Origin of the sequence: Sorangium sp. So ce1036, assembly GCF_051369805.1 — a bacterium.
Classification (GTDB): Bacteria; Myxococcota_A; Polyangia; order Polyangiales; family Polyangiaceae; genus Sorangium; species Sorangium cellulosum_F.
Genome location: NZ_JBBMOX010000002.1, coordinates 1,216,374 through 1,274,044, shown reverse-complemented (window position 1 = coordinate 1,274,044; position 57,671 = coordinate 1,216,374). Strand labels below are relative to the sequence as shown.

Here is a 57,671-nt window from a genome sequence, read left to right as displayed (position 1 = left end):
CCGCGGCGATGAGCGGGTCGAAGTAGTACCGGAGCGTGCCCGCGAGCGTCTCCGCGCCCGCGCGCCCGTGCTGCATCAGCTTCTCCGTGAGCTCGGTGAAGCCGGGGATGTCGATCATCAGCACCGCCCCCGTGAAGCTGCCCTCGGTGTTGCCGAGAGCGTCTTGCTGGATGATGAAGTCGGGGACGAGCGGGTTCATTTCCTTGCTCCTCAGCAACGGATCCCGCTTGGAATCGGCCTGGGAAGCTGGTCTGCGGGACGCAGAGCCTGGAGTCTACTGCCGGCGGGAACAGATGAATACGGGGATCTTCGATCGGCGCCCTCGAGCGCCGCGTTTCGCGCCTGGCGCGCCGCCCACGCCGCGCGCGGGCGCACGTGCGCACGTTCCGCAGGACCTGGGACACCGGCGCCGCGCGGGCGCTCGCGCTCGACGGCGAGCCCGGCGCGCGGATCCGCCCCGGAGGCGAGCGACCCCGCCCGGAGCGGACGCGCGGCGTGGACAGAGGGGGAGCCGATGACGAGGGGTGCGGGGCGCTCTGGGGTCATCGTTCGGTCTGGATATCCAGCGGCCGGGGTGCAGGAGCGGGCGGCGGCGGCTCGGGGGCCGGCGTGGGCCTGGGCTGCGGCCGCGGCGTGTAGGTTCGCGGGGCCGGGCGCACGGGCGCCGGCGCCGCGGCCTGCGGCGCCGCGGACGGCGTGCTCGACGGCTCGGGCGCGCTCTTCGTGAGCGTGGCGACCAGGCGCACCGACTGTTCGGAGGGGCCCTGGACGATCGAGTACGGCTCGTAGCCGTCGTGCCGGACGGTCAGCCGGCGGGGGTTGCCGCGCACCGAGCTGTTCGAGATCGAGATCTGGAGCGGCGTGTGCCCGAGCGCCTTGCCGTCCTCCAGGACCTCCGCGCCGGAGGGCATGGACTCGACCACGAGCACGAACGTGCCGCGGTCGACGGGCGGGGGCGCGGCAGGCGCCTTCTTCTCCGGCTCGCTCTCCGCCTGCGGCTGCGCCACCGGGGGCGCCGTCTCGCCCGAGCGCATCTGCGACATCGCGATCCCGATGCCCGCGACCGCGAGGACCCCCACCGCGACGAGCACGACGCCCTTGCGCCCCTGGGGCGCCGCGTCGGCCGGGCGCGAGGCGGCGCCGAGCGACGCGTCGTCCGTCGACGTGGCGCCCCCCGACGAGGACGAGGGGCCCGCGGGGATCGCCGTCATCACGCGCACCGGCGGCATGGGCGTCGGCAGCCTGCCGGTGCCGCCGGAGTCGAGGGTCACGAGGCCCGTCGAGGCGAACGCCGGCGACAGGCCCATCGCCTGCGCGCACTCGGCGAGGCCGCGGATGAAGGCCTCCATGTTGGCCGGGCGGCCGTCCGGATCCTTCGACAGGCAGCGCAGCACGAACGCCTCGAGCGGCTCGGGCACGTCGGCCTCGGGGTTGCGCTCGCGCATCCGCGGGACGGGCTGCTGCAGGTGGGCGATCAGGATCTGGACCGAGTTCTGCGCCTCGAACGGCACCTTGCCGCAGAGCATCTGGTAGACGATGACGCCCAGCGAGTACACGTCGGTCCGGAGATCGACCTTGCCGTGGGAGATCTGCTCCGGCGACATGAAGCGCGGGGAGCCGAGGAACGAGCCCTGCTGCGTGAGCTCCTCGGAGTCGTCCGCGAGCACCTTCACGAGGCCGAAATCGAGGATCTTGACGAGCTCGTCCACGTCCTCGCCGGGCACGAGCATCACGTTCGACGGCTTCAGGTCGCGGTGCACCACCCCGTGCTTGTGCGCCTCGCGGAGCCCGCGCGCGATCTGCCGGGCGATGCCCATGGCGTCGGGCGCCGCGAGGCGACCGGCCTTGCGCAGCCGCCGGAAGAGCGTCTCGCCCTCGAGGAACTCCATGGCCATGAAGTACCGCTCGGGCTCCATGTTCTCGACTCGGCCGTAGTCGAAGACCGTGACGATGTTCGGGTGCTGGAGCCGCGCGAGGATGCTCGCCTCGAGGAAGAACCGCTTATGAAAGTTGGGGTCGATCTGATTGGATGAGTTGGTGGGCGTCAGCACCTTGATCGCGACCTGCCGCTCCAGCGCGATCTGCTCTCCGCGATAGATGACGCCCATGCCGCCGGTCGCGAGGAGCGAGTGGATCTTGAACTTCTGATTCAAGACCTTTCCCAGCAGCGGATCGGACTCACCGCTGGCCGACGAGGCACCGTCCGAAAGCTTCTCCGCCGTGCTCATGGCCTCTGTCTCTTTCCCCTTCCCATCCCGCTGGCCCCCACTGCTGGCAGTCGGGGAAAGCCTACCCCGAGCTCCTCACGCGCGACCGTACGCCCGTTGTTACGTTCTGGTGCAAATTCCGGGACCTGCATCGCTGCGGCACCGCCCGCGCGCATCGGGCTTGGCCCCCGGACGGCTGCGGCGCGATGGATCCAAGCCTACCGTAAGCGGCGGGCCGATCCAACCCAGCTGCGGAAGATGACATTCGTTGGCCACCCGACCGCACGCTGTGGGCGGGCGCCCCCGGCTGGGACGCTTGAGCCCTGAACGAGCTTGCTGCATGGGCGGATGTACCCGTACTCTGACCGGGTCCCCGATGCCGCCGCAGCACTTCATCCGATGCCCCGCGTGCGGGTTGCCGCACCCGTCGGACACCGAAAGGTGCCCGGTGCACGGCACGGCGCTCGTGCTCACGGCGAGCGTCGCCCCGCCCTCCTCGACGCGCGTCCCGCCGAGCAGGAGCGAGTCGGTGCGGCCGGTGGACGGCCCCCTCCCGCCCGATATCGACCCAGATCAGCCCCGGCCGACGAAGGAGGCGCCGCTCGTCGGCCGGCTGCTGCACGACCGCTACCGCATCCTCGGCGTCATCGCGAAGGGCGGGATGGGGATGGTCTACGACGGCATCCACATCGGCCTGCGGCGCCGGGTCGCGATCAAGACGCTCCGCGGCCAGTACGCGCACAGCAAGACGGCCATCGCCCGCTTCCACAACGAGGCCGCCGTGGCGGGCCGCTTCGGCCACCCGAACATCGTCGAGGTGTACGACCTCGGCGTGCTCGACGACGGCACGCCCTACCTCGTGATGGAGCGGCTGGAGGGCGAGACCATCACCGAGCGGCTCGCGCGCGAGCGCCCGATGCCCCTCCCCGTCGCGCTGGACGTGGCCGTCCAGGTGCTCAGCGCGCTGATCGTCACGCACGCCGAGGGCATCCTCCACCGCGATCTCAAGCCGGACAACATCTGCCTGGTCGGCGGCGACCGCGGCCCGCTCACCGTGAAGGTGCTCGACTTCGGCGTCGCCGAGGCGTTCAACACCGGGAACATGCCGTCCGTGCTCGTCTCGACGGGCGCGGCGGGGAGCCACTCGGTGGCCGGGACGCCCGCCTTCATGGCGCCCGAGCAGGCGCAGGGCGTCCGCGATCTCGACGCGCGCGCGGACCTCTACTCGGTCGGCATGCTGCTCTACGTGATGCTCACCGGGCAGCTGCCGTTCAAGGCGCCGACGCCGCAGGCGCTGCTCGCCGAGATCCAGCGCGTCAAGCTGATCCGCCCGCGCATGCTCCGCCCGGACGTGCCTCCATCGCTGGACGTCGCGACGATGCGGGCGCTCGCGCTCGACCGCGAGGAGCGCTTCCCCAGCGCGGCCTCGATGCTCGACGCGCTCGAGCAGGTGCAGATCGAGGCCGCGATCGGCGGGAACGCGCCGCCCGAGCCGCCGGGCGAGCCGACCGATCCGGACTCGGAGAAGGTCGAGTACTTCGTCCGGGGGAGCGTGCTCCCGCCGCCCATGGAAAAGTGACGGGGCGACGGAGCGACGATCGATGACGACGATGCGGGGGGTCGTGATCCGCGAGCCCGGCGGGCCGGAGGTCCTCGAGGTGCGGGTGGTGGAGGCGCCCGACGTGCCCGAGGGGCACGTGCGCGTCGCGGTCCGCTTCGCCGGGGTGAACCGCGCGGACCTCCTGCAGCGGGCGGGCCTGTACCCGGCCCCGCCGGGCGTGCCCGCGGACATCCCCGGGCTCGAGTACGCGGGCGTGATCGAGGCCGTGGGGAAGGGCGCGCGCCGCTTCGCGCCGGGGGATCGCGTCTTCGGCTTGGTCGCGGGCGGCGCGTACGCCGAGCGCGTCGTCGCCCACGAGCGCGAGGTCGCGAGGGTGCCGGACGGGCTCTCCGACGAGGAGGCGGCGGCGGTCCCCGAGGCGTTCGTGACCGCCTACGACGCGCTCGTGACGCGCGCCCGGCTCGCCCCGGGCGAGCGCGTGCTCGTGCACGCGGCCGGCAGCGGCGTCGGGACGGCCGGCGTCCAGATCGCGCGCGCGCTCGGGTGCTTCGTCGCCGGCACGTCGCGCACGCAGGACAAGCTGGACCGCTGCCGGGAGCTCGGGCTGCGCGCCGCGATCGCGCCGGAAGGCGGGAGGTTCGCGGCCGCGGTGCTCGAGGCGACGCGCGGCCAGGGGGTCGACGTCGTGCTCGATCTCGTGGGGGGAGCGTACGTCGCCGAGGACCTCAGGGCGTGCGCGATGCGCGCCCGCATCGCGCTGGTCGGGCTGACCGCCGGCGCGAGCGCGGAGCTCGACCTGCGCGAGCTGCTGCGCAAGCGCATCGAGCTCGTCGGCACGGTGCTCCGCTCGCGCCCGCTCGAGGAGAAGATCGCGGCGGCGCAGGTGCTCGAGCGCAACCTCTCGCCGTGGCTCGCGGACCGCGTCGTGCGGCCGATCGTGGACCGGATCTTCGGGCTGGACCAGGCCGCCGCGGCGCACCGCCACGTGGCCAGCAACGCCTCGTTCGGGAAGGTGCTGCTCCGGATCGGCGCCTGACCGGAGCCGGCGCCGCGCGCTCCGGCCTCGCCGCGCGCTCCGGCCTCGCCGCGCTATCCGGCCTCGCCGTGGTCTTCGATCTCGTCGGCGGGCGTCCACGACATGTCGACCTCCAGCCGGTACGAGCCCTCGAACGCGTGCGGCGGCGAGCCGCCCCACTCCTCGGGCGAGAGCATCGACAGGTAGCGGCCGCCGTCGGCGCGCCGGTACAGGTGATAGACGTGGCCGGGCCGCTTCTTGAAATTGCACGCCGCCCGGTGGAGCTCGCCGTCGCGCCGGGCCGCGTCCAGGACCTGCCGCGCCTGCTCCTGCAGCGACCGGATCTGCCGGGCGATCAGCGCGAGCTTGCCGCCGGTGACCGCGCCCAGCAGGGCGTCGGCCTGCTGGATCTCCCGGGCCACGTCGACCAGCTCGTGCGGCGCGGAGAGCCGGCTCAGGGGGTACGGTGAGGTGCGGGCAGGCCCCTCGTGGCGGCCGCCGCCGTGCTTGATGAAGCCGTCGTCGCTCATGCGGAGAGCCGGAGCTTAGTGCAGCGCGCCCTCATCCTGTAGCGGCGGCGGCGCCGGGGGGTCGGGATCCGGGCACCCGTCCTCGTCCTGGACCCCATCCTCGTCTTCCTGCTGCGCGGGGCAGCGGTCCTCGTCGTCGAAGACGCCGTCCTCGTCGTTGTCCCCTTCGGGGCAGCCGTCGTCGTCCTGGAAGCCGTCGCGGTCCTCCGCGAGCTCGCCGCACTGATCGACCTCGTCGGGCACGCCGTCGCCGTCGGCGTCGCGGACGCGCGGCGACCACGCGACCGAGAGGACGGCGCGCAGCGGCGCGGTGCCGACGCCGGCGACCAGCGCGGTCTGCACGCCGGCCAGCAAGGAGACGTCGCCGAGCGCGTAGCGCGCCGAGAGGCCGAGCTCCAGGGCGGCCGCCTCCTGGTGCGCGAACGGCGCGATCGGCCAGAGCGGGAGGTGCCCGTGCGCCTCGAGGAAGATCGTGGCGCGCCCCTCCGGGTCGACGCCGAGGATCTGCGGCCGGAACGAGAGCCCGAGGCCGAACGGGAGCTCGTGGCCGAACACCGTGGGGCACGGATCCGCGCCCGAGGCCGGGATCGGGGTCGCCTCGCACGCGAAGCGGGCCGCGCCGGCGCGGAGCTTCACCCCGGTCGCGAGGTGCGCGCCGAGCGCGACCAGGCGGTACTCGGCGAGGAGCCTGAGCTCGTTCGTGACGCCCCCCTCGCCCGCGAACGAGGCCTCGTCGCCCGTGGGCAGCGTGAAGCGATCGTGCAGCGCGAGCGCGAACCCGCCGAGCTCGCCGTTCGTCGGCGGCACGAGCGTGAGCTTGCCGACGAGGCCGAGATCGCCGATCGCCTGCGCCGGGACCCACGTATCGCCGAGCACCCGCTCGGCGTCGGGCGTGGGCGCGTCGCCGTTCTGGTAAAGGAGCACGGGGAGCGTGAGCCCCACGAGCAGCCGCCGCGCGACGCCCACGCCGGCCGCGAAGTCGGCGCTGAGCTGGTGGCGGATGACGTCGAAGCGGACCTCGTCCGAGGCCGGATCGCGGAGCACGAGGGGGCGGTACGCGTACGAGGCCCAGAGGCTCGCGCTCCACTCGCCCGTGTCCGGGGACGCGGCGGGCTCGACGTGGAGGCCGGCCCCGGGATCGATCGAGGCGCGGAACCCGCGGAGGTCGGCCGAGGGCTGGGCGGCCGCGAGCGAGGCCACGGAGACGGCGAGCAACGAGGTCAGGGCGATGGCGCTCGGTCGCATGGCCGGGGCAGACTAGCCCGAAACATCGCGTTCGGCTGCGGGTTGTGCGATAGCGGGGGCATGGACTCCATACGGATCCGGGGCGGGAAGCCGCTCTCCGGCAAGATCCGCATCAGCGGCGCGAAGAACGCGGCGCTGCCGATCCTCTGCGCGACGCTGCTCTCCGACGGGGAGAGCCTGCTGCGCAACGTCCCCGCGCTGCGCGACATCGACACGACCGCGGCGCTGCTCCGGTTCCTCGGCCGCGACGTCCAGGCCGCGGCGCCCCTCGTGCGGGTCGGCGCCGGCAGCGACGTGCGGCCGGAGGCCCCGTACGAGCTCGTCAAGCAGATGCGCGCGAGCGTCATGGTGCTCGGCCCGCTGCTCGCGCGCTTCGGCCGCGCCAAGGTGTCGCTCCCCGGCGGCTGCCAGATCGGGACGCGCCCGGTCGACCAGCACCTCAAGGGGCTGGAGGCGCTCGGCGCGACGATCCGGCTGTCGCGCGGCTACATCGTGGCCGAGTGCAAGCGGCTCCGCGGGGCCGAGGTCGTCTTCGACCTGCCCACGGTGACCGGCACCGAGAACCTGATGATGGCCGCCGCGCTCGCGAAGGGGCGCACCACGCTGGTGAACTGCGCGCGCGAGCCCGAGGTCGAGGAGCTCGGCCGGGTGCTCAACAAGATGGGCGCGCGCGTGAGCGGGGCCGGCACCGACGTCATCCACATCGAGGGAGCGGACGAGCTCGAGCCGTTCGACCACGCGATCATCTCCGACCGCATCGAGGCCGGCACGTACATGGTCGCGGCGGCCGCGGCCGGCGGCGACGTGCTGCTCGAGAACGCGCCGCTCGAGGACCTCGAGGCGGTCGCCGCCAAGCTCCGCCAGGCCGGCGTCGAGGTGGGCCGCGAGGGCGACTGCGTCCGCGTCCGCCGCGACGCCGCGCGGCCGCTGCGCCCCGTCGACGTCACGACCGCGCCGCACCCCGGCTTCCCGACCGACATGCAGGCGCAGTTCATGGTGCTGATGTGCCTCGCGCAGGGGACGTCGCGCATCGTCGAGACCATCTTCGAGAACCGGTTCATGCACGTCCCCGAGCTGTCGCGCATGGGGGCGCACATCGACGTGGACGGCCACACGGCGCTCGTCCACGGCGGCGCGCCGCTCTCGGGCGCGACCGTGATGGCGACGGACCTGCGCGCGAGCGCCTCGCTCGTCATCGCCGGGCTCGTGGCGAGCGAGGGCGAGACCGAGGTGCTGCGCGTCTACCACCTGGACCGGGGCTACGAGTTCATGGAGCGCAAGCTCGCGCAGCTCGGCGCCGACACGGTCCGCGTCGAGGGACGGAACGGATGATGAAACCGCTGACCATCGCAGTGCCCAAGGGGCGGATCCTGAAGGACCTGATCCCGCTCATCAAGCGGGCGGGCCTCGACAGCACGCCGCTCGAGGAGAGCGACCGCCGCCTCGTCCGGCCGACGGCGGACGGCGCGCTCCGGTACGTGTTCCTGAAGCCGGACGACGTGCCGACCTACGTCGAGTACGGCGCCGCCGATCTCGGGGTCTCGGGCAGGGACACGCTCCTCGAGCGCCGCCACGATCTCTACACGCCGCTGGATCTCGGGATCGGCCGCTGCCGCCTCGTGGTGGCCGGGCCGGAGGAGACGCCGATACCCGATCTACCGCGCGTCGCCACCAAGTACCCGCGGATCGCTGGAGACCATTTCGCGAGCAAGGGCGTGGTGGCGGAGATCATCCCGGTGCACGGCTCGGTGGAGCTCGCGCCGCTCGTCGGGCTCTCTCACCTCATCGTCGATATCGTCGAGACGGGCGCCACGCTGCGCGAGAATCGCCTGGAGGTGCTCGAGACGGTCACCGAGGTGAGCACGCTCCTCATCGCGAACCGCGCGTCCTACAAGCTGCGGAGCGACGCCATCCGCCCGCTGGTCGAGCGCCTGCGCGCCGCGATCACCGGCGCCGCGCGACCGCCGGCCTGACCCCCTCCGACTGGCAGCGTCGGGCCGGTCGTCGCGACGCGCAATATGGGTGAAACCGGACTGAAACACTGGATCGGATCGGCCGTGAGGCGGTGAGGTCATCGCCAACCTCCTTCCGCGGATGCCAGTCGATCCGCGCTCCCGGCTCCAGGGTCTCCACGAGTCCCAGGATGGCCTCTCCGCGCTCCCGGCGGCGCCGAGCTGAGCATCTCCGCGGGCGCCGGGCTCGCGCGCCAGCGCTCGGCGGCCTCTCGTCACGCCGCGTGATATCGCGCTGACCCCTGCTTTCGCGTCTCGCCTGGACCTGCCCTTGTGATAGGGTTGCGGCCCCTCTCATGAAAATCCACGAGTATCAAGGCAAGCAGCTCTTTGCCCGCTACGGGGTGCCGGTACCGAAAGGGGAGCCTGCTTTCCAGGCGAGCGAGGTGGCGCCGATCGCCGATCGGCTGATCGAGCAGACCAAGAACCCGGTCGTCGTCGTCAAGGCGCAGATCCACGCGGGGGGTCGCGGCAAGGGCGGCGGCGTCAAGGTCGCGAAGGGCGGCAGCTCCGAGGCGCGCGCCATCGCCGAGAAGATGCTCGGCATGCAGCTCGTCACGAAGCAGACGGGCCCCGAGGGGCAGAAGGTCAGGCGGCTCTACATCGAGCAGGGCCTCGACATCGCCCGCGAGCTCTACTTCGCGATGCTCGTCGATCGCGAGCGCCGCCGCGTCGCGGTGATCGCGTCGACCGAGGGCGGCATGGACATCGAGGAGGTCGCGCACGAGACGCCGGAGAAGATCGTCAAGCTCTTCATCGACCCGGTGCTCGGCCTCGCCCCGTACCAGGCGCGGCAGCTCGCGCTCGCGCTCGGGCTGACGGCGAAGGAGACGCAGCGCCAGTTCCTCAAGGCGGCGGCGGCGCTCTACGCGTGCTTCACCGCGGAGGACTGCTCGCTCCTCGAGATCAACCCGCTCGTGGTGACCCGCTCCGGGGACATCGTGGCGCTCGACGCGAAGGTGAGCTTCGACGACAACGCGGAGTTCCGCCACCCCGAGTGGAACACGATGCGCGACGTCGACGAGGAGGACCCGATCGAGCTCCAGGCGAAGCGCGCCGGGCTCTCGTACGTGTCGCTCGACGGCGATATCGGCTGCCTGGTCAACGGCGCCGGGCTCGCGATGGCGACGATGGATATCATCCTCCATTACGGCGGCAAGCCGGCGAACTTCCTCGATGTCGGCGGCGGCGCCTCGCAGGAGCAGGTCAAGACGGCCTTCCAGATCATCCTGCGGAGCGAGCGGGTGCGCGGCATCTTCGTGAACATCTTCGGGGGGATCATGCGCTGCGACGTCGTGGCGGCCGGCGTCGTCGCCGCGGCGAAGGAGCTCGGCCTCAAGGTGCCCCTCGTGGTGCGCCTCGAGGGGACCAACGTCGAGGCGGGCCGCAAGCTGCTCGACGAGAGCGGCCTGACCATCCAGTCGGCGAGCTCCATGGCCGACGGCGCCCAGAAGATCGTCGCCGCCACGCGCGGCGGCAAGGCCGGCGCCTGAGCGCGCCCGCGAGTGTCGAGCCTCGAACCCAGTCGGTGAGCGGGAGGCCGGTGGTGGCCGGGCCCCTGCCCACGTTGAAGGTAGAGTAATCAAGCGATGAGCATCCTCGTCAACAAGGACACGCGGGTCGTCTTCCAGGGCATCACGGGCGCCTACGGGTCCCAGCACGCCCGCGCCTGCATCGAGTACGGGACGAAGGTCGTCGCCGGCGTGACGCCCGGCCGCGGCGGCCAGAAGTTCGAAGAGAAGGTGCCGATCTTCGACACGGTCGAGCAGGCCGTGCGCAACGAGGGCGCCGAGGTCTCGTGCATCTTCGTTCCCCCGGTCGGCGCGGCGGACGCGATCACCGAAGCCGTCGACGCGGGCTGCCGGCTCGTCATCTGCATTACCGACGGCGTGCCGGTGCTCGACATGATCCGGGTCCGTCGCTTCCTCGAGGGGAAGGCGGCGCGCCTCATCGGTCCGAACTGCCCGGGCGTCATCACGCCGGGCGAGTGCAAGATCGGGATCATGCCCGGCCACATCCATAAGAGGGGCCACATCGGCGTGCTGTCCCGCTCGGGCACGCTGACGTACGAGGCGGTCGGCCAGCTCAGCGCGCTCGGGATCGGGCAGTCGAGCTGCGTGGGCATCGGCGGCGATCCGGTCGGCGGCATGGACTTCATCGACGTGCTGGAGCTCTTCAACCAGGATCCCGACACCCACGGGGTGGTGCTGATCGGCGAGATCGGCGGGACGGCCGAGCAGCGCGCGGCGGCGTGGATCAAGGAGAACATGAAGAAGCCGGTGGCCGCGTTCATCGCGGGCCGCGCGGCGCCTCCGGGCAAGCGCATGGGCCACGCCGGCGCGATCATCGCGGGCGGCGAGGGCACGGCGGCCGAGAAGATCGCGGCGCTCGAGGCGGCGGGGGCCAAGGTGGCCGCCACGCCGGCGGAGATGGGGCTCGCGATGCAGGCGGCGCTGGCCGCGGCGCGCTGAGCCCGCGGAGGGCAGAGCCTGTCTCCGCGGACGGAGCTCTGCCATTCCGAAACATTCTGCCTTCACTGTCTCCCCCGCTCGGGCGGCGCGCGCTGGACGCTTCCGGCATGGCCGTGGTGGGGATGGATTCCTGATCAGCTCAGCGATCCGCGCCCGTAGCGGCGCGCGGATATCCCCAGGCGTCGGTTGCGCCGCGAAACTGGCTCTTATAGCGTGGCCGGCCACGCGTGCTCGATCAGGTCCTCGACGGGAAGTACACCATCGTCCGGCTCGTCGGGCAGGGCGGCATGGGCTCGGTGTACGAGGCGATCGAGCTTGCCTCTGACCGACGCGTCGCGATCAAGGTCATTCACGCGGAGAAGAAGCTCAGCGACGAGCTCGTACGCCGCTTCCGGCGCGAGGCGAAGGCGGCGATGGCCGCAGCGTCGCCGCACATCGCGCAGGTGCTCGACGCCGGGGTCGAGCCGAAGACCGGGGCCCCGTACATGGCGATGGAGTACCTCACCGGAGAAGATCTGGAGGGCCTGCTCCGCCGCCTGGGGCCGCTAGCGCCCACCCTGGCGCTCCGGATCATCGGCCAGGCGTGCATGGGCGTGCATCACGCCCACGGGTCGGGCATCGTGCACCGGGACATCAAGCCGGCGAACCTGTTCCTCGCCGGCGGCGATGGCGGGGAGATCGTGGTCAAGATCCTCGATTTCGGGATCGCCAAGATCAGGACGGATCCCGCGTACGGCCTTGATACGACCGCGCTGACGACCTCGGGGACCTTGCTCGGATCGCCGGTTTACATGTCGCCCGAGCAGGCGCGGGGCATCAGGAGCATCGATCACAGGGCCGACATCTGGTCGCTCGGCGTCGTGCTCTATCGCGCGCTCACCGGCCGCACGCCGCATCAAGGCGTCGGCGCGCTCGGCGATCTCATCCTGGCCATCTGCACGAAGCCGCCGCCGCTCGTGCAAGATCTCGCGCCCTGGGTGTCGCCCGAGATCGCGTCCCTCTGCCACACCGCGCTCAGGATCGAGGCGTGCGATCGCTTCCAGACCGCCGAGGCGATGCTGCACAGCATCCGGGCGCTCGCGCCCGAGGGCCTCGGCCTGCGGGAGGACATGCTCGCCCCGCTCACCGAGGCGGAGCGCACGGCCGTCGCCCATCGGCTCGACTGCACCACGGCGCAGAGGCCGCTACCCCCGCCTGCCGCTGCCGGCGAGCAGGCCGAAATCGCGCCGCGCACCACGGCCGCCGCGAGCCCGACGCTCCAGACGGCCTCGCCAGGCGAGGACCGCGCGAGCCCGGCGCCAGCGCCCGTCGATACCGGCACAACGCCCCGAGCAGCCAGCGGCATGCTCCGGCGCATGGGAGCGCTCGGAACCACGCTGACGCTGGCGGTGGGCGGGGTGGCGATGGCAGCGATGGCGTTCCACGAGGCAGGCGCGCGGCCCGACGAGCAGCGCCCTGTGGCGCCAGCCCCGGCTGCACAGCCCGAAGCCGCCGCGCAGACGAGCGCGCTGCGCGTCGCTGTCCGGATCTCTCCACAGGACGCATCCGTCGAGGTTGACGGCGTGCGAACGGATCCGAACGACGGTGCCATCGAGCTCGCCGGCGCGCCCGGAACAGTCCGCCGCGTCCGTCTCTACAAGGACGGAGCAGAGCGGGTAGAGAAGGTGGTCATCACCCGGCAAGGCGCGTATCCGGAAGCGCTGGAGCTCGTCGCGCCTGCGCCCAGGCGGCGCGACGTCGTGGAGAGCGCGCCGCCCGCCTCTGCCGCCGCGCGCAGCGAGATCGCACCTCGAAACCGCAAGAAAAGGAGGGTGACGATCACCCGACCGCCGCCGGCCCCCACGGCCACGGCAGACGCGGGGCCGCCGGCCCCCACGGCCACGGCAGACGCGGGGCCGCCGCCCAGGGAGATCACGGTCCCGACGATCACGGACATACGCGAACCGTTCCCGTAGGCAGCGTGCCCGCGCGTCGCAGCAGCATCGGCGCGCGAGGACGCCCTCGCCGCTCACTCGAGCGCGATCGTCCGTCGCTCGGCCGAGCTCTTCATCGCGGCCTCGATGACGCGGATCACGTCGCGCGCCTCCTCGGCGCGCACGGGCGGCGGGCCGCCGTCGAGGATCGCCGCGGCGATGCCCTCGTAATAGGCCTCGTACGCGCCGGGCAGGCTCTCGATCACACGCCGCTCGCCGCTGGCCGTCACCAGCGTGCCGTGCCACCGCGGGTCCTCCTGCCCCCACGCCGGGGCGCCGGGGCGCTTGCCCGCCTTGAGCGCCTCCTCCTGGCCGTCGATCCCGTACTTCAGGAAGCTCCCGCCGGCGCCGTGGACCGCGAAGCGCGGGCCCGGCTCGCGCGCCAGCGTCGACGAGCGCAGGATGACCCGCCGCCTGCCGTGGTCGAGCGTGAGGTGGAAATAGTCCACGGCGCGCGCCCCGGGCCGCTGCGCGAGGAGATCGGCGGTGACCGCACGCGGCGGGCCGAAGAGCAAGAGCGCCTGATCGATGAGGTGCGCGCCGAGATCGTACAGGATCCCCGAGCCCGGTGACTCCTGCTCTCGCCAGCCCTGCTTGATGGCCGGACGGAAGCGGTCGAAATGCGCCTCGTACGACGCCACCTCGCCGAGCAGGCCCTGCTCAATGCAGCGGCGCACGGTGCGGAAGTCCGCGTCCCAGCGGCGGTTCTGGAAGACCGACAGGAGCCGCCCGCGGCGAGCGGCCAGCGCGATGAGCTCGTCGGCCTCGGCGCTCGTGATCGTGAACGGCTTGTCGACGACCACGTGCTTTCCCGCCTCGAGCGCGGCGCGGGCGAGCGGAAAATGGGTCTCGTTGGGGGTCGCGATGACCACGAGGTCGATCCCGGGCTCGGCGATCAGGACCTCGGGCGTCGGGTGCACGGCGACGCCCGAGTGGTCCGTCATGACCTGCCCCTCCCGCCGGGTCGCGATGGCCGCGAGGCGCAGCCGGGGGACGGACCGGATCAGCGGGGCGTGGAAGACGGCGCCGGCGAGGCCGTAGCCGATGAGGCCAACATAGACGCGCGGGGACATCATGGCAGAACAGGCTCGCCGGGGACGCTAACCCGAAGAGGCCATGGAGGAAAGCTCGCGGTGACGCGCGCGGCGCCCGCCGAGCTCGCCGAGCCCGGCCGCTCACCCGACGCATCGGGCGGCTGGTGGCGCGCGGCGCGCGCCGCAGCGAGCCCGGCCATCGTGACCTCGATGCGAGCCTGTGCGATCCGCAGCGCGGACGGCCGCGGCGGACCCCTGACGTCCCGTCAACGTTCCTCGGCGAACGGGGCTCGATACCCCAGCACGACCACGGTCGCTCCGACCAGGACGAGATCGGTTGAGAAAAACACCCATGATCACGCGTCTGTCGATGTGCCGCGCGAGAAGGATCGATATACTCACAGCGCCGACAGCGAAGCCGACCATACCACATCGCATGTCGCGGTATCACTCCTTGCACCGGCGCCCGGCGGTTCGTGGAGACGCGGCGGAACGGTTGCGATAGCCTCATCGATTCGGAGGCTCATGATGCGCGCTAGAAGCGTCCTCTCTGTGATGGCCCTGACCACCATCATCGCCGGCAGCTCGTTCGCGGCGGGCTGCAAGAGCTCTGCGGAGGTCAGCGTGACCGAGGAGTCGGTCGAGGCGGTCCCGGTGGCCATCGAGGAGCCGCTCACGGAGGAGCACGACGGCGGCTCGGTCGGGTGGGACATCGCGCCCGACGGCACGGTGAGGGCGATCGTGAAGGCGCCGGACGGCAAGCCCATCGACGGGGACGTGAGCGGCAAGCTGACGTGGAAAGGGCCGAGCGGCGACGCCGAGGTGCCCCTCGCGTTCGACGCGAAGACCGGGCTCCTCGTCGCGGCGGGGCCCAAGCTCGAGGCCGACCTCACCCAGGTGAGCTACAACATCGTCGTCGCCGGGAAGCCGTGGAATGGCACGCTCCACGTGCCCGCGGGCGGCACGAGGGTCATCGTGGAGGGCGCGAGGAAGGCCGAGAAGAGGCCCATCCCCGCCGGCAAGACGGGCCCGAACGGCGGCGTGATCCAGGTGGTCGGCGACGACATCGTCGAGGTGGTCGCGGACAAGGCCTCCGGGCAGGTCAGGGTGTACGTCCTGAGCCCGGATCTCAAGCCGATCCCGGTGGGCGACCGCAAGATCAAGCTCGCGTTCGCGGGGCCGAGCTCCGAGCTCGTCGTGCTGAAGCCTGCCCCCGGCGGCCTGTACGCCGTCGGCACGGTGACCACCCGGGTGAACCCCGTGAAGCTCACGGTCGTCGTGGCGCACCCGACGCACGCCGACGTGGTGCTCGTCGGCTACCGCCCCGGCATGCACGTCGTGGTCGGGCCGCGCGCGCCGTCGCTGAACGTCATCGTGGCGACGACGTGGAACGTGGGCGTGAAGGTCAAGACAACTCCAGGTGTGGTGGTGGTCCACGATGACGACGACGACGACGACGACGGCCGGCGGGTCCACGTCATCCACGTGCACGGCAAGCACAAGCACAAGCACAAGCACAAGGGCAAGCACGGGCGCGGCCACTGGCATTGATCTCGGGCAGCGGTGGTCGGCGGCCGCCGATCACCTCACGGCCGAGGTCGACGCCGCCTCGCTCGCGGTCTTCCGCATCGCGTATGGGTCCCTGATCGCGTGGGAGGTCGTCCGTTACGTCCTCCACGATCGGATCTACCGCTATTACATCGAACCCTCGTTCTTCTTCAGCTACCTCCCCTTCGTCCGGCCCTGGGGCGGGACGGGGATGTACTGGCATTTCGCGGCGATCTTCGTCCTCTCGCTGCTCTGCGCCGTCGGGCTCTTCTACCGGGTGAGCGCCGCGCTCCTCTGCGCGGCGCTCACGGTTGTCTTCCTGCTCGACAAGGCGCAGTACCTGAATCACCTGTACCTCGTCTGCCTGCTCGGCCTGCTGCTCGCCGCGGCGCCCGCGCACCGCGCGCTCTCGCTGGATCGCCTCCGCGCGCGACGCGCGCCGTCCGGCGCGCCCGCCGAGACGGCGCCGCGCCTCCACCTCTTCGCCCTGAAGGCCCAGATCGCGATCGTCTACTTCTACGGCGGCGTGGCGAAGCTGAACGGCGACTGGCTCCGTGGACAGCCGCTCACGATGTGGCTCGCCGACCGCGGCGACGCGCCGCTCGTGGGGCCGCTCCTCGCCGCGCCGGCGACGGGGGTCGCGCTCTCGTATGCAGGGCTGCTCATCGACCTCTCGATGGGATTCCTGCTCTTCCATCGCCGCACCTTCCCGCTCGGCGCCGCGCTCGCCCTGGCGTTCAACCTCGCGAACGCGCTCCTGTTCAATATCGGGATCTTCCCCTATGTGATGATCGCCTCTCTCGCGCTCTTCGCGGATCCCTCGTGGCCGAGGCGGCGGCTCCCCTCCCTGTTTCGCGGGGCGGCCCCCGCGGGCGGCGGCGGCGACGCCGCTCGGCCGACGCGGGGCGGCGGCGACGCGCCCATGCCGGCGCGGCGGCGGGCGCTGCCGCTCGCGCTGCTCCACGGCTATCTCCTCGTGCAGCTCCTCGTGCCGCTCCGGCACTGGCTGTATCCGGGCGACGTCGCCTGGAACGAGGCGGGACACCGCTTCTCGTGGCGCATGAAGCTGCGCGACAAGGCCGTGAGCGAGCTCGGGGTCTTCGTGGTGGATCCGAGGACCGGCGTGCGGGAGGCGCTCGATCTCGAGGAGTGGCTCACCGAGCGCCAGCTCGGGGAGATGTGCACCCGGCCCGACATGCTCATCGACCTCGCGCACCACGTGGCCGACCGCTTCCAGGAAGCCTTCGGGGTGCGGCCCATCGTCACGGCCAAGGTCGTCGCGTCGCTGAACGGAGGGCCCTACCGCGACCTCGTCGACCCCACCTGCGATCTGGCGTCGCAGCCGAGGGGATTGCTCGCGATCGTGAGGCCGCCGGGGGCCGCGACCGGCGCGGCGGGCTCGGCCGAGGTGACGGCCGGGCTCCGGGGCGGGGCGACGCCGCCGTCTCCTGTTCCGTGACGATCAGGGGATCCCACGGCCGGCGGCGTCGCGCGTGGGGCTCCACGCTCGCGCTCACGCGCGCCTGAAGACGAGCACGCCGCGCCCCTCGCCGTACGAGATGGTGAGGCGCCCCGGCGTGACCTCGAAGACCCCGGCCGTCTCCAGCGCCCGGAGATACCGGGGCTCGTGCTGCGCCGTGGCCTCGGAAAGGCACGCCATCCGCGTCGTCGCGATGGGCCCGAACGAGAGCCTGTCGCGCTCCACCCTGTAACTACCATGGTACCAGTTGCAGCCCGCATGGCCGCTCGCCAGCGGCGGCTCGCCAGCAGAGAACTTGAGCGTGCTGTTCGTGCCCTGGGGGAGCGCGGACTCGGTCGTCCCCTCGACGAACGACACGAGCACCCATTGCGTGCCTGCCAGCCTGTTCGACGCGAGCCTGTCATGCTCGCTTGCCGTCACCGGGACGCCGTAGCACGGAATGGCGAGGAGCAGGGCGAGCATCGGTCGTGGTGTGCGATTCATGTGGTCTAGTCCCCCCGCGCGCTCCGGTCGAGATCGCGTCGAGCGGAGCGGCAAAACGATGTGGGCAGCATCCCCAGGCGACCGCCGCCGTGGGGAGCCTTGCCCAGGCGCCGGCGAGGTAAGCACTCGCCGTGCCCGGGAGGGCGCCGCACGATCGGGACACCGCGTCGAGCACGCTCGGGTCGCACGGCCGCGAACAGGGGAGCGGGCGGGCCGCGCGGGGCATCGCTCACGCCGTTGCCGTCCCGGTCCGGGAAGATCGGGCGCGTGATCGCGCAAGGCGCCGCCGGGTACCCGTCGGGCACCAGCGTGCGACGCCGTGGGGGGACCGGGAGAGCGCCTCGACCCGCGCAAAGGCGAGGGTCGCGCCTCTCGCGCGCTGAGGCTCGCCCGGCGACACCGGCGACGCCACCGGGGTGAGCAGCGCCCGGGAGCGCAGGCCGCAGGCCTGCTCGCAGTGGGACGGTCGCCCACGTGGGGAGCCGGTGAGCGACGGTAAGAGCAAGGCGAACCCGCGCTCCGCACCACGACGGCGCTCGGCGCGCGTGCCCCGCGCCACGATCGATGCGTTCTTGTACAGGTCGGCCACGCAGGCTGCTCTATACTGGGCTCCGGTCCGCAGCTCGCCGGCTGAGGACCGGTCGAGAGACACCCAAGAGATACCCACGGAGCCTGAGATCAGCAGTGATGACCATCGCCGCGCCGGTCGATTTGCCAGGATACGACATCGAGCAGCTGATCCACGAGGGCAGCAGAACCCATGTTTACCGCGGCCGGCGCGCCGCAGATCGACGGCCGGTCGTCATCAAGGTGCTGAAGGGGGAGCACCCGAGCGCCCGCGATCTCGCGCTGTTACGGCACGAGTTCGGCCTGCTGCGTGAGCTGGATCTCGAGGCCGTGGTGCGGGTGCTCGCGCTCGAGCGGGCGCGCGGCCGCCTCGCCCTCGTCATGGAGGCGATCGAGGGCACGACGCTGAGGGCGCTCCTCCACGAACGCCGGCTGGATCTGCGCGCCGCGCTGGCGCTCGCGGTCGCCATCGCCGACGCCCTCGGCGCGCTGCACCGCTGCCACGTCACGCACAAGGACATCAAGCCCAGCAACATCATCGTCAGCCCGGATCTGCGCCGAGCCACCCTGGTCGATTTCGGCGTGGCGTCGCGGCTCCAGCAGGAATTCCAGCAGTCGGCCTCCGTCTCCGCCCTGCAGGGAACGCTCGCGTACATGTCGCCCGAGCAGACCGGGCGCATGAACAGGGGCATCGATCACCGCGCGGATCTCTACTCGTTCGGCGTCACGCTCTACGAGATGCTCACGGGATCCCTGCCGTTCCCGGACGGCGATCCGGTCGATGTGCTCTATAGCCACATCGCGCGACAGCCTGTCCCGCCGCACGAGCGCCGAAGGGACGTGCCCTTGCCCGTGTCCGAGATCGTCATGAGGCTCCTCGCCAAGACCCCCGAGGACCGCTACCAGAGCGCGTACGGCGTCAAGGCGGACCTCTCGGAGTGCCTGCGCTCCCTCGACGAGACGGGCCGCGTCCAGCCCTTCCCGATAGCGCGCAACGATCGCAGCGACGAGCTGCGCGTCCCGCAGAAGCTCTATGGCCGAGACGGGGAGCGGAGCCAGCTCCTGTCTGCCTTCGAGCGGGCCCGAGGGGGAGCTCGGGAGCTCGTGCTCGTCTCCGGCTACTCCGGCGTCGGGAAGAGCGCCCTGGTCTACGAGACCTACAGGGCGGTCGCCGGGGCCGGCGGCTACTTCGCCCATGGCAAGTTCGATCAGCTAAACCGCAGCGTGCCCGGCGCCTCGATCGTCCACGCGTTCCGGGCGCTCGTGCAGCAGATCCTCGCCGAGCGGACCGAGTCGCTGTCCCGCTGGAGAGCGGCGCTCGGCGCGGCGCTCGGCGCGAACGCGGGGGTCCTCTGCGATCTCATCCCCGATCTCAAGCTGATCACCGGCGGCGCGCCCGCCGTGCCGGCGCTCGGCCCCACCGAGTCGCAGAACCGCTTCGACATGGTGTTCAGGAGCTTCCTGGGCGTCTTCGCCGCCCCGGAGCACCCGCTGGTCCTGTTCCTCGACGATCTGCAATGGGCGGACGCGGCGTCGCTCAGGCTGCTGCGGCTCTTGCTCACCGACCCGGATACTGGGCACCTGCTCGTCGTCGGGGCCTACCGTGACAACGAGGTGAGCCCGGCGCACCCGCTCATGATCACGCTCGACGCGATCCGGACGGCGGGCGCGACGGTGACGGACATCCCCCTCACGCCGCTCGCGCCAGGAGACGTGACGGAGCTCGTCTCGGACGCCCTCGGCTGCGCGGCGCGCGACGTCGCGCAGCTCTCCGCGCTCATTCACGAGAAGACGCAGGGCAACCCGTTCTTCATCGGCCAGTTCCTGCGGATGCTGGGCGACGATGGGCTCATCCGGTGCGCGCCGGAGACGGGCACGTGGACATGGGACATCGCGGCCATCGAGTCGCGCGCCGTGACCGACAATGTCGTCGATTTCATGATCGCCAAGCTGGAGCGGCTCTCGCCGCCCACCCGGCGCGCCCTGCAGCTCGCCGCGTGCATCGGGCACAGGTTCGACCTCGGCACCCTCGCGACGATCTCCGAGCAGCCGGCCGCGCAGGCCGCGCAGGACCTGTGGGAGGCCATGCAGGAAGGCGTCCTGCTGCCCATGGACGCGGACTACCGGCTCGCGCAGTCGGGGGCGTCGGCCGGCGACGACGCCCCGGGCGAGGCGTCGCTCGCCGTCTCCTATCAGTTCCTGCACGATCGCGTCCAGCAGGCGGCCTACGCCCTCATCGCGGACGAGCACAGGCGCGCCGTCCACCTGCGCATCGGCCGCCTGATGCTGGCCAGCCAGGGCGGCGAGCCGCAGGAAGAGCAGCTCTTCGACGTCGTGAACCACCTGAACTACGGGGCGCGGCTCATCGTCGATCCCGGCGAGCGCGCGCTGCTCGGGCGCCTGAACCTGCGCGCCGGGAGGAAGGCGAAGAGCTCGACCGCGTACGCCGCCGCGGCGGAGTATTTCCGCGCCGGGCAGGCCATGCTCGGCGAGGACGGCTTTTCATGGGACCACGCGCTGAGCTGGGCGCTCACGCTGGAAGCGTCCGAGTGCGAGTACCTGTGCGGCCGCTTCGCGGAGGCCGAAGCGCTGTTCCGGCGCCTGCTCGACGTCGCCCGGTCGAACCTCGAGAGGGCGCGGGTCCAGAGCCTCCGGATGAAGCTCTATCAGGTCGCCGGCCGCTACGATGAAGGCGTCACCGTGGGGCAAGAGGCGCTGCGCCTGTTCGGCGTCGAGATCCCCGGGTCGAGCGAGGAGATCGAGGCCGCCGTCGCGGTCGAGGTCGCGCAGATCCCCGAGGGCATGGCGGGCAGGAGCATCGAGGACATCCTGCACGCCCCGCTCCTCGCCGACGAGGAGCTCCGCGCGATCATCAATCTCCTCGCCGAGTGCGCGCCCTGCGCGTACATCGGGCGGCCGAGCGTGTTCCCGCTCATCGCGCTGAAGATGCTGAACCTGTCGCTGCGGCACGGCAACACCGAGGCGTCGTGCTTCGCCTACAGCGTGTACGGGTTCATGCTGGTCTCGGTGTTCGGCGACATCCCCTCGGGGTTCCGGTTCTCGGAGATGTCGATACGGCTGAACGAGAAGCTCGGGGACATCTCGCTCCGCGGGACGCTGCTGCACCTCCACGGCGATCACATCAACTTCTGGGTCCAGCCCATCCGGAACGATCTGCCGATCCTGGAGCGGGCGTTCCTCGCGTGCCTCGAGGCCGGCGATCTGGTGTACGCGAGCTACCTGGCCTTCGAGACCGTCTGGCAGGTCTACGAGAAGGGCGATCCCATCCCGGAGATCCACCGCGTCGCCGAGCGCTTCGCCTCGTTCGCGCGCAAGACGGGCAACCGCGCCGTCCTCGAGACCATCCGGCTGGAGCAGCAGTTCCTGCGCAGCCTGAGCGGGCTCACGGCGGCCGAGGCCTCGCTCGACGAGGAGGGCTTCTCCGGGGACGAGTGCCTCGCCGCGCTCACCCGGGCGAGCTTCGGGTGCGGCATCGCCTTTTATCACATCATCCGGCTCATCCTGTCCTACGCCCACGGCCGCCCGGAGGAGGCGCTCGCGGCTGCGGAGGCGGCCCGCCCGGTGCTCGGGGCCGTCATGGCGATGCCGATCGAGGCGACGTACCACTTCTATTACGCGCTCACGCTGATCGCGCTCGGCGAGCGCGACGAGCGCGAGCGGCAGCGGCACGAGGCGGCGCTCTCCGCGTCGCTCAAGAAGCTAGAGCTCTGGGCGACCGAGTGCCCTGACAACTTCCGCGCGAAACACGTCCTGGTGCTCGGCGAGATCGCGCGCGTCGCCGGCCGCGACGCGGAGGCGATGGAGCTCTACGACCAGGCCATCGACGCCGCCCGTGACAGCGAGTTCATCCAGTACGAGGCGCTCGCGTCGGAGCTGGCCGGGCGGTACTACGCCGGGAGGGGCCGGAAGCGCATCGCCGCCACCTACCTGAGCGGGGCCCTGCACGCGTACCGTCAGTGGGGCGCCGAGCGGAAGGCCGCGGCGCTGATCCGGCAGCACGGGCTCGACGCGCCCGACGCGGACAGGGCGCCCGCGGCAGGTCACGGTCAGGCCGCGTCGAGCTCGAGCAGCGTCTCGGCGAACCACCCGCTCCTGAACAAGCTCGTCGACGTCGCGGCGGTGCTGCAGGCGACGCAGGCGATCTCCAGCGAGCTCGTGCTGGGGCGGGCGCTCGACCGCGTGATGCGCGCCGTCCTCTCGAGCGCCGGCGGCCAGCGCGGGTTCCTGGTGCTCGCGCACGAGGGGCGCCTGGTCGTCGAGGCGGCCGTCACGATCGACCCCGAGTCGGTCGAGGTCGAGCTGCGGCGCCCGCTCGAGGAGTCGACGGATCTGCCTGTCAGCGTCGTGCAGTACGTGGCGCGCACGCGCGAGCTCGTCGCCCTGGACGACGCGGTGGCGAGCCCCTGCTTCGCGGCGGATCCGTACATCGTCGCGCGCCGGCCGAGGTCGGTGATGGGCGTGGCGCTGGTCCACCAGAACCGGCTCACGGGCGTGCTGTACGTGGAGAACGCGCTCGCGCGCGGCGCCTTCACCCCGGAGCAGACCGAGCTGATCCGCCTCCTCGGCGCGCAGGTCGCGGCGGCGCTCGAGAACGCGCTGCTGTACGGCCGCCTGCAGGAGGCCGCCGAGGCGCAGCGCGCCATGAACGACCGGCTCGAGATCGAGGTGAGGCGACGCACCGAGGAGCTCAGCTCCGTCAACGAGCGCCTGTCGCAGAAGGCCGAGGAGCTGGACCGGGCCAACGAGCGGCTGCGCGGCGAGCTCCGCGAGCGCGAGCGCGCCGAGCAGGCCCGGGCGGCGCTCCAGCAGGAGATCATCGAGGTGCAGCGCCTGCGCCTCTCGGAGATGGCGACGCCCATCATCCCCATCACCGACCGCGTGATGGTCATGCCGCTCATCGGGACGATGGACGCGACCCGCGCGGATCAGGTGCTGGAGGCGACGCTCGCCGGCGTCCAGCGCCACAGCGCGGCCGTCGTCATCATCGACATCACCGGCCTGAAGCACGTGGACGCCGGGGTCGCCGACTCGTTGATCCGCACCGCCTCGGCGCTGCGGCTGCTCGGCGCGCAGGCGATCCTGTCGGGGATGCAGCCGGAGGTCGCCCGCGCGCTCGTGCAGGGCGGGATCGATCTTCGCGGCCTCGTCACCCGCTCGACGCTGCAGAGCGCCATCGCCCACGCGCTCGCGCCCTCGCCCGGCCGGGGCGCCTGCTGAGCCTCTGGCGCGCTCGCCTCGAGGGGCTGCGCACCGCCGCGCCCCTGCCCGTCGGCCGCTAGCGCGACGCCTGCTTGTCCTCGCAGCGGCCCAGGACGAAGATGCCGCAGACGCGCTCCTTCTGCAGGCACTCCTGCCCTGCCGGGCACTGCGACGGATCGAGCACGCTCGGGTCGCACGGCCGCGAGCAGAACGGCGGCGGGCCCTTCGGCGCGTCGTAGACGCCGTTGTCGTCCCGGTCCAGGAAGATGGGGTTCGTGATCGCGTAAGGCGCCACCGGGTACCAGTCGGGCACGGGCGGCGACGCCGTGAAGAACCGGGAGAGCGCCTCGACCTGCGTGAAGGCGAGGCTCGCGACCCGGGGCAGCTGGAGCTCGCCGAACGACACCGGCAGCGCCACCGGGGTCAGCAGGTTCTCGTCGCGGAGGCCCATCGCCACCACCACGACCCACCCGTCCGACGGCGGCGCGGGCAGCGCGAGCCGCGCGTCGACGTCCACGATCGCCGAAGGGCCCGCGGACGGCTCGAGCACCTCGACGAGCCGGCCGCTCACGTAGACCTCGACCCGGTCCACGCCGAACCAGCTCGCCGTCTCGATGCGCAGGTCGAGCGGCACCGTGTCGCCCTCGATCCGCGCCACACCGCCGAACGTCACCCCGCCCACGCTCGCTCGCACGAACGGACCGTAGGTCGCGAACGCGCTGCCCGCGCGCAGCGCCCGCGTGACCTCGCCGAGATCGACCGCCGCCGGCTGGTCCGTCGGCGAGCGGAAATAGGTGCGCGGGAAGCCCGGCTCCGGCGAGGCGCCGTGGCTGTCGCTGCTCGCGACCTGCGTCGGCGCGAAGCCGTGGTCGAGGTAGCGGAAGAGATCGTCGACCTGGCCCGCGTGGAACGTGCACGGCCGGTCCGCGTCCTCCGCGGAGACCGCCTGCCCCGCGCCACGGAGGCACAGCGCCTCCCCCTCGGCCGCGGTCCGGTCGAAATCCCAGATCGCGTCCTGCTCCTCCTTCGTCCTCGTGAGGATCCGCCTTGTGATCTGCCAGGCGAGCGCCGAGCGGGCGCGCTGCTGGCAGACCGCGTACCGCTCGCCGGGCCTGCACGGCGGCAGCCCGGAGGGCAGGTCGCCGCACGCCGCGCCGAGCGCGGCCTCGTCCCGCGCGGCGTCGATCTCGGACAGGCAGCGGTTGAAATCGACCACCTCCCGCACGGTGGGCGTCCGGAGCAGGTCGAACCGCTTCGCGTTGAAGATCTCCATCGCGTCGAAGTCGCAGCTCCCCGCCTGGAACAAGGGGTTGTCCGCCTCGAGCGTCGGGATCGACCGGTTCAGCGTGAACGGGTCGACGCCGAGCTGGTCGATGTACCCGATGAACCCGTCGCGCGGGTGGGCGACGATCACGAGCGCATCCTGCCCCTCGGCCGCCGTGCCGCGCACGCCCTCGATCACGTCCCCGCCCGGGCGGCAGACCCAGTCGAAGACGCCGTGATCCGGCACCTCGAGCTCGTCGTAGCGGAGCGGGAAGCCGATGAAGTGCCCGAGCTCCAGCGTCGAGACCTCGGCGCCGACCGCGGTCTTGAGGAGCGGATCGAGCCCGAGCTGCTTCGCCGCGGGCGCGAGATCGGTGTGCACGTCGTGGTCGGTCGCCACCGCCACCTCGAGCCCCTCGACGACCGCCGTGGTGACGCGCTCCTCGAGCGCCATGCCGCTGTCGAAGCTCGGGCGCTGGTGCAGGTGCATGTCGATCGACACCCAGCCGGTCGAGTCGACCTCGCGCGGCACGACCGCCTCGATCCGCCGCAGCTCCCCGGCGCGCACCTCGAGGTCGGGGACCTCGAACCGGCCGAACTCGGGGCCTCGCGTGACGAGCACGCGGTAGCGGCCCGGCTCGATCTCGACCTCGCCGTCGCCCGTGGCCGAGCGCTCGACGTGCCGGACGCCGCTGCCGAGCCGGCCGTGGCCGAGGTAGACGCGCCGCAGCCCGTCGCCCTCGCGCGGCTGCCCCGCGGCGTCGAGCCCGACGAACGTCAGCTTGGCGGGCGCGAGCCGGCCGCCCTCGTCGACCACCCGGTACGCGACGCGCGCGGGGCTCGGCAGCTCCGCCGCGACGCGGACCGTGGCCCCGGCGCCGAGCCGCACGCGGATCGGCGCGGACAGGGCCGTGCCCGCCGGGTTCTCGGCGACGAGCAGGTACTCGCCCGGCGCGAGCCGCGCGTGGAAGTCGCCGTCCTCCACCGGGTCGAGCCCGCGGTCGGCGTCGATGGCGTAGAGCAGCCCCACGTCGCCCGAGCGCGCAAGGTTCTCCTCCACGAGCGCGTCGACGTTCGCGAAGCCCTTGCCCGGCGCGGGGTCGCGGAAGACGTGGACGCGCGCGTTCGGCACGGGCTCGCCGGTCGAGCGCCACCGCACCGCGCCCTCGAGCGCGCCGGTCGGCGTGCCCCGCGCGGCGTGGACCACCTCGGCGACGCTCGCGATGTCACCCTCGCCCACGGCGAAGTAGCGCTCGTAGGTGAACGACCGCTTGTGGTCGCACGCCTCGTCGTCGGAGGCGTCGGCGAGGCAGCTCCGGCCGGCGCTCAGGAACGCGGTGGCCGCGCTCGTGAAGACGGGGACGTTGACCGTGGAGGGCGCGCCGTCCGTGCGCGCCCTGGTGAAGTAGCCGTAGCTGACGTCACCGCCCGCCGCGGCCACGAAGTCGAAGCTGAGCGGCTCCTGGAACGTGTCGCGGCCGGCGAAGAGGGCGTCGAAGACCGCCCTCTCCTCGTCGAAGCCGATGCCGGGGCCGAAGATGTCGTTCTGGTTGCCGAAGAAGACGAAGTCGCCGGCGACGATGCCGCCCTTCAGCGTGGGGCGCTGGTTGCGGTCGTCGCCGAGGATGCCCTTGAAGATGTCCGAGGGCCCCGCGTAGTTGTCGAGCGAGAGCGGCTCCCCGCAGGCGCACGTGGGGCAGCCGTCGTCGCCCGACGCGAGGCCGTGCTCGCACTCGAGCGCGCAGGAGCCGGGGCTCGGGCAGCCGTCGACCTTGTCGGGCAAGAGGAGCGTCGTGCGGATCGTGACGAACCGCTCGCCCGGGCGGAGGATGTAGTCGGTGCGGAAGCGCAGCCGGGGCTTGATGCCGTCGAACAGGAGGCCGAGCAGGTCCTCCTGCGTCTCCAGCACGCCGAGCGCCTGGAAGAGGAACCCGCCGTCGCCCTCGACCCGGACGATCGCCTCCTGCCCATCGGAGCCGTCCCTGGCGACGAAGACCTCGGTGGCCCCCGGGTCGGGCACGAGCAGGTTGGCGACCGGGAACGACTCGGCGAAGCGATCGCGGCCGGCCGCGCTCGCGAAGCGCGGATCGGGGCGGCGCAGATCGGCGTCGACGAGCGAGCCGCCGTAGACGCCCGGCCCGGGCGAGTGCCGGGGGCCGAGGATGGCGACGCGGATCTCGTCGTTCTCCAGGAGGAAATCGCCGACGTCGGCCATGGCCACCGGGCCGCCGACGAGCTCGAACCGGTTCTCGATCGGCTTGGCGCGCAGGAGGTTCGGCGGGTCGCAACCGACGAGGCCCAGCAGGCCGGCGAGGCCGAGCGGCGCGAGGGCGAGGCGGCGGGTTCGCATGGCGGCCCGCTACAGGTTGAGCTGGAGCTGGACCACCACGGCGTCGTTGTCGAGCGAGACGCCGTGGATCTCCTGCCGGTGGGTGAAGTCGGCCTGCGCCTTGAGCACGTTGTCGATGAAGTGGTAGCTCGCGCCGGCGGTGAGGGCCCAGGAGTCGGTCTCGTCCGGGAGGTCGAGGTTGGGGTCGATCCACTCGAAGCGGGCGCTCAGGCCGAGCTTGATGCGCCGGATGAAGTAGCCCGCCTCGCCGACGAGGCCGATCGAGGTGACCGGGGCGAGCTGGCCGAGCGGCTGCGTGGGCGCGCGCTCGGGGCGGCTCTGGTTCCAGAGGAGCTCGGCGAGGGCGTGCGCGCCCGCGGCGTGGACGAGGACGTCTGCAGAGGCGCCGTGGATGTCGCGCGTGCCGCCGTTGCTGAAGAAGTAGCTCGCGCCCGCGCCGAGGCGGAAGGGCGAGCCGGCGAGGTCCTGGATCGAGCGGCTCATCGGGCCGAGCGGCTCGGCGGCGAGCCGCGCGACGTAGGCGATCTGGTCGAAGCGGTTGCCGAAGGCCGCGGCGTTCTCGACGTAGCCGGCGAAGAACTGATCCGAGCGCTGGAAGCCGTTGAACATGCCGGCGTAGTAGCTGAGCGCCCGGTTCCAGAAGTGCCCCTCGAGGTGGAGACCGACCTGGCGGAAGGGCGCCATGGCGCGCACGGCGAGGGATCGCTCGACGAGCGCACCCTCGCCGGCGCCGGTCATGGCCGAGCGGCTGAACGGCACGTCGTGGACCCCGAAATAGAGCTGAGCGAACGGGAAGTGGGCGTAGCCGATCCACGCCTCGGAGAGCCTGGCGGAGGCGTCGGCGCCGGCGGCGAGGTCGCCCGAGATGGCGAACGGCACGTACCCGGCGAGCGTGCCTGCGAAGCCGACCCGGGCGCGCCGCAGGCGGAAGCCCTGCCCTTCGGCGGCGTCGCCCGCCTGCAGGAAGGCGTCGTCGCCGACGAACGGCACGGCCTGGGCCTGCACGAGCACGAGGGGCGAGAGCGCGAGGCGGCCGATCGTGAGCTGGAACGGCGGACCGGCCGGCCGGTCCGGCAGCGCGGCGGGAGGCCCTGCGGAGGGCGGCGCGGCGCCGGGCGGCGGGGCCGGGGCGGGGCCGGGCGGCGGGGCCGGGGCGGGGCCGGGAGGCGGGGCCGGGGCGGGGCCGGGCGCGGCGGGCAGCGAGGCGCCGGCGGGCGGTGCGGGGCCGGGCGCGGCGCCGGCGGGCGGTGCGGGGCCGGGCGCGGCGCTGGCGGGCGGTGCGGCGCTGGCGGGCGGCGTGGCCCCGGCGGGCGGTGCGGCCCCGGCCGGCGGTGGCGCGGCGCCCGGAGCGTCCGGGATGGCCGGCGCGGCGGGCGGGAGCAGCGGGAGCGGATCGGCGGCCGGGGGCTGGACCGGCAGCGGCTGGGCCGGCTGCGCGCCGGCAGGCGGCGCCCAGAGCGCCGCAGCCAGGAGCGAAGCGGCGATGGCGACCGAGCGGCTCGCGCGGGGCCGAGCCTGGGCACATCGGGGATCCTCGCCGCGACGGGGCCATGCACAAGGTGTCATCGGCATCCGAGCTGGCCGGCGGCGAGAGGGGGTCGCGACGAAGTCGGCAGCGGGGCCGCTGGCAGGCGTTTTTCGTTTATCCCAGGAATCGACGGGGTGTCAACGCGCCGCCTCGCACCGGGAGCGCCGCCCTTTCTGGCGTTGCGCGCGCCGGCATGTCGAATAAGGAGCTCTTCGGTCGTGTGATCCCAGCCGCATCCCATCAAGCCAGGAACGTTCAACGTCCGAGCCGGATCGGAGGTGCCGGGAGGCCGGGCGTGCCTGTCCGCGCGCCGCGCGTTCCCTTTACACTGCGCCGCGCTGTCTCCTACAGTCGCGCCGTGTGCGTGCCCGGCCAGCTCTCGAAGCGACAGTCTGCCCTGCTCTCCGCGGCGCTGCGGCACATCCGAGACGCCGAGCACCTCGGCGCGCCGGAACAGCCGCACACCTCGCCCGATCAAGCCTATCACCTCGCGGGCTTCGGACCGGAGTGCGCCCGCAAGGCGACCCTCGCGAACCGCTGGTCGGACAAGCCGCTCGGGCACACGATGGGGCGTCCAGCCGATCCGCTCCTGGAGTTCGCGCTCGCGCTGGATCCGACCGCGGCACGGTACAATCCGCTTGACTGGGGAACACGATACCCGGCGCTGAGCACCTGGGATCCGCAGTGCCGCTATGAGGCGACGGGGACCCGGACACGGCAAGAGGTGGAGCTCCTGCTCGGCGAAGCGAGCCGGGCGGTGCAGGAGATCCTGGCCGCGCTCTGGGCAGATGGACGGCTCCCGGACGGCAGCTTCGAGGCGAGGCGAGCCCCATGATGACCTTCGATCTGGTCCTGCCCACGCTGGTTCGCACGTGCGAGGCGCAACCTGGTTTTTCAGAGCTGCTGCACGCCTGCGCGGTGCGCGACCTGCGGGGTCGAGTGCGCCTGGTCCTCGCGCCAGGCGCTCGCCAGGCGAGCGCCGATCTGGACGGCCTGGTTGGCGGGCTGCAGCAGGCCCTCCAGGCGCAGCTTGGCCGCTACTTCGCCGCGCCCATCCTCACGACCGCCCGCCACGACGAGGCAGGGCGCCTTGCGCGGGAGGTGCTGCAGGCGTCCAGGCCCTGGGATAAAGCCAGCTATGAGGACCTGGCGACAGGGCATCGGATGGAGGTGGCGCCGGGTCGATGGCGCCTGCTCGAGCGACGGCTCTCGAAGGAGGTCTGGTTGGATCGGGCCCCCCCGAACCCCCCCTGGCCCCTCGTCCAGGGTGCGCCACCCATCGTGACATTCTACTCGTTCAAGGGAGGCGTGGGCCGGACCACGGCGCTCGTGTCATGCGCCTGGCAGCTCGCGCGCGAGGGGCGACGCGTGGCAGCCATCGATCTGGATCTCGAGGCGCCAGGGCTCGGAGCGCTCCTCGGCGCAGAGACGGATCGGGGCGTGATCGATGCGATCGTGGATCACCTCGCGACGGGCAATGTCGACATCGACGGCCTCGTGGCACCGGCGCAGGCGCTCGGCGCCGAGGACGCGGCCCGGGTCGACGTTCTCCCAGCCGGGAGGCTCGGCGTCGGCTATGTGGAGAAGCTCGCGCGGCTCGATTTCGCCGCCGTCGGGCCCTGGGAGACAGAGGCGATGACCCCGGTGGAGACAGCGCTCCGGGCGCTGCTCCGGGTCATCAAGAAGAGGCTCTGTCCGGACGCCATCCTCCTCGATGCGCGGGCAGGGCTCCATGATCTCGCCGGGCTCTCCCTTCACGGCCTCGCGCACGTCGACGTGCTCGTGAGCCGAGCGTCGGAGCAGGCGCACCAGGGCTTCGACCTGACGGTGCAGGCCCTGGGGCTGAGGAAGCCCGCGGCCGAGCTTCGAAGCGTGGTGGTCCACAGCTTCGCCCCACCCAGGAGCGCGCCGGCGCTCCGGGCGGAAGAGCGCGAGTGGATGCTCCAGCGGAGCTACGAGAGCTTCGACGACTACGTCTACACGGCCTACGCGGAAGACGCCCCCGCGCTCGAGGATGAGACCGCGGCGCACTTCCCATGGATGATCTCGCAGGATCCGGATCTCGAACGATTCGCCTCCATCTCAACGGTCAAGGACAAGCTCCTGTCCGAGGAGTACCAGGCGCTCAAGCGGCGCATCGACGCGCTTTGTCGCCCGGAGCAGCCGGACGGCGACGACGAGGAGCAGGAATGAACGCGCAGGAACGTCTGCGGCTGTTGCACGATCTCGAGCGGCTCGCGGCCGGCGAGGCGGAGAACGTGGGCTCGCCGATGGAGCGGCTCTTTCTGCCGCTCCCGGCGCACGCGCTCGCGCTGCGCCCCGAGATCGTGGTCGTCCGGGGGGGACGCGGCGCGGGGAAGAGCGCTCTCTTCAAGCTGATCGGGACCCTCGGCGGTACGGACCGCCTCCGCCGCTTCTTCCAGGATGACCGGCTCCCTGACGCGAGCTGGGTCGAGGCGTTTGCCCAGTCGGCCCGGCACCCGGACGTCGCGGTCCTCGACACGTTCGCCGCCGAGGCGGACGCCGACGCGCTCCGCGCGTTCTGGATGGCGCACCTGCTGCTGCGCATCGCGGAGCAGATGCCGGAGCTCGCGACGCCGCCTGCGCCCCTCAGGGAGGTGTGGGAGATGGACCGGACCGATCCGAAGGTGTGGGTGCCGGTCGCCCAGGCCCATCTCGGCGCGGTCGCGCAGGCGCTCGACCGCGCCGAGCTCGCCCTCGAGCAGAAGAAGACGACCGTCTTCGCGGCGTACGACCACCTCGACCGGATCGGCGCATTCGCGCCGGACGTGCGCCGCCGGTACGTCGGGGCCCTGCTTGCCTTGTGGCTCTCGTTCGCGAATCGATACCGAGCGATCCGCGCGAAGATCTTCCTGCGAGAGGACCTCTTTGACGCGGGGGAGCTAGGGTTCCCGGATGCGAGCAAGCTCCGGGCGCGCTCGGTCTCGATCGAGTGGGACGTCGCGTCGCTCTACCGCGTCGTGGTGCGGCACATGGCGGAGGCGTCGGACGAGCTCCGGCGCTGGCTCGCGCGCGTCAGGCATGGGCTCGTGCTCGAAGATCGAGGCGAGTTCGGCTGGATGCCGGGGCCGATGAACGAGGACACGCAGAAGGCGTTCGCCACCCAGATCGCGGGCGAGGTGATGGGGGCCGGGGCTAGAAAGGGCTACACGCACCGCTGGATCCCGAACCACCTGCAAGACGCGCAGCGGCGCATCGTCCCCCGATCGATGCTCAACTTGTTCGGCTTTGCAGGGAGAGAGGCCTCCAAGCACCCGCTCACGAAGGGCTCACGGCTCGTGACGCCCACGGATCTTGGGGAGGCGCTCGTCGCGACGTCGCGCGCGCGGGTGGGGGAAATCAAGGAGGAATACGAGCTCGTCTCGCGCCTTGACAGCCTGCGCGGCGCCATGGTGCCCCTCGACCGAGACGAGGTCCTCCGGCGCGTCGCCCAGCCGGTCGTCGGCGAGCCGGCCGGGATCCCGACCGACGGCAAGATGGTCTTCGAGGAGCTCTTTCGCCTCGGGGTGCTCAGCTTGAGGCCCGACGGGCGCATCGACGTGCCTGATATCTACCGCTCGGGGTTCGGCATCCTGCGCAAAGGTGGCACGGCGCGCGCCCGCTGAGGAGCATCTCGGGCTCTGCAGCGCAGGATCGCGCCCACGACGATCGAGGTCGACGCGCCCGGGACGGGCGAGATCCACGAGCTCTTCGATCTGCCGGACGCGCCGGCGCTCTGGGCCGCGGCGCCGGAGGACGCGGCGGCGACGGCCTACCGCGAGGGCGTCGTCGCGCGGCTCGGGCCGGACATCGCGCCCCGCTCGCTCCTCGCGCGCCAGCGCGCCGTATGGAGCAGTGGTCACGAACACGAGTGAGCTCTAAGCCCAGCACCACGTGGTGAGCGCTTCACGAAGGCCGCGCGCATCGTCGCCCACCCACGCCACGTATCCGTCGGGGCGCACCAAGACCGCACCAGGCGCCGGGACCTCGCCGAGCGCCGGCAGCTCCCAGCTCCCCGAGTAACGAGCGTCGACGCGCCGAACGCGATCCGCGCCGAGCGCGAGGTCTCGGTGCGCGAGCGCGAAAAGCAGCGGGCGGGCCTCGTGAAGGAACGTGAACACGCGCCGCGGGCCGTGCTCGGTGTCCAGCTCGAGATCGGGCATGCGGCGGCCGCACAGCGGGTGCCCTCCGCCAAGATCGTAGTGCACGTCGAGCCCCGAGATCATCGCGACGTAGTGCCTGCGAGCCTCGTTGCAGCGCATCAGCTCGCACGTCATCTCGCGCATCGCCTCGCTCCGCGCGTCGCCGCGCTCGAGCGCGGTGAGCGCCATCGTGTTGCGCAACACGCGTGCCCCCACCGCGTGTCGCTCCGCGTGGTAGCTGTCGAGCAGGCTCTCGGGCGCGTCGCCGTGCACCACCTGCGCGAGCTTCCAGCCCAGGTTCACCGCGTCCTGCACGCCGAGGTTGAGCCCCTGCCCGCCCATCGGCGTATGCACGTGCGCCGCGTCGCCCGCGAGCAGCACGCGTGCTTGCCGGTACGACGCAGCCTGCCTGGTCATGTCGGTGAAGCGAGAGAGGTAGCCGGCGCTGCGCAGGCCGAAGTCCGTGCCGTAGATCGCGATCAGGGCCTCGCGAAGGTCGCTCAAGCTGGGCTCGCCGCGGCCGATCTGCGCTTCGCCCAGCACGACGCGCGCGCCCTTCCCGTCCTCCAGCTTGCCGATCCCGGCGAAGCCCTTCTCGGTGCGGCGCATCCCCCACGCGGGCTCTTCCGCCAGCTCGACCTCCGCGATCAAGTAGCTGGTCGTCGCATCCCACCCCGGGAAGTCGATGCCCGCGCGCTTCCTGACGGTGCTACGACCGCCGTCGCACCCGACGAGGTACTGCGCGCGCAACGAGCGGCCGTCGGACAAGGCGACGTGCACGCCGTCGTCGTCCTGCGCGAGCCCGGTGACCTCACGCCCGCGGTAGATCGGCACGCGCAGCTCGCCGACCCATTCGGCCAGCGTGCGCTCGATGCGCGCCTGCCAGAGCGCGAGGAAGTAGTTGTGGCGCGTCGGCGCGTCGCTCAGGTCGAGCGTCGTGCGCGCGAAAGGCGCGGCGCGATGCAGCTGCCCTTGCGCCACGAAGCGCTCCACGATGCCACGCTGATCGAGCACCTCGAGCGTGCGCATGTGCAGCCCGCCTGCGCGCAGGCCCATGAGGTCTTGGCTCTCGCGCTTCTCGACCACGGCGACGTCCACCCGCGCCAAAGCCAGCTCGCCCGCCAACATCAGGCCGGTCGGCCCTCCGCCCGCGATCACCACTCGATGCTCCGTCATGGCCACCCTCCTGGTCCGGAAAGCGCGGACTATGGCGCACGACGGGGGGCTTCCGGCAAGCCAGTATATCTGGTATACAGTGGACCTGGCAGTCAGCGCGGGGCACCGGCATCTGCCCCGACGCGCGAGCTCCTCCTTGAGATCACCTGGTCCGCGGACGAGCGCCGCTTCTCCTGCGCGCCCGATGGCTGCCTCGGCCGACGAGCGGCGCGCGAGCAGCGCATCCAGCGAGAACTGCCCCGGCCCCGCGCCGAGGAGGAGGACCGACGAGCCTGAGGGAGGGCAAGGCTGGCGGGGCTCCGCCGGCGCGCCGCGTCAACCTCGGCGGACGCCGGACCGCGTTGATCGCCGGCCCGCCCGACGCGCTCGGAGCCGAGCAGCGCATCGACGGGTGGCGCTGCACGCTACGAACCCGCCGTCGCCCGGGCACCGCCTCTCGTGCGCGGCGACTCGAACGCGCGGTCCAGCGCGAGCTTGCCCGCGGCTCCTGCGCTCGCCGGACCTCTCCGAGCTGGGGCGCCGCGGCTGGCCGCCGCTGCGCGCCCGTCGGGATCGAGGATAGCCGCGCGCCGGTCAATTCTGGTTGACGCCCTAAATGTGAACGTTCACAATATGGCTCTCGTCCTCCGAGCCGCGATGGCTTGGCCGAGCTTGCTTCCTACATGACAGGAGACGTCGGATGCCGATGAGCATGAAGCTGATGAGCGCGGTGTTGATGAGCGTCGGCCTCGGCTTTGCGGGCGCAGCATGGGCCGCGAGCGGGACGGCGGACGTCCCCGGTTCTGTTGCCGAGGGAAAGAATTTTGGCTGCGGTGGAAAGGGACAGAAGGCCTGTCCGATGCAGGGCTGGATGAAGAAGGTGATGCAGACGGCGACCACGAGCGGCGACGGCGCGAAGATCGCGTCGGCGCTGGAATACGTGGCGTCGAAGCCGCCGCCCGGGATGCCCAAGTGGGTTGCGATCTCGAAGGATGGCGCGGCCAAGGCCAAGAAGGGCGATATCGACGGCGCCAAGGCGAGCTGCAAGGCCTGCCACGATCTGTACAAGGCGGAGTACAAGGCGAAGCTCCGCGACGCCGCCTTCTGAGGCGCCTCTCCCTGCCATCTCCCCCTCTCCGCTCCTCGCGCCGGGCGCGCGCTCTCCTGGCAGCCCCGGCCGTACCCGACGGGCTGAGGCCAACACTGGCCCGGAGAGCTCCATGATGGCACGGCCAAGCAAGAGCTCGATGGCTCATCCGGTGAGCTGACCGGTCGAGCCGCCGCATCCACCCCCGGCGCAGAACACTCCAATAAGCGTTCTTCACGGCCTCTCGACCGATCTCGAGCACATCGTGATTGAGCTCGGACGCTCGCGTCCGCGTCGCTCGGACGCTCGCGTCCACCTCAGGGCAAGACGCGACCGCACGGCGATCCGGCTACCCGCGCCGAACCCCGGGAGCGATGTCGATTTCGACACGAATGCCGCCATTCGCGGCAACAAACGGAGAGCAACCACAAGGAGCTCGACGTTCGGACCGGGGTTGGATTTCCAGCCTCACCCAGCTTCGTCCAACATTTCACCCCTGCAAGAGCGTTCCATGCCAATCGGAAAACGAACCGGTGTACTGCGTTCACTCATGAGCCGCTCGTTTCGCCTTGCGCCGCTCGCGGTCGCCGTGGCCAGCGGGTGCACGGGCGTCTTGGGACCCGAGGGCGGGGGACCCGAGGGCGAGACGGCGGCGGCGGCCGAGTGCGGCGCCACCCCTGCGCTGGCCAAACCGCGCATCTGGCGGTTGACCAACACCCAGCTCGCCAACACCTTGCGCGACGAGTTCGACATCCAGCCGGCAGCGCTGTCGAACTTGCCGAACGAGGCCAGGCTCGACGGCTTCGCCAACCAGGCCTCAAACCTGCGAGTCGCGCCGCTCCTCGCGGAGGTATATTTCGCGCTCGGCGAAGAGCTCGGGGCGCACGCGCTGCAGAACCCCGACAAGTTCGGGATCGCTTGCGACGTCGCCAGCTTGGCGCCTGGCAGTTGCCTGGACGGCTTCGTCGCCCAAACGGGGCGAAAGCTCTGGCGCCGCCCGCTCTCGGCGGCTGAAATCACCTCCTTCAGCGCGCTCTTCGCCAAGACCGCCGCGCAGGGCGAAGGTCCTGCCGGAGGCGTCAAGAGCGTCGTGCAGGCGCTGCTCATGTCGCCGAACAGCCTTCACCGCACCGAGCTCGGCACGGTGAAGGATACCGGAGCGGTGACACCGCTGACGGATCACGAGATCGCTTCGGCGCTCTCGTACATGCTCTGGGACAGCGCGCCAGACGCTGAGCTCACCGCGCTCGCGGATCAAGGCAAGCTGCGCGACCGTACGGTGATCTTGGCCCAGGCCCAGCGCCTGTTCGAGACACGCGACAAGGCGGCGCCGGCCATGAACCACTTCTTCGAGCAGTGGCTGGAGCTCGAGAATCTCTCGAAATCGGTGAAGGACGCCAGCGTCTTCCCGATGGCGACGCCCGAGCTCGCCGCTGATTTGAAGGAGGAGTTGCGCCTGTTCACGAACAGCGTGCTGTTCGACGCGGGAGCGGATCGTCGCTTCGACTCGCTGTTCTCGGGCACGTACGCGTTCGTGAACGAGCGCACCGCCCCGCTCTACGGTTTGAGCGGGGTGACCGGCAACGCCATGGTGCGTCGCGAGCTCGATCCGGCGGAACGCCGGGGCATCTTCACCTCGCTGCCGTTTCTCTGGGGCCACGCGCACAGCCAGGATACGAGCCTCGTCGGGCGCGGCGCCTACGTCCGCGCAGAGGTCTTATGCCACCGCGTGCCGCTGCCGCCCGGCGGTGTTCCGAATGCTGGTCGTTTTGCCGAGCCGGGTGCCACGGGTCGGCAAAGGCTCGGCATTCATGCGAGTCCGGGCTGCGCCGTCTGTCACAACCTGTTCGACGGCATCGGGTTTGCGCTCGAAAGCTACGATGCTATCGGTCGCTACAGAACGACGGATCAGGGGCAGGAGATCGACGCGAGCGGCAGTCTGCCGCTGCCGAGCGAGGGGAATGCGCGTCCTGGAATCATCTTTTCCAACTTCGTGGAGCTGGTGGACGAACTGGCGCAAAAGCCGGATGTCTACAGCTGCTTCGCCCAGCAGTTCGCCGCCTACGCTTCAGGATACGACTTGCCGGAGCTCGACGCCTGCGAGAAGGAGCGCCTCGTGGACGAATTTGCGCGCTCACAGCACGCGATCGATCGGCTGGTGCTGAGCGTGATCGAATCGCCGAGCTTCATCGACCGGAGAAACTAGGAGTTAGCCATGCGCAACGTGAAATTTTCCCGGCGTACGATGCTTCGTGGCCTCGGCTACGGGACGATCTTCTGTTCTGGGCTAATCGACAACCTCTACGCCCAAGCCGTCCCGCGAATCACGCGCGTCGCCATGTTTGGCTACGCGAATGGCTCTCAGTATGAATCGGAGCCGACCGGAGGTGAGAGAAACTTCGTGCTCAAGCCGCACATGGCGCCACTCGAGGCGGTGCGCGACGACATCCTGGTGTTCAAGAACCTGACGCTCGCGCGCGACCCAGGTAACGCGCACCGCTCGGCGTCGTTTTCGGTGTTCGGCCTCGGCGCGCCGACCAGCATCGATCAGGAGTTCGCCAGGTTCCTGAAGGGCACGACGCCGCTGGCATCGCTGGAGATCGCGGTCGGACAGACATCCGGCGACGGCGGCGTCATCCCCGGACTGTCTCAGGTCGATGGCAGGTTCATCCCCAGCGTGACCAACCCGCTGGCTGCGTATCAGCGCATCGCGGACCGCATCAGCGGGGGCGGCACGTCCATGAACACGCCGAGCTCCGCCGAGCAGGCACTGCTCCGCCGTCAGAGCGTGCTCGACTTCATCAAGGACGATGTCCGGTCCTTTCGCGGGCGGCTCGGGCCGGAGGAAGCCGTCAAGATGGACTTCTACCTCGAGTCGCTGCGCACGCTCGAACGCGATGTCGGCGGCAGCATCCCCAGAGAGAGCTCATGCAAGGAGATCGCGTCGCCGCTGCTCAGCAAGAACACCATGATGAACGACATGCCGGAGCACAGCCGGCTGTATCTCGACATCATAGCGATGGCCTTCGCCTGCAACATCACTCGCGTGGTATCCGTGATGTGGGGCGGCGGCGAGAACAACGAAGCCATCAAGTTCGGCGACATCGACATCTCGGCCTGGCACTCCGTTTCACACGGCGATCCGGACGGCGCTCCGGGACAACAAATCACTCGGCTCCAGGCCTATTTCGCCGGAGAGTTCCGCTATTTCGTCGAAAAGCTGAAGAGCCTCTCCGACGGCGAGTTCTCGCTGCTCGACAACACCGCAGCGGTTCTTTGCACCCAGAACGGCAGCAGCCAGTTGGGCTCAGCTCAGAACTTCGCCGAGACCGACCACCCGCCCCAGCACGCACCTTTCGTGGTCGCCGGCAGCTGTGGAGGTGCTTGGAAGACCGGGCGCCTGCTCGACGCCGGCGGGCGCAATCACAACGATGTTTATGTCAGCATTGCCCGGGCGATCGGCATGGACGTGACGTCTGTCGGCCGCGCTGCCTGGTGTCGAGGTCCGCTCATCACCTAGCTGGCGGCCCATCGCGGCGCGGCAACGGCAGTGCCGTGCCACGACGCCCGGGGGGCGCTCCGGCTCACCGCGCAGCTCGCGCGCTCGGCCTGTGATGCCTGCGGCGAAGGCGCGTGGAGCTCCTGCCGCTCTGTTACCGAGCACGCTCGTTGATGGGCGTGCGATCCGGCCACGTGATGGCGTGCTGGAGATCCCCAACCATGTCAAGGCCCTACGGCCGCCTCCGGCGGTGCCGCTGCGAGGCAGCCTTGACGCGGCCGGGGATCCCCAGCGCTGAGGCAACTACGCGTTCGGGCGCGGGACGAGATGATCACCGACACGCGGAGGAGCTCGGCGCGGAGCTGCGCGTCGAGCCCTTCGCCCCGTGCGCCGTGGCCGCGAGCCCCGTCGTGCTGACGAGCATCGTCGCCAACCTGGCCCGTAACGCGCTCGAGCACCTCGGCGACGCGGCGGTCTGCCGCGTCGTGATCCGGGTGCTCGGCGCGAACGACGCTGTGCGGATCGAGGTGGAGGACACGGGCCCCGGCATCGCGCCAGCGATCGAGAAGATGGTGTTCGAGCCCCACGTCCGTGCGAGCGGCGCCCGCGCGCCGGGGTCGAGGCTGGGCCTCGCGACCGTCCAACGATTGACCGAGGCGCACGGCGGGCGCGTGGGCCTCCGCGCCGTCGTGGGCAGCGGGAGCCTCCTCTGGGTCGAGCTGCCCAAAGCGAGCCCCGAGGCGGCGCACCTGTGCGAGGCCCGCTCCAGCACCAGCGCGTGACCTGACACAACTCCCAAGAGGTCGTGAGCGCCGGCGAGGGCCTGTGCGCGGCGGCGGGGGGCGCGCTGGAGCACCGAACGAGGGACCATCAATGCAAAGCTCGACGATGCGAAGCTGCTGATGCTGTACACCTGCGGCGATCGACGCGGCTCCTTCCTCTTCGGGACGATTCGCTCACTTCGCCCCACAAATAACGTGATAGTTCACATTTCCATTGGCATTGATGGCGGAGCGGGTCCAGAGGACCATGGTTCAACCGATGGAAGTTGACATCGCGCATGTGAACGTTCACAATGCGTCCATGCCGCCCTCTTCTGGGTTCCACCTGGACGGGTTGTCATGTGCACCGAGATCTTCGTCATCCCGATCCATTTCGGCACCGATTTCGTTCGCTCGATCGCCACGCATGCGAGCCACGGTGAGCTCGCGGAGTTTTCGGTCGCGCCTCAGCAGCGCGGGGCGCGAGGTCTCTACGTCTACGGCCACCCGCGCGCGTATCGGTTTGCCAGCATCCGCTCGACCCCCAGCACAGCCACCCATCGGACCCGGCACCGACGACCTCAGGCGGACTGTGGACCAAGAAATCCACGGAGACACTCATGAAATCAAAGTCACGGGAACGGAGGACGTGTTTCATGCAAATTACGAGTCCTCTCGAAGGGCGGGTTCAGAGCAGCAGAACTGGACGAGCGCGCCGGATCTGGGGCAGGCAGCACCGAGCGAGCGCCGCCGTGGCGTTGCCGTTCATGCTCGGCTGCTCGGGAGCACAGCCCTCTGCCGTCGTGGAGCCCGTGACGCCTGCCCCAGCGCCGGCGCTGACCCCGAGCGTGCCACCGCCCGTGTCCGGTGTGGCGCCCGCGAAGCCCCTCGTCATCACCAAGGCTGATCACGGCAAGATCGAGTCGAAAGACGTGGACATCTACACTCTCACAAACGCGAATGGTCTCGTGCTCAAGGTGATGACGTACGGCGCGATCATCACCGAGCTGCACGTGCCCGACAGGACCGGGAAGCTCGCCGACGTCGTCGTCGGCTTCGAAGACCTGGACGGGTATCTCTCCGGCAACCAGTTCTTCGGCGCGACGGTTGGCCGCGTCGCCAACCGCATCCACAACGCGAAGTTCAAGCTCGAGGGCAAGGAGTACACCCTGACCGCGAACGACGAGCCGCACCACCTGCACGGAGGCGCCAGGGGCTGGGACAAGGTGGTGTGGAGCGCCGAGGCCGCCGAGACGCCTGACGGCCCGAGCATCCGCCTCACGTACGTGTCGAGGGACGGAGAAGAGGGTTATCCTGGCACCGTGACCGCGAAGACCGTCTATACGCTGACGAACCGGGACGAGCTCCGCGTCGAGATGGAGGCGGTCACGGACAAAGCGACGCTCGTCAACATGGCCCACCATTCGTACTGGAACCTCGGCGGGCACGGCTCCGGCACCATCCTCGATCACGAGCTCACGCTCTATGCGGACAGCTACACGCCGGGTGATCCGCTCGTCCCAACCGGAGTCATGACGCCCGTCGAAGGCACGCCATTCGACTTCACGCAGCCCAAATCCATCGGCAGGGACTTGAAGGCCGTCGGCGGAGATCCGGTCGGCTACGATCACAACTTCATCGTCCGCGGAGACCCGGCCGCCCTGCGACCCGTGGCGCGCCTCAAAGATCCGAAGTCCGGCCGCGTCATGATGCTGGAGGCGGATCAGCCCGGCGTGCAGTTCTATACAGGGAATTTCATGAACGGCTCGAGGCGAGGCAAAGGCGCGACGTACGTGCAACACGCGGCGCTCTGCCTGGAGAGCCAGAAATTCCCCAACGCGATCAACGTGCCGGCCTGGCAGAAGCAGGCGATCCTCGAGCCGGGACAGGTCTACAAGCACACAATGATTCACCGCTTCACGGCGGAGTGAGCGAGGCGGCCCTGCGCGGCTACGGTGTCCTCGGTACGGGCGGGATCGCGCGCGGCGTCGCATGCGCTTCAGGGCAGCCAGCGTCGCCGGGGCGCGCCCTGCGAGGAGCCGCTGACGCGCGACGCCGCGTCGACCGAGCGCGTCATCGCCGGAGCCGCCCGCCGGAGGCGCCTCCGGAGGGAGAGATTCGGACGGCCCGCTCAGGATCGAGCGGGGGTGGGCGGCGATGAGCTGGGAAACCACTCTGGGGAGCATGCGCGTCACGTTGCCTGGCGCGCCGCGCTCGATCCGGGTCGTTCGGCTGGGCCAGGGCAACGCCAAGCGTGGTGTCAACGTGTTTTCGACAATGAATCAGCAAGGAGACCTACCGTGAAAGAGACGAAGCTCCGGGGTAAGGGGTGGGCGGCCGTGGCTCCCTTCCTGTTGGCGTTGCTCGCGATGACGGGGTGCAGCAAGGAAAACGAGGGGACAGGCGCCGCGCCTGCCGCGAGCGGCAACACGAAGCCGAAGATCGTAAAGCTCGCCTTCGTCACCAACAATGCGAGCGAGTTCTGGAAGATCGCTCAGGCAGGCGTCCGGAAATACGAGCAAGAGAGCAAGGTTCAGGTCGACGTGAAGATGCCGTCGAACGGCACCACGGAGGAGCAGAACCAGATCCTCGAAAACCTCTCGAGCCAAGGCTACGACGCCATCGCCGTGAGCGCCATCGCGCCGAACGATCAGGTCCCGGTGCTCAACAAAACGGCTGAGAAGAGCAAGCTCATCACGTTCGACTCGGACGCCCCGAAGTCGAACCGACTGCTCTACATCGGCACCAACAACTACGAGGCCGGCAAGGCGCTCGGCGCCCATATCGTGAAGCTCCTCCCGGACGGCGGCAAGATGGCGGTGTTCGTCGGAACGCTCTCCGCGGACAACGCGAAGCAGCGCCTGCAAGGCATTCAGGACGCGATCGCCGGCAAGAACATCGAGATCGTCGACAAGCGCGAGGACAACACGGACCGAGCGAAGGCGCGCTCCAACGTGGAGGACATCATCAACGCGCACCCGGACCTGAAGCTCGTCGCAGGCCTGTGGTCCTACAACGGTCCCGCCATCGCGGCGGCCATCGAGGCTCTCGGGAAGAAGGGCAAGGTCCTCGCAGCCGTGTTCGACGAAGAGGAGGGAACGCTCACGGCCATCGAGAACGGCACGATCTCGGCCACGGTCGTCCAGAAGCCGTTTCAGTTCGGTTACCTGTCGAGCAAGTGGGCGCATGCGCTCGCGACGAAGCCCGACACGGCGATGGCGCAGGTTCCGGCCAGCAAGAGCATCGATACCGGGATCGAGCTGATCGACAAGGCCAACGTGGCGGAGTTCAAGCACAAGCTCGCCGAAATGAAGAAGTGATCGTGACTGCGCCCGAACCGACCCTCCTCGCGATGAGCGCGATCACCAAGCGGTTTCCCGGCGTGGTCGCGCTCCAGGGCGTCTCTCTGTCGCTGAAGCCGGGCGAGGTGCTCGCCCTGATGGGCGAGAACGGCGCCGGCAAGAGCACGCTCATGAAGATCCTTGGCGGCGCCCAGCAGCCCGACGAGGGCGAGATCCGCATCGAAGGGAGGAAGGTCGCCCTCGAGAGCGTGCGCGTCGCCAAGCGCCTCGGCATCGCGCTCATCCACCAGGAGCTGATGCTGGCGCCGAACCTGGACATCGCGGCCAACATGTTCCTCGGGAATGAAGGCGGCGGCGCCGGGCCGCTCCTCCGCCCGCTGCCGAAGGGCGACATGTACGCCCGGGCAAAGGAGCTGCTCCAGCGCGTGGGCTCGACGCTCCCGCCCTCGACCCCGGTGTCCGCGTTGTCCGCCGGTCAGATGCAGATGGTCGAGATCGCCAAGGCGCTCGCCCTGAACGCGCGTATCATCATCATGGACGAGCCGACGTCGTCGCTCACGAGCGGTGAGTCCGAGCATCTCTTCCAGATCATTCACAAGCTCCGAGCGGACGGCATCGGCATCGTCTACATCTCGCACCGCATGGAAGAGGTCATGGCGCTGGCGGACCGGGTGACGGTCCTGCGTGACGGCCGCTACGTCGGGGACCTCACGCGCGCAGAAGCGACGCACGAAAAGATCCTCTCCATGATGGTGGGCCGCGAGCTCAGCGCGCACTACTTCCCGGAGAAACGGCCGCGGAGGTCGGCTGATCCCGTGCTGGTGGTCGAAGACCTCGTCGTGCCCGGCGCGCCCGCGCCGATCTCCTTTTCGGCCGAACGCGGGGAGATCCTCGGCTTCGCCGGCCTGGTCGGCTCGGGCCGCACGGAGCTCATGCAGACGATCTTCGGGGTGACTCCGGCGCTCGGCGGACGCATGACGCTCGAAGGCGAGGAGTTTGCTCCTCGAAGACCCAGGGACGCCATCGACCGCGGCGTCTACCTGGCGCCGGAGGATCGCAAGCGGCACGGCCTCGTGCTGCCGCTCAGCATCGCAGAGAACACCTCCCTGCCCAACATCGGCAGCTACAGCCGCTGGGGCTTTCTGGATAGGACGACGGAGCGCCGTGTCGCCGAGTCGGAGGTGAAGCGCCTGCGGACGAAGACGCCTGGCATTCGTCAGCTCGTCGTGAACCTCTCCGGCGGAAACCAGCAGAAGGTGGTGCTCGGAAAATGGCTGGCCATGAACCCGCGCGTGCTCATCCTGGACGAGCCGACGCGCGGCATCGACGTCGGCGCCAAGGCCGAAATCTACCGCCACATGGCCGCCCTCGCGGATGAAGGCATCACGCTCTTGATGGTCAGCTCGGACATGGAAGAAATCATGGGAATGAGCGATCGGGTCGCCGTCATGCACGAGCGACGCATCAAGGGCGTGTTGCCGCGGGGACGGCTCAGCCAGGAGCGGATCGCGACCTTGATGACGGGGCACGCCGACAAGGAGGTTTTATCGTGAGGCGCGAGCTTGGCATGACCATCGCGCTCGTCGTGATGTGTCTGGGTCTCTACATCTCAAACCCGGATTTTCTCGCGCAGTCGAACTCGATCAACACCCTGCGGCAGATCTCGATGCTCGGGATCTTCGCGATCGGCGTCGGCTTCGTCATCATCACCGGCGGCATCGATCTGTCGATCGGGTCCGTGATCGGCCTGACGGGCGTTCTGATCGCGAAGCTCTCGTCGAGCCAGGTCGGCGGCCTGGGCTGCTCGTTGTGGATCGGCATTCCGGTGGCGCTCGGCGTGGCGCTGCTGATTGGCCTCGGCCAGGGCTTGTTGATCACGCGGCTCAAGCTGCAGCCGTTCATCGTCACGCTCGGCGGCATGTTGTTCTTGCGAGGCGTCTCGCAGACCATCGCCGAGGGTGGCACCCTGAGCCTCGGGGGCTCGCCGCTGCTCGGCCTCGCGAACGGCGGGCTCCTCGAGGTCGGGAGCGACGCGCTCGTCCCGTATCCGCTTCTGATCTTCCTCGCCGTGATCGGCGTGTCGACCTACGCGCTGCACTTCACGGTGTTCGGACGTTACGTTTATGCGATCGGCGGCAACCGCGACGCCGCGGAGTACTCCGGCATCAACGTGAAGCGGGTGGAGACGTCCACCTACGTGATCTCGGCGGGTCTCGGCGGAGTAGCTGGCATCTGTTACGCGTCGTACATCGGGCAGATGTCACAACAGGTCGGCGTCGCGTACGAGATGTATGCGATCGCCGCGGCCGTGCTCGGCGGCTGCTCGCTTCGCGGCGGTGAAGGCACGGTGCTCGGCATCATCATCGGTTCCGCGATGATGCGCGTCATCGACAACGGCATCAACATGTTCCAGTTGCCGTACGAGGACGCTGACGGGATTCAACGCATCTGGCGCCTGGATCCGAACTGGACGTTCATCATCATCGGCGCCGTGATCCTCGTCGCCGTGATCCTCGACCAGGTCGTGAACATGGTGCAGGCAAATCGGCGCATCCGGCGTGCCTCTGCGGGAGTCGCTGGGTCAGCGCCGAGCCTCCGGGCGGCCGCGGCCATCAGCGCAGCGGGGCCGCCGGGTGCGCGAGCGCCCGATCGCGAAGACGCCTGAATTTTGAACCTCCTCCACGTGCTCATTCACATCCAACGGCTCACCAGGGGCCCCATCCTCGCCGTCGCGCTGGGCCTGGGGCAGCTTCGCTCATGAAACAGACACCCGACCCGCTGATCCTCGTCACGGGCGCGACCGGCAAGGTCGGCCGCGCCTTCATCGCCCGCCTGCTCGCCGAGCCCGGCTTCGCGCGTTGGCGCGTGCGGGCCCTGTGCCACCACCGCTCGTTGCCGCCGCACGAGCGGGTTGAATCGATCTTCGGCGCGATCCAGGACCGCGCGGTCGTGCAACGTGCGCTCGAGGGCGTGTCCCATGTGCTGCATCTGGCCACCAGCAAGGAGACGCCCGAGGACGCGATGGACGTGTCGGTCAGGGGCCTGTTCTGGCTGCTCGAGGGCTGCAGGACGAGCGCGGCCTTCCGCCAGTTCATCCTGATCGGCGGCGATGCCGCGATCGGGCACTTCCACTATCCGCACCCGGTCCCGGTGGTCGAAACCCAGCCGCACAGCGCCTATCCAGGCTGCTATGCGCTGTCGAAGGTGCTCGAGGAGACGATGCTGCAGCAGTACTTCATCCAGTACGGGCTGAACGGCTGCTGCCTGCGCGCTCCCTGGATCATGGAGAAGGACGACCTGCGCTTTCACCTCAGCTTCGGCTCGGATGTTTTCGGCGCCCCGCGCTGGTGTGACCTGGTGGGCGCCGAGGCCGCCGTGGCCTACGCGGCGCGTGGCGCGATCCCGGTGCTGCTCGACCAGGCCGGCGCCGGGGTGCTCCGCAATTTCGTGCACGTGGACGATCTCGTCGGCGCGATCGTCGCGGCGATCGATCATCCGCGCGCCCGCCAGCAGCTGATGAACGTCTGCATGGACGAGCCGCTCGACTACGTGCGCGTGGGCGAGCACCTCGCGCGCTCGCGCGGCTGCCCGCTGGTACAGATCCGCGAGCGCTATCACTCGACCTGGCTGGACAACAGCAAGGCGAAGTTCCTGCTGGGGTGGCGTCCGCAGTACGACATGGAACGCCTCGTCGAGTCCGCATGGGCGTACCAGCGGGCGGCCGACGACCCGCGGCGGATCTGGTATCCAGGTTAGATCCCTGGTGGATATCGTCGCCCGCGGACCGACCCGCCCGTCCGTCTCTGCTGCCGATTCCGGCTTCTCCCCTGGATAGATTCCGGATCACTCCGGAATTGCACGGCTGGACCTTGCCTGAGCACCCCCTGACGCGCCTGCGCGTCGCCGCTGCGCAGGCGCGTCGCCGCCCTAGAGCACCGATCACGTTGAACAAGCGAGAGATCAACCGCCAAGGCGCCAAGGACGCCAAGAATTGATTCTCTCCTTGGCGTCCATGGCGCCTTGGCGGTTCGAACTTCTGCACTTTTCAGGGGGTTTCAACCCGTTTGTCGCTCTAGGAAGCGCTCGGCCCTCCCACGAGCACCCTCGCCCGGCGGCCCGGCGTGCGTCCGTAGGCGTCGACCACCGCGCGCGCCACCGCGGCGGCGCGGCCGCGCTTCACGAGCGCCACGATCGAGCCGCCGAAGCCCCCTCCGGTGAGCCTCGCGCCGTACACGTCCGGCTGCGCCCGTGCGCTCGCCACGAGCGCGTCGACCTCGGGCACCGACACCTCGAAGTCGTCGCGCATGGATCGATGCGATTCGTCGAAGAGCCGGCCGAGCCGGTCCATATCGCCCGACCGGAGGGCCTCGACGGCGGCGAGCACGCGCGCGTTCTCGGTCACCACGTGGCGCGCGCGGCGATCGAGCGGGGCAGGGAGCGCGCCGATGCGCCGCTCCGCGGCCGCGTCCACGTCGCGCAGCGCCGAGACGCCGAGCGCCGCGGCCGCGCGCTCGCACTCGGCGCGCCGCGTCCGGTAATCGCCGCTCGCGTGGTTGTGGGCGACCCGGGAGTCCACGACGAGCAGCTCGGCCTCGGTCGGCAGCGGGATGCGCTCGAACGCGAGCGTCCTCGTATCCAGGAACAGCGCCGTGCGCTCGTCGGCGAGGCTCGCCGCCATCGGGTCCATCATCCCCACCGGGGCGCCCACGAAGTCGTGCTCGGCCGCGTGCGCGAGCCGGGCGATGCCCACGTCGTCGACCGGGACGGCGAGCATCGCGCGGAGCGCGCGGGCGAGCGCCACGAGCAGCGACGCGCTCGACGACAGGCCGCTGCCGAGCGGCACCGTCGACTCGATCCGCGCGTCGAACCCGGACAGCGGCGCGCCCAGGGCGCGAAAGCCGGTGACGATCCCCTGCACGTAATCGAGCCACGCGCCGCGGCGCGCCTCCTCCCCGACGCGGAACGAGGCCCGGGTCCCCCTGCCAACGTTGGCCGTCACGACCGCGACGACCCCGTCCGAGCGCGGCGCCGCCTCGACGCGGGTCCGCTGCGGGATCGCCGTCGGCAGCACGTAGCCGCCGTTGTAATCGGTGTGCTCACCGATCAAGTTCACGCGACCGGGCGCGTCGGTCACGACGGCCGCGGGGCGGCCGAAGAGCGCCTCGAACGACTGCAATCGAGCCATCACGGGTTCACCTCCACGGCGCGCAGCTCCGCGGCCTTCTCCTCGGGGAACGTGTCGGCGGTGAAGAGCCCCGCGCCCGCCTCGCTCCCGGCAAGGTACTTGAGGCGGCCGGGCATGCGGTACGCAGGGTAGATCTCCGCGTGCAGGTGCGCCTCGGGGTGCGGCTCCCCGTCCGACGGCGCCTGGTGAAAGGCCATGATGTAAGGCATCGGCCTGTTCCAGAGCGCGTCGAGCTTCATGAGCACGGTCTTGAGGGCGAGCGCGAAGTCTCTCACTTCGTCCGGCGTGAGGTCGGCCAACGTGGGGGCGGCGCGGAGGGGCGCGACCCAGACCTCGTACGCGTACCGCGCGCACACGGGGACGAGCGCGGTGGCGCGAGGGCCCTCGTAGAGGATCCGCCGGCCGTCCTCGCGTTCGGCGCGCAGGTGATCCTCGAGGAGCCCCCGGCCGTGCGCGTCGTAATACGCCTTCTGCTGCGCGAGCTCCCGCGCGGCGATGGGAGGCACGAACGGGTAAGCATAGATCTGCCCGTGCGGGTGGTGCAGCGTCACGCCCACCTCGACACCGCGGTTCTCGAACGGAAAGACATAGGCCACGTCGCCGCGCGCGCCGAGCTCCCGTGTGCGATCGGCCCAGACCGCGACGAGGAGCTCGACGTGCCAGAGCGGCAGGCTCGCGAGCGACGCCCGGGCATCCTGCGTGAACACGACGACCTCGCAGGCGCCGCGCGCCGGCCGCGTGTCGACGATGGAAGCCGGCGGATCGTGCGCGCCGCCGTGGAGCGTCGGGAACCGGTTCTCGAACACGGCCACGTCGTAGGCGCCGGCCGGCAGCTCGGTCGGACGGCTCGGGTCGGTCGTGGGCGCGAGCGGGTTGTACTCGGCCGGCGGCAGGAAGGTGCGCGTCTGGCGGTGCCCCGCGTAAGCGACCCACTCGCCCCGGAGCGGGTGATAACGCAGGTGGGGATTGGGCCGGACGTCGCCCGGGGTCGCGCCGGGCGGCGAGACGGCCTCGATCGACGGGTCGATCGGCTGCCGCCCGTACAGCCAGAGCGCGCGGCCGTCCGGCTTGGTGAGGCGGCGCCGGTGGACCCCCGGCGCAGGCGTGTCGAGGATCGGCGAGCTCATCGTTCACCGCGCCCGCGCGACCGCTGTGCAAGGTCGCCGCGCCCGTGCGTCCGCTGTACGAAGCCTTCCCGAATGCGTGCCATCATGCTCTCCTTCTCGCCTCGACGCTCGCGCGCGCGAGCGCCTCGCGCACCTCTCGGATCGCGCTCGAGCTCCCCGGGCGGCGCGGGCAGCCGTATCATCCAGTTCTCGGGGCCCACCGTGCCCGGCGTGTTGATCCGGTCGCGCGTGGCGAGCACGTCCTGCAGCAGCAGCACGAGCTCGCCCCCGGCCCCGTGATCAGGTCGAGCGGCAGGCGGTGCGTCTCCTTCGTGAGCTCCCGGCCGAGCTTCTCCCGATGCGGCGCGGGCTGGGCCGTGTAGCGGCGGCGCCGCCGCAGCCAGGCGAAGCCGTTCTCCCGCGTCCGATGCCAGATCCCCGATCTCGCCGATGCCCCACGAGCGCTCGCTGCGCAGCGAGAAGAGCGGCACCGTCACGCCGGAGATGCGGCGGCGCGCGGGTGAGCCCCGGGATTTGCTGGGTGGAGAGGTGAACGACATGTCGTGCTTGGCTCCGGGCATTACCGGCGCGGAGTCTATCCCGGGTCGCGCGGCTCCGCGATGCTCCATCGCGGGCCTGGCCCGGCTCGCCGCCCGGACGCTCGCCGCCCGGAGGCTCGCCGCCCGGAGATGGAGAGACGGGCGCGCCGCCCGGAGAGACGGGCGCGCCGCCCGAAGAAAATGGAGCCAAGCGCGCTTGCGCCTCGACATCGGTCGGTGATTTCAAGACGCGGGTCCACGAATTTTTCCGATGAGCACACGCCTACGCGCCCGATGATCTGCTTTGTCTCTGCGCTCCGGCCATGAGCCAGCCACGCGAGATCGCTCCAGGCGCGACCTACCTCCTCAGCCGTCAAGTGCTGCGCCGGCACCTGCTGCTGCGTCCCGATGCGGCCGTCAACCAGCTGTTGGTCTATGCCCTCGCTGTCTCGGCCCGCCGCTACGGCTTCGAGGAGCATGCCCTTTGCGCGATGTCAATGCATCTGCACCTGGTCGAGACCGATGTGCAAGGCGTGCTGCCGCGCTCCTTGCAATTCTTCCACCGCATCATCGCGCCAGGCACGAAGGTGCTGCGTGAATGGGAGGGGCCGGTGTGGGGCCATGAGGCCACGAGTGCGGTACGACTGCTGACGCAGGCAGCGGTGGTGGAAACGATCGCGTACGTGCTCGCAAACCCTGTGTCCGCTGGCCTGGTCAGGCATGCGAAGGAATGGGCCATGATCAGGGCGACGCACTAAGAGCGCTTCACGAAGGCCGCGCGCATCGTCGCCCACCCACGCCACGTATCCGTCGGGGCGCACCAAGACCACACCAGGCGCCGGGACCTCGCCGAGCGCCGGCAGCTCCCAGCTCCCCGTGTAACGAGCGTCGACGCGCCGAACGCGATCCGGCGCCGAGCGCAAGGTCTCCGTGCGCGAGCGCGAAAAGCAGCGGGCGGGCCTCGTGAAGGAACGTGAACACGCGCCGCGGGCCGTGCTGCACGTGCGCCGCGTCGCCCGCGAGCAGCACGCGTGCTTGCCGGTACGACGCAGCCTGCCTGGTCATGTCGGTGAAGCGAGAGAGGTAGCCGGCGCTGCGCAGGCCGAAGTCCGTGCCGTAGATCGCGATCTGGGCCTCGCGAAGATCGCTCAAGCTGGGCTCGCCGCGGCCGATCTGCGCTTCGCCCAGCACGACGCGCGCGCCCTTCCCGTCCTCCACCTCGCCGATCCCGGCGAAGCCCTTCTCGGTGCGGCGCATCCCCTACTCTGGCGCACGATGGGGGGCTTCCGGCAAGCCGGTATGTCTGGTCTACAGTGGACTTGGCAGTCAGCGCACGTGTACGACGCCTGCGTCGACAAGGCGCTCGCCGGCCTGAATTGGCGCAACTGCGTGCTCGAGATCGACCCCGCCACGCACACGATCGAGAACGTGCTCGGCCGGCACCGCGACCGCCAACCGCGGCTGGAGCATCGACGAGGAGACGCTCGCGGTCGAACAGGTCGGCGCGCTGCCGCCGGGCCAGGCGCCGACCCCAATCGGTGATGCCGTGGGCCGTTCACCGCGGGCGATGCGGCGGCGGAGGGCGCCCCGTTGGGCCACACCGGAGCCGCCCTCGGCGGCGAAACAGGCGGAAGCTATGAAGACCGCTACTGTTTCCGGCGACCGCTCGTCATCGACCGGTCTCTCTGGCGGGATTTCTGACCCGCGACTGGCTCGACGCGGCGATCGCCTCCGCGAAGTTCCGCGCGAGCCTGCGCGCTGCCTGCTCTCCGGGCACCCCGGCATGGACCACGAGCGCCCGATCCACCGGTCGCCCCGCCTCCTCCGCGATCCCGTCGAGCGCGCCGCGCCTCGCCTCCTCCACGCGCCGCCGCTCGGCGGGCGAGAGCCTCGGCCACGCCCAGGCGTCGATCGCCCACGACAGCTTCGCGTGCCTCGTCTCGTCGCGGGCGATGCGCGTCATCACGCGCCGGACCCGCGGATCCCGCGCGAAGCGCGCCTGCCACATCCCGACGAGCACGCCGTACGTCTCCCGCACGCACCCCTCCGCCGCGTTGTCGATCGCGAGCTCCTCGAGCGACCGCACCGGCCTCGGCTCCACCCTCGGCGCCTGCCACCGGCCGCCGTAGCGCGCCGCCACGCGCCGCATCACCCGCGCGTGCCGCACCTCGTCGCGCTCGGCGGCGCGGGCCCGCTCCGTGAGCCGCCGCGGCGCCCCGTGGTGCGCGAGCTCGCGCCCGAGCGCCTCGAAGGCCCAGACGCTCGCCGCCTCGAGCTGGGCGATGTTCGCGAAGTACGCCCCGACCCGCGTCGCGCCCCGCCCCCCGCGCCGCACGAGCCCCGCCGGCCTGCGGCCGACGCAGCCGCCGTCCTCCGACACGATCACCTCGGACTCCAGCTCCCGCACCGCACCGTCCGCGCCCACCGAGACGACATAGAGCGTGCGCTCGTACGGCGTGCAGTCGCTCGTGGTCTGCGTCGCGAGCACCTCGTACCCGCCGCCGACGGCCTTGAAGCCAGACGTGTCGGGGTTGCTGCAACCGATGTTGTAGCCCGCGAGCGCCGCGGTGATCATCGCGTCCGAGGGCGTGTCCACGGGGCCGAGCCACGCCCGCACGCCCTCCGCCGTGTCGACGACGGTCACGTCGCCCCCCTTGTTGACGATCAGGATATGGTGCTGGCAAAAGGGCCCACATTCGCCCAGGGAGAACCCCTGGCGCGACGTGGCATCCGCCACCGCCGTCTCACATGCGGCCTTGTCCGTCGCCCCGGAGCACTTCTCCCCGATGGCTTCACGGGTGCGCACCTCTGGCTCTGCCGTGAAGGCCTCGAATTGCCGCAGCTCGATGTAGTCGGCCGGCTCCTCGGGCTCGATCCCGGCCAGGAACGAGGTTTCGTGGTCGCTGGTGCAAGCGATGGGCTCGAAGCCGCTGGTGTCGATCCCGCAGCCGCCGACGACGGGCGCGAGCGAGAGCGAGAGGACCTGACGCAGGATCTTGTCGATGGGTCGTGGTGAGCGCATGGGAGCCGTGCAGAACAAATGCTGTGCCGCTGCGAGGGACACGGCACATCGCGCTCGGCCGGGGAGCTCGGGCGCCCCGTGCATGACAGCGGTGTCGCGCTGTGCGCGCCGAGCGCGCTCCGTGTCACGCCCCGATGAGGGCGGACGCCGGCGCCGGGGGCCGGGCAACCCGGCACTACCCCTTCTTCGCCCCTGCCCCGCCCGCCGGCGCCGCCGCCGCCCCGCTCGCGCCCGCCGCCCCGCTCGCGCCCGCCGCCCCGTCCGCCGACGGCCCGATCATCTTCTCCGGCCGCACGATCGCGTCGAACGCCTCCCCGTCGAGGATCCCCAGCGCGACCGCTGCCTCCCGCAACGTCGTCCCCTCCGCGTGCGCCTTCCGGGCGATCTTCGCCGCGCTGTCGTACCCCACGTGCGGGTTCAGCGCCGTCACCAGCATCAGGCTCTCGCGCAGGTTCCGCGCGATCCGCTCGCGGTTCGGCTCGATCCCCCGCGCGCAGTGCTCCTCGAACGACGCGCACCCGTCCGCGAGCAGCCGGATCGACTGCAGCACGTTGTGAATGATGAGCGGCTTGAACACGTTGAGCTCGAAGTTCCCGCTCGCCCCCCCGACCCCGACCGCCACGTCGTTGCCGAGGACCTGCGCGCACAGCATCGTCATCGCCTCGGCCTGCGTCGGGTTCACCTTGCCCGGCATGATGGAGCTGCCCGGCTCGTTCTCCGGGATCACGATCTCGCCGATGCCGCAGCGCGGCCCGCTCGCGAGCCACCGGACGTCGTTCGCGATCTTGATCAGGCTGCACGCGAGCGTCTTCAGCGCCCCGTGCGCCGCCACGAGCCCGTCGTGCGACGCCAGCGCCTGGAACTTGTTCGGCGCGGTCACGAACGGCGCCCCCGTCAGCGCCGCGATCGTCGCCGCCGCCCGCGCCGGGAACTCCGGGTGCGCGTTGAGCCCCGTCCCCACCGCCGTCCCCCCGAGCGCCAGCTCGTACAGCGGCCCGAGCGCCCGCTCGATCGCCCCGACGCAGGCGTCGAGCTGCGCAACGTAACCCGAGAACTCCTGCCCGAGCGTCAGCGGCGTCGCGTCCTGCAGGTGCGTGCGGCCGATCTTGACGATCTCCGCGAACGCCGCGCTCTTCTGCGCCAGCGTCTCGCGCAGCCGCCGCACCTCCGGCAGGAGGCGGCGCTCGATCTGGAGCGCGGCGGCCACGTGCATGGCCGTCGGGAACACGTCGTTCGAGCTCTGCGACCGGTTCACGTGGTCGTTCGGGTGCACCGGCGACTTCGAGCCCATCACGCCGCCGCTCCTCTCGATCGCGCGGTTCCCGATGACCTCGTTCACGTTCATGTTGGTCTGCGTGCCGCTCCCCGTCTGCCACACCACGAGCGGGAAATGACCGTCGAGCTTGCCGTCGATCACCTCGTCGGCCGCCGCGACGATGAGCGCGCACAGGTCCGGCGCGAGCAGCCCGAGGTCGCGGTTGACCAGCGCCGCCGCCTTCTTCACGGTGCCGAGCGCCGCGATCATCTCCCGCGGAAACCGCTCGCCGCCGATGCGGAAGTTCTCGAGAGAGCGCTGCGTCTGCGCCCCCCAGTAGCGATCGCCCTCCACGGCGATCGGCCCGAAGCTGTCCTTCTCGATGCGCGTCCCCATCGCCGCGTCTTACCACCCGGGGACGCCCCGGGCCGGGATGGTGCTGCCCGCGAGCCGCGCCGCGAGGCCCCCTTGCTGGCGCCTCCGACGCCGTGTAGTACCCTTCGCACCGCGCGGGCTCGAGGGCGGCGCGCTTCTTGTTTTCTCGTCCTTTATTTGCGAAGTTCCCGCCCCGCACACGCGCGGGGGCGTGAGAACCACGGAGATGAGCATGGCCGGCATGGATTCGGTACCGCGGGAGCTGCTGCAGGCTGCCTACAGGCGCAACCCCATCTACCTGCTCAAGATCCCGCTTCATTTCAGCCTCTGGGCAGCGATCACGTGGGTGCTGTACGCGACGCAGCACCACCCGCTCGCGATCCCGATCGGGGTGGTCTGCTCGTTCATGATCGCCAACCTCATCCGTGGCCTCGGGGCGGTCGCGCACGACGCGGTGCACGGGAGCTGCTCGCGCTCGAAGCTCGCCTCGTACCTCATCGCCCTGGTCTGCTGGGCCCCGACCGGGATGAGCGTGACGCTGTACACGAACTACCACCTTCATCATCACAAGATCGCGAACACCTACCCTGACGTCGACAACTTCGTCGTCACGGACTACACGCGAAACCCCGTCCTCGCGAGGCTCTTGCTCCTCGCGGTCTACACGTTCGCCTATCCGCTGTACTTCCTCTTCTGCATGGCGCGGTACGTGAAGCGGCTCAGCCCGCTCCAGCGCGTCAGGATGAACCTGGAGCTCGTGGCCTGGTGGGGCCTCATGGCCCTCTTCTTCTGGGTCATGCCGTGGCAGGTGTTCTTCTTCTTCTACGCGCTGCCGTTCATCTTCGGCGCCATCCTCGCCAGCGTGACCTCGATGATCGAGCATTACGAGATGCTCCCGGGGGAGGACGCCTACAGCTCTCGCACGTACGGGACCAGCGCGCGCTTCGTCAATTTCCTCTGGAACAACGTCACGTACCACAACGAGCACCACAAGTTCCCGGGCATCCCGTTCTACAACCTGCGCAGCTTCCACGAGGCGGCGTATCCCTATTACGACGACCGGGTGAAGTCGGCCTGCTACCCGTCGATCCTCGGCGTCGCCTTCGAGCTGTACGGCCGTATCCTGAAGCTCGACATCGCGAAGCTCGACGAGCGCTACCGTGGCCTCAACAAGGAGGCCGAGCGGCAGAAGATGATGGCGCTGAACGGCATCCAGCCCGGCGTGACCGCCTGAGCCTGAGTCTGAGCCGCGCTCAGAGCGCCGAACAAAACCGGACCGAGCCAGGCAGCCGAGGGTGGGTGCAGCGCTAGGCGCGACGAGGAACCCTACTGAAGTAGGGCGACGAGGAGCAACGACGCGATGCGCCCGCCATCGGCTGCCTGGCGACGGGAGGTTTTGAGAGGCGCGCTCAGTCCGCGGCGAAGCAGTAGAAGCGGCCCGCGCCGCCCACGGCCACGAGCTGCTGCTGGCTGCAGCCGGCGGGAGCGTGCACCGAATTCCACGAGTTGTAGGGGGCTCCGCCGTTCATGCCCGGGCCGAGGCCGTCGGAGTGCCCCACCTGCGGCCCGGGCGTCGCCGTTGACGATGTCCAGTCGTCGCACGTGCTGGCGAGGGCCGTGCCGTCCTTTGCCGAGCCCGTGAGGATGTCGTGCTCGAGGGGCGTGGGAGAGCCCGCCCACTGACCGTTGATGCGGTCGCCCCGGTGATCGAGGAAGAGGTCCGGGTCGCCGCCGGGCAGCGCGTGCAGCTCCTCGAGGTTGGCGGCCACCGTGACGCCCTTGGCGTTGACCCAGGGCCCCTTTCCGATGCGATCCCGGGCGTTCTCCGTGCTCGTGCTCAGGTACGCCCGCCACGTGCGATGGCCGGCGCCCACCTCGGCCGCCAGCGCCTGGCAGGTCGCGTCCGCGCCGGCGATCCCGCCCAGGTCGCCGCCGCTGTCGCTCGGGGTGGACACGAAGAAGCCCAGCGCCGCGCCGTCCTCGCCGGGACCGTCCGGACCGGGTTCGGTATGGGGACCACCTGCCGCCCCCGTGCTGCCCGTCGCGTCCGCGCCGCCCGCGCCGCCCGTCGCGCCCGAGCCGCCTCCACCGACGCCCGAACTCCCCGTCGCGTCCGCGCCGCCCGCGCCGCCCGTCGCGCCCGAGCCGCCCCCACCGACGCCCGAGCTCCCCGCCGCGCCGCTGCCCCCGGCGCCGCTGGTCGCAGCGCCGCTGCCGGCCGGGGTCCCGCTCGCGCCGCTCGGACTGGATTCATCCGAGCATGCCGTGGAGGTCGCGAGGAAGGCAGTGAAGAGGGCGAGATATCTCGTGTGCACGGCAAAGCTCCTGAGCTGACGCATGGTGGCACCGTACCGACGGCTCGCCCCTATCCGCAACCCCGGAGAGAGCCAGCAGGGTTGAGACAAGCAAGGCGAAAATCTTCTGCGTGGATCGCATCGAGGAGCGCGTTCCGCCGCTCGGACCGGAACGGCTGCGGGCGTGGCGACCGCGCTACGGTGGCGAGCTCGGCCCAGGCTCGGGCGCGGCGCTGGTCGCGCCCGTGTGCGGCGACGCCGCGGCCCCGCAGCCCCGCAGGCGGCTTCGTCGACGGACAGCCGCCTGAGCCTCGCGCTCGGGCCCTCGCCCCTGGGCGATCCGGACCCGATCGCGGTTCGAGAGGCGGGGCGAGCCTCGGCTTGGCATTCTCCGCACGGTCACCATCTCGCGATAGCATGATGGGCATCGGGCCGACGTGCTCTCCGATGCGGCGGTGGCGGGAGGATGCGCCTTTCAGGCGCCGTACCCCCCCTGATAAGCTCGATCCCATGGCGCGCACGGCCCCCGTTCCGAATCTCCCCGGCATGAACCCCGGCGTCTTCATCATGGGCGGCGGCGGGGGGAGCGGCGGCGGCAGCGGCAAGGGCGGCAGGGGGAGCGGCAAGGACCAGGGCGCCGATGGCTCCAGCGGGGGCAACGGCGCCGGTGGAGGCGGGAAATCGGCATGCGGTGGCGCGGGCGGCGACGGCTCCGGCTGCCCGAACCATCACGGGTCGAAGAAGAGCGGAAAGGTCTCGAAGGGCGACCCTGTCGATGTCGCCACCGGCCGCGTATTCACGGATCCAGTCGTCGATCTGGAGTTGCTCGGTCCGCTCGGCTTGCGGTTCGTGCGCCGCTACAGCACGAGCGCCCACGAGCGCGACGTCGGCCTCGGCTTCGGCTGGACCCATTCGTTCGCGTGGGCCGTCGAGGTGCGGCGTCAGACCACCGTGCTGTGGACTGACACGGGCGCGGAGCTCTCGTTCGAGGCCATCGCGGAGGGGGACGCCGGGCTCGGCCCAGACGGCTGGATCCTGACGCGCGACGCGGATGGCTTCATCCTCGACGACAACGCCGGCACGTTCTACCTCTTCTCCGAGCGCGCCGGCTCGGCCTACCGGCTCTCCGCGGTGCGCGACGCCCACGGCAACACGACGCGGCTCGGCTACCGCGATGGGCGCGTCGAGACCATCACCGACGCCGCCGGCCGCGTCGTGCGCGTACGGCGCGCGCGGGACGGCCGCATCGCCGCGCTCGAGGTCAAGAACGCGCCCGAGCAAGGCAGGTGGGTGGCGTTGAGGAGCTACACGCACGACGAGCACGGCGATCTCGTCGCCGAGACGGACGCGGAGGGGTGCACCACCCGCTATACCTACGAAGATCACCGGTTGACGTCGCGCACGGACCCCGAGGGCCTCACCTTCTGTTTCCGGTATGACGCGCAGGGCCGCTGCGTCGAGA

At 70.8% G+C, this 57,671-nt stretch carries 40 protein-coding genes and 2 pseudogenes (2 of these 42 cut by a window edge); 25 read left to right on the top strand and 17 right to left on the bottom strand.

The features are described from left to right. Together WMF31_RS41735 and WMF31_RS41730 are read right to left on the bottom strand one after the other, a co-directional pair. On the bottom strand, positions 1 to 199 hold the start of the coding sequence (locus tag WMF31_RS41735; RefSeq protein WP_436607436.1) for an AAA family ATPase. 1,337 nt of this gene lie to the left of the window's left edge; 199 of the gene's 1,536 nt are visible here — the first part of the coding sequence; its start codon is at positions 197 to 199; its stop codon lies beyond the left edge, outside the window. 343 nt (positions 200 to 542) lie between these two features. Beyond that, on the bottom strand, positions 543 to 2,228 hold the full coding sequence (locus WMF31_RS41730) for a serine/threonine-protein kinase (RefSeq protein WP_436607435.1): 1,686 nt from the start codon (positions 2,226 to 2,228) through the stop codon (positions 543 to 545). Positions 2,229 to 2,655: 427 nt separating this feature from the next. Between WMF31_RS41730 and WMF31_RS41725 the strand changes: the two genes are divergently transcribed. Continuing rightward, on the top strand, positions 2,656 to 3,786 hold the full coding sequence (locus tag WMF31_RS41725; RefSeq protein WP_436607434.1) for a serine/threonine-protein kinase: 1,131 nt from the start codon (positions 2,656 to 2,658) through the stop codon (positions 3,784 to 3,786). A gap of 31 nt (positions 3,787 to 3,817) precedes the next feature. Next, complete coding sequence (locus tag WMF31_RS41720; protein ID WP_436607602.1) at positions 3,818 to 4,804, top strand: NAD(P)H-quinone oxidoreductase; 987 nt, start codon at positions 3,818 to 3,820, stop codon at positions 4,802 to 4,804. Between the two features lie 53 nt (positions 4,805 to 4,857). Here the strand turns inward: WMF31_RS41720 and WMF31_RS41715 are convergent, their stop codons facing one another. Together WMF31_RS41715 and WMF31_RS41710 are read right to left on the bottom strand one after the other, a co-directional pair. Next, positions 4,858 to 5,313, bottom strand: coding sequence for a DUF2452 domain-containing protein (locus tag WMF31_RS41715; RefSeq protein ID WP_436607433.1), 456 nt, complete (start codon positions 5,311 to 5,313; stop codon positions 4,858 to 4,860). A gap of 15 nt (positions 5,314 to 5,328) precedes the next feature. Further along, positions 5,329 to 6,558 (bottom strand): hypothetical protein, encoded by a 1,230-nt coding sequence (locus WMF31_RS41710; protein WP_436607432.1) that lies wholly within the window; start codon positions 6,556 to 6,558, stop codon positions 5,329 to 5,331. Positions 6,559 to 6,618: 60 nt separating this feature from the next. Between WMF31_RS41710 and murA the strand changes: the two genes are divergently transcribed. The 5 genes from murA (at position 6,619) to WMF31_RS41685 (ending at position 12,996) form a co-directional block, all read left to right on the top strand. Then, on the top strand, positions 6,619 to 7,890 hold the full coding sequence (gene murA / locus WMF31_RS41705) for a UDP-N-acetylglucosamine 1-carboxyvinyltransferase (protein WP_436607431.1): 1,272 nt from the start codon (positions 6,619 to 6,621) through the stop codon (positions 7,888 to 7,890). Beyond that, positions 7,887 to 8,531, top strand: coding sequence for an ATP phosphoribosyltransferase (gene hisG / locus WMF31_RS41700; protein WP_129356106.1), 645 nt, complete (start codon positions 7,887 to 7,889; stop codon positions 8,529 to 8,531). The genes murA and hisG overlap by 4 nt, the downstream gene beginning before the upstream one ends. Positions 8,532 to 8,866: 335 nt before the next feature. Then, positions 8,867 to 10,063: an ADP-forming succinate--CoA ligase subunit beta gene (gene sucC, locus WMF31_RS41695; RefSeq protein WP_436607430.1), complete on the top strand. Its 1,197-nt coding sequence runs from the start codon at positions 8,867 to 8,869 to the stop codon at positions 10,061 to 10,063. Between the two features lie 96 nt (positions 10,064 to 10,159). Next, positions 10,160 to 11,041: a succinate--CoA ligase subunit alpha gene (gene sucD / locus WMF31_RS41690; RefSeq protein ID WP_436607429.1), complete on the top strand. Its 882-nt coding sequence runs from the start codon at positions 10,160 to 10,162 to the stop codon at positions 11,039 to 11,041. A 227-nt stretch (positions 11,042 to 11,268) separates the two neighbouring features. After that, a complete protein-coding gene (locus WMF31_RS41685; protein WP_436607428.1) occupies positions 11,269 to 12,996 on the top strand; it encodes a serine/threonine-protein kinase in 1,728 nt (575 codons plus the stop codon). Positions 12,997 to 13,049: 53 nt separating this feature from the next. Here the strand turns inward: WMF31_RS41685 and WMF31_RS41680 are convergent, their stop codons facing one another. Then, positions 13,050 to 14,087 carry an oxidoreductase gene (locus WMF31_RS41680; RefSeq protein WP_436607601.1) on the bottom strand — a complete coding sequence of 346 codons (1,038 nt, stop codon included), beginning with the start codon at positions 14,085 to 14,087 and terminating at the stop codon, positions 13,050 to 13,052. Between the two features lie 516 nt (positions 14,088 to 14,603). On the opposite strand from WMF31_RS41680, the gene WMF31_RS41675 reads away from it, so the two are divergent. Together WMF31_RS41675 and WMF31_RS41670 are read left to right on the top strand one after the other, a co-directional pair. Continuing rightward, complete coding sequence (locus tag WMF31_RS41675) at positions 14,604 to 15,599, top strand: hypothetical protein (protein WP_242515697.1); 996 nt, start codon at positions 14,604 to 14,606, stop codon at positions 15,597 to 15,599. Further along, complete coding sequence (locus tag WMF31_RS41670) at positions 15,487 to 17,055, top strand: HTTM domain-containing protein (protein ID WP_436607427.1); 1,569 nt, start codon at positions 15,487 to 15,489, stop codon at positions 17,053 to 17,055. Before WMF31_RS41675 ends, WMF31_RS41670 begins: the two co-directional genes overlap by 113 nt. A gap of 54 nt (positions 17,056 to 17,109) precedes the next feature. Here the strand turns inward: WMF31_RS41670 and WMF31_RS41665 are convergent, their stop codons facing one another. Continuing rightward, positions 17,110 to 17,559: an META domain-containing protein gene (locus tag WMF31_RS41665; RefSeq protein ID WP_129356098.1), complete on the bottom strand. Its 450-nt coding sequence runs from the start codon at positions 17,557 to 17,559 to the stop codon at positions 17,110 to 17,112. Positions 17,560 to 18,246: 687 nt separating this feature from the next. Here WMF31_RS41665 and WMF31_RS41660 point away from each other — a divergent pair. Continuing rightward, positions 18,247 to 23,364 (top strand): AAA family ATPase, encoded by a 5,118-nt coding sequence (locus tag WMF31_RS41660; RefSeq protein ID WP_436607426.1) that lies wholly within the window; start codon positions 18,247 to 18,249, stop codon positions 23,362 to 23,364. Between the two features lie 58 nt (positions 23,365 to 23,422). Here WMF31_RS41660 and WMF31_RS41655 read toward each other — a convergent pair whose 3' ends face one another. Continuing rightward, the gene (locus tag WMF31_RS41655; protein WP_436607425.1) at positions 23,423 to 26,959 is read right to left on the bottom strand and encodes a PHP domain-containing protein; all 3,537 of its coding nucleotides are present in this window, start codon (positions 26,957 to 26,959) and stop codon (positions 23,423 to 23,425) included. Between the two features lie 9 nt (positions 26,960 to 26,968). Further along, entirely contained in the window at positions 26,969 to 28,525 is a 1,557-nt protein-coding gene (locus WMF31_RS41650; protein ID WP_436607424.1) for a porin, read from the bottom strand. Between the two features lie 320 nt (positions 28,526 to 28,845). Between WMF31_RS41650 and WMF31_RS41645 the strand changes: the two genes are divergently transcribed. The 3 genes from WMF31_RS41645 to WMF31_RS41635 are packed head-to-tail and all read left to right on the top strand — an operon-like array spanning position 28,846 to position 32,113. Continuing rightward, a complete protein-coding gene (locus tag WMF31_RS41645) occupies positions 28,846 to 29,322 on the top strand; it encodes a hypothetical protein (protein ID WP_436607423.1) in 477 nt (158 codons plus the stop codon). Beyond that, positions 29,319 to 30,680 carry a ParA family protein gene (locus WMF31_RS41640; protein ID WP_436607422.1) on the top strand — a complete coding sequence of 454 codons (1,362 nt, stop codon included), beginning with the start codon at positions 29,319 to 29,321 and terminating at the stop codon, positions 30,678 to 30,680. The genes WMF31_RS41645 and WMF31_RS41640 overlap by 4 nt, the downstream gene beginning before the upstream one ends. Continuing rightward, positions 30,677 to 32,113, top strand: coding sequence for a hypothetical protein (locus tag WMF31_RS41635; protein WP_436607421.1), 1,437 nt, complete (start codon positions 30,677 to 30,679; stop codon positions 32,111 to 32,113). Before WMF31_RS41640 ends, WMF31_RS41635 begins: the two co-directional genes overlap by 4 nt. Positions 32,114 to 32,365: 252 nt before the next feature. On the opposite strand, the gene WMF31_RS41630 is transcribed toward WMF31_RS41635, so the two are convergent. After that, positions 32,366 to 33,805: an FAD-dependent monooxygenase gene (locus WMF31_RS41630; protein ID WP_436607420.1), complete on the bottom strand. Its 1,440-nt coding sequence runs from the start codon at positions 33,803 to 33,805 to the stop codon at positions 32,366 to 32,368. A 685-nt stretch (positions 33,806 to 34,490) separates the two neighbouring features. Here WMF31_RS41630 and WMF31_RS41625 point away from each other — a divergent pair. The 4 genes from WMF31_RS41625 (at position 34,491) to WMF31_RS41610 (ending at position 39,152) form a co-directional block, all read left to right on the top strand. Beyond that, positions 34,491 to 34,892: a hypothetical protein gene (locus WMF31_RS41625; RefSeq protein ID WP_436607419.1), complete on the top strand. Its 402-nt coding sequence runs from the start codon at positions 34,491 to 34,493 to the stop codon at positions 34,890 to 34,892. Positions 34,893 to 35,421: 529 nt separating this feature from the next. Then, on the top strand, positions 35,422 to 37,077 hold the full coding sequence (locus WMF31_RS41620; protein WP_436607418.1) for a DUF1592 domain-containing protein: 1,656 nt from the start codon (positions 35,422 to 35,424) through the stop codon (positions 37,075 to 37,077). 9 nt (positions 37,078 to 37,086) lie between these two features. After that, positions 37,087 to 38,391 (top strand): DUF1552 domain-containing protein, encoded by a 1,305-nt coding sequence (locus tag WMF31_RS41615; RefSeq protein ID WP_436607417.1) that lies wholly within the window; start codon positions 37,087 to 37,089, stop codon positions 38,389 to 38,391. Positions 38,392 to 38,780: 389 nt separating this feature from the next. Beyond that, a complete protein-coding gene (locus WMF31_RS41610) occupies positions 38,781 to 39,152 on the top strand; it encodes a sensor histidine kinase (protein WP_436607416.1) in 372 nt (123 codons plus the stop codon). Between the two features lie 667 nt (positions 39,153 to 39,819). On the opposite strand, the gene WMF31_RS41605 is transcribed toward WMF31_RS41610, so the two are convergent. Further along, positions 39,820 to 40,026 carry a hypothetical protein gene (locus WMF31_RS41605; RefSeq protein WP_436607608.1) on the bottom strand — a complete coding sequence of 69 codons (207 nt, stop codon included), beginning with the start codon at positions 40,024 to 40,026 and terminating at the stop codon, positions 39,820 to 39,822. Here WMF31_RS41605 and WMF31_RS41600 point away from each other — a divergent pair. From WMF31_RS41600 to WMF31_RS41580, 5 genes are all read left to right on the top strand, one after another. Continuing rightward, positions 39,935 to 41,062, top strand: coding sequence for an aldose epimerase family protein (locus WMF31_RS41600; RefSeq protein ID WP_436607600.1), 1,128 nt, complete (start codon positions 39,935 to 39,937; stop codon positions 41,060 to 41,062). The genes WMF31_RS41605 and WMF31_RS41600 overlap by 92 nt on opposite strands. 216 nt (positions 41,063 to 41,278) lie before the next feature. Next, positions 41,279 to 42,451 carry a sugar-binding protein gene (locus WMF31_RS41595; RefSeq protein WP_436607415.1) on the top strand — a complete coding sequence of 391 codons (1,173 nt, stop codon included), beginning with the start codon at positions 41,279 to 41,281 and terminating at the stop codon, positions 42,449 to 42,451. Positions 42,452 to 42,483: 32 nt separating this feature from the next. Further along, positions 42,484 to 43,986: a sugar ABC transporter ATP-binding protein gene (locus tag WMF31_RS41590; protein WP_436607599.1), complete on the top strand. Its 1,503-nt coding sequence runs from the start codon at positions 42,484 to 42,486 to the stop codon at positions 43,984 to 43,986. Continuing rightward, positions 43,983 to 45,098: an ABC transporter permease gene (locus WMF31_RS41585; protein ID WP_436607414.1), complete on the top strand. Its 1,116-nt coding sequence runs from the start codon at positions 43,983 to 43,985 to the stop codon at positions 45,096 to 45,098. The genes WMF31_RS41590 and WMF31_RS41585 overlap by 4 nt, the downstream gene beginning before the upstream one ends. 92 nt (positions 45,099 to 45,190) lie before the next feature. After that, complete coding sequence (locus tag WMF31_RS41580; protein ID WP_436607413.1) at positions 45,191 to 46,189, top strand: NAD-dependent epimerase/dehydratase family protein; 999 nt, start codon at positions 45,191 to 45,193, stop codon at positions 46,187 to 46,189. A 316-nt stretch (positions 46,190 to 46,505) separates the two neighbouring features. Here the strand turns inward: WMF31_RS41580 and galK are convergent, their stop codons facing one another. From galK to WMF31_RS41565, 3 genes are read right to left on the bottom strand one after another with little or no spacing between them, the layout of a single operon-like run. Then, the gene (gene galK, locus WMF31_RS41575; protein ID WP_436607598.1) at positions 46,506 to 47,618 is read right to left on the bottom strand and encodes a galactokinase; all 1,113 of its coding nucleotides are present in this window, start codon (positions 47,616 to 47,618) and stop codon (positions 46,506 to 46,508) included. Then, positions 47,618 to 48,745: a galactose-1-phosphate uridylyltransferase gene (gene galT, locus WMF31_RS41570; protein ID WP_436607412.1), complete on the bottom strand. Its 1,128-nt coding sequence runs from the start codon at positions 48,743 to 48,745 to the stop codon at positions 47,618 to 47,620. The genes galK and galT overlap by 1 nt, the downstream gene beginning before the upstream one ends. Further along, positions 48,742 to 49,002: a hypothetical protein gene (locus WMF31_RS41565; RefSeq protein WP_436607411.1), complete on the bottom strand. Its 261-nt coding sequence runs from the start codon at positions 49,000 to 49,002 to the stop codon at positions 48,742 to 48,744. The genes galT and WMF31_RS41565 overlap by 4 nt, the downstream gene beginning before the upstream one ends. 584 nt (positions 49,003 to 49,586) lie before the next feature. On the opposite strand from WMF31_RS41565, the pseudogene WMF31_RS41560 reads away from it, so the two are divergent. Beyond that, positions 49,587 to 49,997, top strand: a pseudogene (locus WMF31_RS41560) (transposase); the annotation flags it as partial. Positions 49,998 to 50,021: 24 nt separating this feature from the next. On the opposite strand, the pseudogene WMF31_RS41555 reads toward WMF31_RS41560, so the two are convergent. The 3 genes and pseudogenes from WMF31_RS41555 to fumC form a co-directional block, all read right to left on the bottom strand. Next, positions 50,022 to 50,523 (bottom strand): annotated as a pseudogene (locus WMF31_RS41555) (FAD-dependent monooxygenase); the annotation flags it as partial. 409 nt (positions 50,524 to 50,932) lie between these two features. Next, on the bottom strand, positions 50,933 to 52,285 hold the full coding sequence (locus WMF31_RS41550) for a ferritin-like domain-containing protein (protein WP_436607410.1): 1,353 nt from the start codon (positions 52,283 to 52,285) through the stop codon (positions 50,933 to 50,935). Between the two features lie 175 nt (positions 52,286 to 52,460). Beyond that, entirely contained in the window at positions 52,461 to 53,936 is a 1,476-nt protein-coding gene (fumC, locus tag WMF31_RS41545; protein WP_436607409.1) for a class II fumarate hydratase, read from the bottom strand. Between the two features lie 220 nt (positions 53,937 to 54,156). Between fumC and WMF31_RS41540 the strand changes: the two genes are divergently transcribed. After that, positions 54,157 to 55,149 (top strand): fatty acid desaturase family protein, encoded by a 993-nt coding sequence (locus WMF31_RS41540; RefSeq protein WP_436607408.1) that lies wholly within the window; start codon positions 54,157 to 54,159, stop codon positions 55,147 to 55,149. Between the two features lie 175 nt (positions 55,150 to 55,324). Here WMF31_RS41540 and WMF31_RS41535 read toward each other — a convergent pair whose 3' ends face one another. After that, positions 55,325 to 56,254 (bottom strand): hypothetical protein, encoded by a 930-nt coding sequence (locus WMF31_RS41535; protein ID WP_436607407.1) that lies wholly within the window; start codon positions 56,252 to 56,254, stop codon positions 55,325 to 55,327. 465 nt (positions 56,255 to 56,719) lie between these two features. On the opposite strand from WMF31_RS41535, the gene WMF31_RS41530 reads away from it, so the two are divergent. Next, positions 56,720 to 57,671 carry the 5' portion of an RHS repeat domain-containing protein gene (locus WMF31_RS41530; protein WP_436607406.1) on the top strand. Its footprint extends 227 nt past the window's final position, so 952 of the gene's 1,179 nt are visible here — the first part of the coding sequence; it begins with the start codon at positions 56,720 to 56,722; the stop codon falls past the right edge of the window.

Coding starts and splice junctions, on each gene's coding strand:
- WMF31_RS41620 (WP_436607418.1), top strand. CDS start 35,422: ATGAGCCGCTCGTTTCGCCTTGCGCCGCTCGCGGTCGCCGTGGCCAGC.
- galK (WP_436607598.1), bottom strand. CDS start 47,618: ATGGCTCGATTGCAGTCGTTCGAGGCGCTCTTCGGCCGCCCCGCGGCC.
- sucC (WP_436607430.1), top strand. CDS start 8,867: ATGAAAATCCACGAGTATCAAGGCAAGCAGCTCTTTGCCCGCTACGGG.
- sucD (WP_436607429.1), top strand. CDS start 10,160: ATGAGCATCCTCGTCAACAAGGACACGCGGGTCGTCTTCCAGGGCATC.
- WMF31_RS41665 (WP_129356098.1), bottom strand. CDS start 17,559: ATGAATCGCACACCACGACCGATGCTCGCCCTGCTCCTCGCCATTCCG.
- WMF31_RS41635 (WP_436607421.1), top strand. CDS start 30,677: ATGAACGCGCAGGAACGTCTGCGGCTGTTGCACGATCTCGAGCGGCTC.
- murA (WP_436607431.1), top strand. CDS start 6,619: ATGGACTCCATACGGATCCGGGGCGGGAAGCCGCTCTCCGGCAAGATC.
- WMF31_RS41590 (WP_436607599.1), top strand. CDS start 42,484: ATGAGCGCGATCACCAAGCGGTTTCCCGGCGTGGTCGCGCTCCAGGGC.
- WMF31_RS41675 (WP_242515697.1), top strand. CDS start 14,604: ATGGCCCTGACCACCATCATCGCCGGCAGCTCGTTCGCGGCGGGCTGC.
- WMF31_RS41720 (WP_436607602.1), top strand. CDS start 3,818: ATGCGGGGGGTCGTGATCCGCGAGCCCGGCGGGCCGGAGGTCCTCGAG.
- WMF31_RS41715 (WP_436607433.1), bottom strand. CDS start 5,313: ATGAGCGACGACGGCTTCATCAAGCACGGCGGCGGCCGCCACGAGGGG.
- WMF31_RS41540 (WP_436607408.1), top strand. CDS start 54,157: ATGGATTCGGTACCGCGGGAGCTGCTGCAGGCTGCCTACAGGCGCAAC.
- WMF31_RS41710 (WP_436607432.1), bottom strand. CDS start 6,558: ATGCGACCGAGCGCCATCGCCCTGACCTCGTTGCTCGCCGTCTCCGTG.
- WMF31_RS41605 (WP_436607608.1), bottom strand. CDS start 40,026: ATGACGAGGGGCTTCGCGGGCGCCACACCGGACACGGGCGGTGGCACG.
- WMF31_RS41630 (WP_436607420.1), bottom strand. CDS start 33,805: ATGACGGAGCATCGAGTGGTGATCGCGGGCGGAGGGCCGACCGGCCTG.
- WMF31_RS41640 (WP_436607422.1), top strand. CDS start 29,319: ATGATGACCTTCGATCTGGTCCTGCCCACGCTGGTTCGCACGTGCGAG.
- hisG (WP_129356106.1), top strand. CDS start 7,887: ATGATGAAACCGCTGACCATCGCAGTGCCCAAGGGGCGGATCCTGAAG.
- WMF31_RS41550 (WP_436607410.1), bottom strand. CDS start 52,285: ATGCGCTCACCACGACCCATCGACAAGATCCTGCGTCAGGTCCTCTCG.
- WMF31_RS41650 (WP_436607424.1), bottom strand. CDS start 28,525: ATGACACCTTGTGCATGGCCCCGTCGCGGCGAGGATCCCCGATGTGCC.
- WMF31_RS41660 (WP_436607426.1), top strand. CDS start 18,247: ATGACCATCGCCGCGCCGGTCGATTTGCCAGGATACGACATCGAGCAG.
- WMF31_RS41535 (WP_436607407.1), bottom strand. CDS start 56,254: ATGCGTCAGCTCAGGAGCTTTGCCGTGCACACGAGATATCTCGCCCTC.
- galT (WP_436607412.1), bottom strand. CDS start 48,745: ATGAGCTCGCCGATCCTCGACACGCCTGCGCCGGGGGTCCACCGGCGC.
- WMF31_RS41580 (WP_436607413.1), top strand. CDS start 45,191: ATGAAACAGACACCCGACCCGCTGATCCTCGTCACGGGCGCGACCGGC.
- WMF31_RS41615 (WP_436607417.1), top strand. CDS start 37,087: ATGCGCAACGTGAAATTTTCCCGGCGTACGATGCTTCGTGGCCTCGGC.
- WMF31_RS41670 (WP_436607427.1), top strand. CDS start 15,487: ATGACGACGACGACGACGACGACGGCCGGCGGGTCCACGTCATCCACG.
- WMF31_RS41680 (WP_436607601.1), bottom strand. CDS start 14,087: ATGTCCCCGCGCGTCTATGTTGGCCTCATCGGCTACGGCCTCGCCGGC.
- WMF31_RS41655 (WP_436607425.1), bottom strand. CDS start 26,959: ATGCGAACCCGCCGCCTCGCCCTCGCGCCGCTCGGCCTCGCCGGCCTG.
- fumC (WP_436607409.1), bottom strand. CDS start 53,936: ATGGGGACGCGCATCGAGAAGGACAGCTTCGGGCCGATCGCCGTGGAG.
- WMF31_RS41625 (WP_436607419.1), top strand. CDS start 34,491: ATGAGCATGAAGCTGATGAGCGCGGTGTTGATGAGCGTCGGCCTCGGC.
- WMF31_RS41730 (WP_436607435.1), bottom strand. CDS start 2,228: ATGAGCACGGCGGAGAAGCTTTCGGACGGTGCCTCGTCGGCCAGCGGT.